This window comes from Mycolicibacterium nivoides, from assembly GCF_003855255.1.
GTDB lineage: Bacteria > Actinomycetota > Actinomycetes > Mycobacteriales > Mycobacteriaceae > Mycobacterium > Mycobacterium nivoides.
Window position 1 is genome coordinate 2,007,238 of record NZ_CP034072.1, and the last position, 56,609, is coordinate 2,063,846.

The 56,609-nt window shown below is 66.7% G+C and carries 56 protein-coding genes and 2 tRNA genes (1 of these 58 running past the window's edge); 32 read left to right on the plus strand and 26 right to left on the minus strand.

The window, feature by feature from the left end; genetic code table 11:
* Positions 1-286: 286 nt before the first annotated feature.
* Positions 287-562: a DUF6131 family protein gene (locus tag EH231_RS34705; RefSeq protein ID WP_164480704.1), complete on the plus strand. Its 276-nt coding sequence runs from the start codon at positions 287-289 to the stop codon at positions 560-562.
* A gap of 3 nt (positions 563-565) precedes the next feature.
* Here EH231_RS34705 and EH231_RS09565 read toward each other — a convergent pair whose 3' ends face one another.
* On the minus strand, positions 566-1,447 hold the full coding sequence (locus EH231_RS09565; protein ID WP_124712302.1) for an alpha/beta fold hydrolase: 882 nt from the start codon (positions 1,445-1,447) through the stop codon (positions 566-568).
* A 141-nt stretch (positions 1,448-1,588) separates the two neighbouring features.
* Between EH231_RS09565 and EH231_RS09570 the strand changes: the two genes are divergently transcribed.
* Together EH231_RS09570 and EH231_RS09575 are read left to right on the plus strand one after the other, a co-directional pair.
* A complete protein-coding gene (locus EH231_RS09570; RefSeq protein ID WP_124712303.1) occupies positions 1,589-2,434 on the plus strand; it encodes a magnesium transporter in 846 nt (281 codons plus the stop codon).
* Positions 2,431-3,657, plus strand: a complete 1,227-nt coding sequence (locus tag EH231_RS09575) for an NRAMP family divalent metal transporter (protein WP_234927204.1) — start codon at positions 2,431-2,433, stop codon at positions 3,655-3,657. Before EH231_RS09570 ends, EH231_RS09575 begins: the two co-directional genes overlap by 4 nt.
* A 56-nt stretch (positions 3,658-3,713) precedes the next feature.
* Here the strand turns inward: EH231_RS09575 and EH231_RS09580 are convergent, their stop codons facing one another.
* The gene (locus EH231_RS09580) at positions 3,714-4,421 is read right to left on the minus strand and encodes a sensor domain-containing protein (RefSeq protein ID WP_164480826.1); all 708 of its coding nucleotides are present in this window, start codon (positions 4,419-4,421) and stop codon (positions 3,714-3,716) included.
* Between the two features lie 622 nt (positions 4,422-5,043).
* Between EH231_RS09580 and EH231_RS33785 the strand changes: the two genes are divergently transcribed.
* Together EH231_RS33785 and EH231_RS09595 are read left to right on the plus strand one after the other, a co-directional pair.
* Entirely contained in the window at positions 5,044-7,458 is a 2,415-nt protein-coding gene (locus EH231_RS33785) for a polymorphic toxin-type HINT domain-containing protein (RefSeq protein WP_241177919.1), read from the plus strand.
* Positions 7,459-7,463: 5 nt separating this feature from the next.
* Complete coding sequence (locus EH231_RS09595) at positions 7,464-7,868, plus strand: hypothetical protein (protein ID WP_090431482.1); 405 nt, start codon at positions 7,464-7,466, stop codon at positions 7,866-7,868.
* A 57-nt stretch (positions 7,869-7,925) separates the two neighbouring features.
* On the opposite strand, the gene EH231_RS09600 is transcribed toward EH231_RS09595, so the two are convergent.
* Positions 7,926-8,002 (minus strand) — tRNA-Ile (locus EH231_RS09600).
* A 94-nt stretch (positions 8,003-8,096) separates the two neighbouring features.
* On the opposite strand from EH231_RS09600, the gene EH231_RS09605 reads away from it, so the two are divergent.
* From EH231_RS09605 to EH231_RS09615, 3 genes are read left to right on the plus strand one after another with little or no spacing between them, the layout of a single operon-like run.
* Complete coding sequence (locus tag EH231_RS09605; RefSeq protein ID WP_164480828.1) at positions 8,097-8,477, plus strand: phage holin family protein; 381 nt, start codon at positions 8,097-8,099, stop codon at positions 8,475-8,477.
* Between the two features lie 17 nt (positions 8,478-8,494).
* On the plus strand, positions 8,495-9,526 hold the full coding sequence (locus EH231_RS09610; protein ID WP_124712305.1) for a threonine aldolase family protein: 1,032 nt from the start codon (positions 8,495-8,497) through the stop codon (positions 9,524-9,526).
* Positions 9,527-9,556: 30 nt separating this feature from the next.
* Positions 9,557-10,756 (plus strand): serine hydrolase domain-containing protein, encoded by a 1,200-nt coding sequence (locus EH231_RS09615; RefSeq protein ID WP_124712306.1) that lies wholly within the window; start codon positions 9,557-9,559, stop codon positions 10,754-10,756.
* On the opposite strand, the gene EH231_RS09620 is transcribed toward EH231_RS09615, so the two are convergent.
* Positions 10,753-11,580, minus strand: coding sequence for a carboxymuconolactone decarboxylase family protein (locus EH231_RS09620; protein ID WP_090431488.1), 828 nt, complete (start codon positions 11,578-11,580; stop codon positions 10,753-10,755). The genes EH231_RS09615 and EH231_RS09620 overlap by 4 nt on opposite strands.
* Positions 11,581-11,602: 22 nt before the next feature.
* Positions 11,603-12,508: an Lrp/AsnC family transcriptional regulator gene (locus EH231_RS09625; protein ID WP_090431490.1), complete on the minus strand. Its 906-nt coding sequence runs from the start codon at positions 12,506-12,508 to the stop codon at positions 11,603-11,605.
* 272 nt (positions 12,509-12,780) lie between these two features.
* On the opposite strand from EH231_RS09625, the gene speB reads away from it, so the two are divergent.
* From speB to EH231_RS09640, 3 genes are read left to right on the plus strand one after another with little or no spacing between them, the layout of a single operon-like run.
* Positions 12,781-13,740: an agmatinase gene (gene speB, locus EH231_RS09630; RefSeq protein ID WP_090431492.1), complete on the plus strand. Its 960-nt coding sequence runs from the start codon at positions 12,781-12,783 to the stop codon at positions 13,738-13,740.
* Positions 13,733-15,337 (plus strand): thiamine pyrophosphate-binding protein, encoded by a 1,605-nt coding sequence (locus tag EH231_RS09635; protein WP_090431494.1) that lies wholly within the window; start codon positions 13,733-13,735, stop codon positions 15,335-15,337. The genes speB and EH231_RS09635 overlap by 8 nt, the downstream gene beginning before the upstream one ends.
* Positions 15,338-15,353: 16 nt before the next feature.
* Positions 15,354-16,829: a sodium:solute symporter family protein gene (locus EH231_RS09640; RefSeq protein ID WP_090431496.1), complete on the plus strand. Its 1,476-nt coding sequence runs from the start codon at positions 15,354-15,356 to the stop codon at positions 16,827-16,829.
* Here the strand turns inward: EH231_RS09640 and EH231_RS09645 are convergent.
* Genes EH231_RS09645 through EH231_RS09660 form a run of 4 tightly spaced genes read right to left on the minus strand, consistent with a single transcriptional unit; the run spans position 16,822 to position 20,989 of the window.
* The gene (locus tag EH231_RS09645; protein WP_124712307.1) at positions 16,822-17,508 is read right to left on the minus strand and encodes a YwaF family protein; all 687 of its coding nucleotides are present in this window, start codon (positions 17,506-17,508) and stop codon (positions 16,822-16,824) included. The genes EH231_RS09640 and EH231_RS09645 overlap by 8 nt on opposite strands.
* Positions 17,509-17,523: 15 nt before the next feature.
* The gene (locus tag EH231_RS09650) at positions 17,524-18,885 is read right to left on the minus strand and encodes a metallopeptidase TldD-related protein (protein ID WP_124712308.1); all 1,362 of its coding nucleotides are present in this window, start codon (positions 18,883-18,885) and stop codon (positions 17,524-17,526) included.
* Entirely contained in the window at positions 18,882-20,399 is a 1,518-nt protein-coding gene (locus tag EH231_RS09655) for a TldD/PmbA family protein (RefSeq protein ID WP_124712309.1), read from the minus strand. The genes EH231_RS09650 and EH231_RS09655 overlap by 4 nt, the downstream gene beginning before the upstream one ends.
* Before the next feature lie 35 nt (positions 20,400-20,434).
* Positions 20,435-20,989 carry a P-loop NTPase family protein gene (locus EH231_RS09660; RefSeq protein ID WP_090431504.1) on the minus strand — a complete coding sequence of 185 codons (555 nt, stop codon included), beginning with the start codon at positions 20,987-20,989 and terminating at the stop codon, positions 20,435-20,437.
* Positions 20,990-21,022: 33 nt separating this feature from the next.
* On the opposite strand from EH231_RS09660, the gene EH231_RS09665 reads away from it, so the two are divergent.
* Positions 21,023-22,690 (plus strand): sulfatase-like hydrolase/transferase, encoded by a 1,668-nt coding sequence (locus EH231_RS09665; RefSeq protein ID WP_124712310.1) that lies wholly within the window; start codon positions 21,023-21,025, stop codon positions 22,688-22,690.
* An 85-nt stretch (positions 22,691-22,775) separates the two neighbouring features.
* A complete protein-coding gene (locus EH231_RS09670) occupies positions 22,776-23,762 on the plus strand; it encodes an SDR family NAD(P)-dependent oxidoreductase (RefSeq protein ID WP_124712311.1) in 987 nt (328 codons plus the stop codon).
* Positions 23,763-23,821: 59 nt separating this feature from the next.
* Here the strand turns inward: EH231_RS09670 and EH231_RS09675 are convergent, their stop codons facing one another.
* Entirely contained in the window at positions 23,822-24,604 is a 783-nt protein-coding gene (locus tag EH231_RS09675; protein ID WP_090431509.1) for a cutinase family protein, read from the minus strand.
* Positions 24,605-24,806: 202 nt separating this feature from the next.
* Between EH231_RS09675 and EH231_RS09680 the strand changes: the two genes are divergently transcribed.
* The 4 genes from EH231_RS09680 to EH231_RS09695 all read left to right on the plus strand — a co-directional run bounded on the left by EH231_RS09680 (position 24,807) and on the right by EH231_RS09695 (position 28,849).
* On the plus strand, positions 24,807-25,679 hold the full coding sequence (locus EH231_RS09680; RefSeq protein ID WP_124712312.1) for a carbohydrate ABC transporter permease: 873 nt from the start codon (positions 24,807-24,809) through the stop codon (positions 25,677-25,679).
* Positions 25,666-26,478, plus strand: coding sequence for a carbohydrate ABC transporter permease (locus tag EH231_RS09685; RefSeq protein ID WP_164480831.1), 813 nt, complete (start codon positions 25,666-25,668; stop codon positions 26,476-26,478). Before EH231_RS09680 ends, EH231_RS09685 begins: the two co-directional genes overlap by 14 nt.
* Positions 26,475-27,800, plus strand: a complete 1,326-nt coding sequence (locus tag EH231_RS09690) for an ABC transporter substrate-binding protein (RefSeq protein ID WP_090431513.1) — start codon at positions 26,475-26,477, stop codon at positions 27,798-27,800. The genes EH231_RS09685 and EH231_RS09690 overlap by 4 nt, the downstream gene beginning before the upstream one ends.
* 89 nt (positions 27,801-27,889) lie before the next feature.
* Positions 27,890-28,849: a DUF4349 domain-containing protein gene (locus EH231_RS09695; RefSeq protein WP_164481180.1), complete on the plus strand. Its 960-nt coding sequence runs from the start codon at positions 27,890-27,892 to the stop codon at positions 28,847-28,849.
* On the opposite strand, the gene EH231_RS09700 is transcribed toward EH231_RS09695, so the two are convergent.
* Both EH231_RS09700 and EH231_RS09705 read right to left on the minus strand, forming a co-directional pair.
* Entirely contained in the window at positions 28,739-29,581 is an 843-nt protein-coding gene (locus EH231_RS09700) for a CbiQ family ECF transporter T component (protein ID WP_090431515.1), read from the minus strand. The genes EH231_RS09695 and EH231_RS09700 overlap by 111 nt on opposite strands.
* A complete protein-coding gene (locus EH231_RS09705; protein WP_090431517.1) occupies positions 29,578-31,623 on the minus strand; it encodes an ATP-binding cassette domain-containing protein in 2,046 nt (681 codons plus the stop codon). The genes EH231_RS09700 and EH231_RS09705 overlap by 4 nt, the downstream gene beginning before the upstream one ends.
* Positions 31,624-31,729: 106 nt before the next feature.
* Here EH231_RS09705 and EH231_RS09710 point away from each other — a divergent pair, with 106 nt between their 5' ends.
* The 3 genes from EH231_RS09710 to EH231_RS09720 are packed head-to-tail and all read left to right on the plus strand — an operon-like array spanning position 31,730 to position 34,170.
* Complete coding sequence (locus EH231_RS09710; protein WP_124712313.1) at positions 31,730-32,206, plus strand: MarR family winged helix-turn-helix transcriptional regulator; 477 nt, start codon at positions 31,730-31,732, stop codon at positions 32,204-32,206.
* Positions 32,207-32,224: 18 nt separating this feature from the next.
* Positions 32,225-33,436 (plus strand): MFS transporter, encoded by a 1,212-nt coding sequence (locus tag EH231_RS09715; RefSeq protein ID WP_090431519.1) that lies wholly within the window; start codon positions 32,225-32,227, stop codon positions 33,434-33,436.
* A 56-nt stretch (positions 33,437-33,492) separates the two neighbouring features.
* Positions 33,493-34,170: a YoaK family protein gene (locus EH231_RS09720; protein WP_124712314.1), complete on the plus strand. Its 678-nt coding sequence runs from the start codon at positions 33,493-33,495 to the stop codon at positions 34,168-34,170.
* A gap of 109 nt (positions 34,171-34,279) precedes the next feature.
* Here the strand turns inward: EH231_RS09720 and EH231_RS09725 are convergent, their stop codons facing one another.
* Both EH231_RS09725 and EH231_RS09730 read right to left on the minus strand, forming a co-directional pair.
* Positions 34,280-35,341 carry an esterase-like activity of phytase family protein gene (locus tag EH231_RS09725; protein WP_124712315.1) on the minus strand — a complete coding sequence of 354 codons (1,062 nt, stop codon included), beginning with the start codon at positions 35,339-35,341 and terminating at the stop codon, positions 34,280-34,282.
* Positions 35,341-36,075, minus strand: coding sequence for a VIT1/CCC1 transporter family protein (locus EH231_RS09730; protein ID WP_090431523.1), 735 nt, complete (start codon positions 36,073-36,075; stop codon positions 35,341-35,343). The genes EH231_RS09725 and EH231_RS09730 overlap by 1 nt, the downstream gene beginning before the upstream one ends.
* A gap of 109 nt (positions 36,076-36,184) precedes the next feature.
* Between EH231_RS09730 and EH231_RS09735 the strand changes: the two genes are divergently transcribed.
* Entirely contained in the window at positions 36,185-38,107 is a 1,923-nt protein-coding gene (locus tag EH231_RS09735; RefSeq protein ID WP_124712316.1) for an acyl-CoA dehydrogenase family protein, read from the plus strand.
* Between the two features lie 6 nt (positions 38,108-38,113).
* On the opposite strand, the gene EH231_RS09740 is transcribed toward EH231_RS09735, so the two are convergent.
* Positions 38,114-38,605: an LppP/LprE family lipoprotein gene (locus tag EH231_RS09740; RefSeq protein WP_124712317.1), complete on the minus strand. Its 492-nt coding sequence runs from the start codon at positions 38,603-38,605 to the stop codon at positions 38,114-38,116.
* 148 nt (positions 38,606-38,753) lie between these two features.
* Between EH231_RS09740 and EH231_RS09745 the strand changes: the two genes are divergently transcribed.
* Positions 38,754-39,068: a hypothetical protein gene (locus EH231_RS09745; protein WP_070189115.1), complete on the plus strand. Its 315-nt coding sequence runs from the start codon at positions 38,754-38,756 to the stop codon at positions 39,066-39,068.
* 22 nt (positions 39,069-39,090) lie between these two features.
* Here EH231_RS09745 and EH231_RS09750 read toward each other — a convergent pair.
* Positions 39,091-39,163 (minus strand) — tRNA-Asn (locus tag EH231_RS09750).
* Positions 39,164-39,305: 142 nt separating this feature from the next.
* Here EH231_RS09750 and EH231_RS09755 point away from each other — a divergent pair.
* Positions 39,306-39,569, plus strand: coding sequence for a hypothetical protein (locus tag EH231_RS09755; RefSeq protein WP_090431529.1), 264 nt, complete (start codon positions 39,306-39,308; stop codon positions 39,567-39,569).
* Between the two features lie 3 nt (positions 39,570-39,572).
* Here the strand turns inward: EH231_RS09755 and EH231_RS09760 are convergent, their stop codons facing one another.
* Both EH231_RS09760 and dnaG read right to left on the minus strand, forming a co-directional pair.
* A complete protein-coding gene (locus tag EH231_RS09760) occupies positions 39,573-39,866 on the minus strand; it encodes a DUF7155 family protein (protein WP_205264042.1) in 294 nt (97 codons plus the stop codon).
* 61 nt (positions 39,867-39,927) lie between these two features.
* Positions 39,928-41,838: a DNA primase gene (gene dnaG / locus EH231_RS09765; RefSeq protein ID WP_124712318.1), complete on the minus strand. Its 1,911-nt coding sequence runs from the start codon at positions 41,836-41,838 to the stop codon at positions 39,928-39,930.
* Positions 41,839-41,911: 73 nt separating this feature from the next.
* On the opposite strand from dnaG, the gene EH231_RS09770 reads away from it, so the two are divergent.
* Positions 41,912-42,751, plus strand: coding sequence for an alpha/beta fold hydrolase (locus EH231_RS09770; RefSeq protein WP_090431533.1), 840 nt, complete (start codon positions 41,912-41,914; stop codon positions 42,749-42,751).
* Here the strand turns inward: EH231_RS09770 and EH231_RS09775 are convergent.
* Positions 42,748-44,031, minus strand: a complete 1,284-nt coding sequence (locus EH231_RS09775; protein ID WP_124712319.1) for a deoxyguanosinetriphosphate triphosphohydrolase — start codon at positions 44,029-44,031, stop codon at positions 42,748-42,750. The genes EH231_RS09770 and EH231_RS09775 overlap by 4 nt on opposite strands.
* A 59-nt stretch (positions 44,032-44,090) precedes the next feature.
* Here EH231_RS09775 and EH231_RS09780 point away from each other — a divergent pair, with 59 nt between their 5' ends.
* Complete coding sequence (locus tag EH231_RS09780; protein WP_124712320.1) at positions 44,091-46,106, plus strand: TPM domain-containing protein; 2,016 nt, start codon at positions 44,091-44,093, stop codon at positions 46,104-46,106.
* Between the two features lie 78 nt (positions 46,107-46,184).
* Here the strand turns inward: EH231_RS09780 and EH231_RS09785 are convergent, their stop codons facing one another.
* A complete protein-coding gene (locus EH231_RS09785) occupies positions 46,185-46,637 on the minus strand; it encodes a winged helix-turn-helix transcriptional regulator (RefSeq protein ID WP_090431539.1) in 453 nt (150 codons plus the stop codon).
* Positions 46,638-46,882: 245 nt separating this feature from the next.
* Here EH231_RS09785 and EH231_RS09790 point away from each other — a divergent pair, with 245 nt between their 5' ends.
* Genes EH231_RS09790 through EH231_RS09805 form a run of 4 tightly spaced genes read left to right on the plus strand, consistent with a single transcriptional unit; the run spans position 46,883 to position 50,099 of the window.
* Positions 46,883-47,566, plus strand: a complete 684-nt coding sequence (locus EH231_RS09790; protein ID WP_090431541.1) for an SDR family oxidoreductase — start codon at positions 46,883-46,885, stop codon at positions 47,564-47,566.
* 12 nt (positions 47,567-47,578) lie between these two features.
* Positions 47,579-48,598, plus strand: coding sequence for an alcohol dehydrogenase catalytic domain-containing protein (locus EH231_RS09795; protein ID WP_124712321.1), 1,020 nt, complete (start codon positions 47,579-47,581; stop codon positions 48,596-48,598).
* Positions 48,595-49,104 (plus strand): DUF302 domain-containing protein, encoded by a 510-nt coding sequence (locus EH231_RS09800; protein WP_206429645.1) that lies wholly within the window; start codon positions 48,595-48,597, stop codon positions 49,102-49,104. The genes EH231_RS09795 and EH231_RS09800 overlap by 4 nt, the downstream gene beginning before the upstream one ends.
* A complete protein-coding gene (locus EH231_RS09805) occupies positions 49,101-50,099 on the plus strand; it encodes a zinc-binding alcohol dehydrogenase family protein (RefSeq protein WP_124712322.1) in 999 nt (332 codons plus the stop codon). The genes EH231_RS09800 and EH231_RS09805 overlap by 4 nt, the downstream gene beginning before the upstream one ends.
* Positions 50,100-50,173: 74 nt before the next feature.
* Here the strand turns inward: EH231_RS09805 and EH231_RS09810 are convergent, their stop codons facing one another.
* Positions 50,174-51,559: a glycine--tRNA ligase gene (locus EH231_RS09810; RefSeq protein WP_124712323.1), complete on the minus strand. Its 1,386-nt coding sequence runs from the start codon at positions 51,557-51,559 to the stop codon at positions 50,174-50,176.
* Between the two features lie 97 nt (positions 51,560-51,656).
* Here EH231_RS09810 and EH231_RS09815 point away from each other — a divergent pair, with 97 nt between their 5' ends.
* Together EH231_RS09815 and EH231_RS09820 are read left to right on the plus strand one after the other, a co-directional pair.
* Complete coding sequence (locus tag EH231_RS09815; RefSeq protein ID WP_164480832.1) at positions 51,657-52,025, plus strand: ArsR/SmtB family transcription factor; 369 nt, start codon at positions 51,657-51,659, stop codon at positions 52,023-52,025.
* Positions 52,022-52,420 carry a Fur family transcriptional regulator gene (locus tag EH231_RS09820; RefSeq protein ID WP_090431552.1) on the plus strand — a complete coding sequence of 133 codons (399 nt, stop codon included), beginning with the start codon at positions 52,022-52,024 and terminating at the stop codon, positions 52,418-52,420. The genes EH231_RS09815 and EH231_RS09820 overlap by 4 nt, the downstream gene beginning before the upstream one ends.
* Positions 52,421-52,438: 18 nt before the next feature.
* Here the strand turns inward: EH231_RS09820 and EH231_RS09825 are convergent, their stop codons facing one another.
* The 5 genes from EH231_RS09825 to recO all read right to left on the minus strand — a co-directional run bounded on the left by EH231_RS09825 (position 52,439) and on the right by recO (position 55,522).
* Positions 52,439-52,798, minus strand: a complete 360-nt coding sequence (locus EH231_RS09825; protein ID WP_090431554.1) for a hypothetical protein — start codon at positions 52,796-52,798, stop codon at positions 52,439-52,441.
* Between the two features lie 158 nt (positions 52,799-52,956).
* Positions 52,957-53,394, minus strand: a complete 438-nt coding sequence (locus tag EH231_RS09830; RefSeq protein ID WP_124712324.1) for an NUDIX hydrolase — start codon at positions 53,392-53,394, stop codon at positions 52,957-52,959.
* Positions 53,391-53,837: a hypothetical protein gene (locus EH231_RS09835; RefSeq protein ID WP_090431559.1), complete on the minus strand. Its 447-nt coding sequence runs from the start codon at positions 53,835-53,837 to the stop codon at positions 53,391-53,393. The genes EH231_RS09830 and EH231_RS09835 overlap by 4 nt, the downstream gene beginning before the upstream one ends.
* 1 nt (position 53,838) lies before the next feature.
* Positions 53,839-54,732: a decaprenyl diphosphate synthase gene (locus tag EH231_RS09840; protein WP_090431561.1), complete on the minus strand. Its 894-nt coding sequence runs from the start codon at positions 54,730-54,732 to the stop codon at positions 53,839-53,841.
* Entirely contained in the window at positions 54,668-55,522 is an 855-nt protein-coding gene (recO, locus tag EH231_RS09845; protein ID WP_044524257.1) for a DNA repair protein RecO, read from the minus strand. Before recO ends, EH231_RS09840 begins: the two co-directional genes overlap by 65 nt.
* A gap of 63 nt (positions 55,523-55,585) precedes the next feature.
* On the opposite strand from recO, the gene EH231_RS09850 reads away from it, so the two are divergent.
* On the plus strand, positions 55,586-56,609 hold the 5' portion of the coding sequence (locus EH231_RS09850) for an amidase (protein WP_124712325.1). Its footprint extends 464 nt past the window's final position; only the first 1,024 of its 1,488 coding nucleotides appear in the window; it begins with the start codon at positions 55,586-55,588; the stop codon falls past the right edge of the window.

A 56,609-nucleotide genomic window follows, 5' to 3' on the forward strand; every position in this document is an offset into this window, starting at 1 on the left:
GCCCTCATGGGGCTGCGCCGCTTCATCTTCTAACAGCGGGCCGATCACCGTGATCTCCCGCTAGCGCACCGTAGGGAGCGCTGCAGCTCCGCCGGGAGTCCTGCGCCAGTGCGAAAGTGCGCCGCAGCAGCGCGAGGTCGACATCACTCGGGGCGGGCTCGGCGTGAGCCTGCGCCACACCGACGGCCGTTGCCCCGGCCGGCCCGGCCAATGCCCTGCCCCGAGCAACACCGTCCGCCGGTGCAGATTCGCCATGGTCGGGGATGCTATCGCCCAAAGACCGGGGTTGACCTCGGAATTCGGCGCGTGGCCCTGGGATCGTGGGGCCACACGTTTGAATATCGACGAATATGGCAATTACTTCGAGCGACAGACCCATGGGGTTCCTACGTCGAACGGATTGACCATGATCGTGCTCGGCATCATTCTCTTGTTGATCGGCTACTTCGCCGGCATCTCGATCCTGTACACCATCGGCGGAATTCTCCTGGTGATCGGCATCATCCTGTGGATCCTCGGCGCCGTCGGGCGTCCGGTCGGCGGGCGAAAAGTCTGGTTCTAGCGCTCATTCCGCCAGAAACCGGCGGAGGTAGGCGGCCATCTCGTCAGGGGCGGTGTCCAGGGCGAAGTGGCCGCCGTCGACGATATGCACCTCGGCGTCGGGTAGATCTCGTTTGACGGCCTCGGTCTCGGCGATCAGAAACGACGGATCGTACCTGCCCCACAACACCATTGCGGGCGGGCGATGCTCGCGGAGCCAGGCACCCCACGCGGGGTAGGACGCGACATTGGTCCGATAGTCGTAGAACAACTCGACCTGGATGTCGCCCTGTTTCGGATCGATGAGGAATCGAAACTCGTCAGTCCACAGGTCAGGGTCGTAGCGCTGCGGGTTCGGGTCGGAGCCGACATGGCGTTGCCGAGTTGCCTCCAGCGACAAGAAGTTCGCCCGCAATGCAGGCTCGTGGGCCGCTCGGTCAGCCCAGAACGCCCGCCGTGCATCCCACAGGGGCCCGAGCGCGTCGGGATGCAGGGCGGCGTTCTGCACGATGAGGCTCTGCAATCGTTCCGGATGTTTGGTGACGATCCGCATACCCACCGGCGCACCGTAGTCCTGGAAGTACAGGTGATACTGCGCCAGACCGAGGTGCTCGGTGAACCGGTCGATGACCGTGGCTATGTGGTCGAAGGTGTAGTCGAACGTTTCGGGATCGGGCCAGCCACTGTGGCCGAACCCGGGAAAGTCCGGCGCGATGAGTCGCAAGCGGTCGGACAGACGCGCGAACAGCGGATCGAACATTCGCGATGACGACGGAAAGCCGTGCAGGAGAAGCAGTACCGGTGCATCGCTCGGGCCGGCCTCACGGTAGAAGATCGACACCCCGTCGACCTCAATGGTGCGGTAGGCGACCGGGTGGTTCGGCCGCACAGGGCTCGCGTCGGGCATGCAATGCTCCTTGTGAGGTCTGGTGACCCCTCCCCGATCATTAGCGGGGACGGCATCGCCCCATGCAACCCGGGAACGTCTAGTACTCACCGCGTCGGCGTTCATCACACAGCCCAGCGGTCTACCCGGCATGCTGATGGCGTGCTGTTACTCACCCAAACCGTCGGGCGCGACGTCATCGACGACGGCGGGCGCGTTCTGGGCAGACTTGGCGATTTGACCGTTCGACTCGATGCAGACGATTTGGTCGTCGACCGCATCCTCGTTCACGCTGGGCGCGGTCGTGGCCTGTTGCTGCCCTGGACGAGCGGCACGTCAATTCAACAACGCACAATCCGGCTCGCCTCGAGCGTCTCCGCGATGGCTCACGCCTCCGATGATTCCGCGTTGGAAGCTGACGAAATTCAGCTTGTACGCGATGTTCTCGACACCCAGGTCATCGATATCACCGGCCAGCGGCTTGCACGAGTCGCCGACGTGGTACTCGCGCGCCGACGTGACGGCCGCGTCCAACCTGTCGGTGTCGAAGTGGGATTCGGCGCAGTGCTGAGAAGGCTCGGCCTCGGGCAGCTCGTCTCTCGATTGGCGCCCGACACTGTGGCTTGGGCTGATGTCCACTTCACCTCCGACCGGGGACATGCCGTGCAGTTGGCCACGCCCCGCGCAGCGATGCATCTATTGGATGCGCGCGGCCTGGCCAACCTTGTCGCCCGTCTCGACACGGAATCTGCCACCGAGATCCTCACTGCCAAAGGGCCTGTGGTAGCAGCTGACGTGATCCGCGTCAGCCACCCTGTCACCGGCGAGCGGATGCTTCGAGCCATGACCGAATCGGCAGCGGCTGACGTCATCGAGGCCATGCCAGAGCGGCATCGAGCGCATTGGCGCGGGCGGCTGGCTCACCGATACACGCGGCACAATCGGCCGCTATTGCGGTCCCACGTATGGCCCCGCCGCCGCCACGAGGCAACGGACTCGCCGAGGTGAAGCGTCGGCTCACGCTTTCGGCGCTGCTGCTGGTCGTCGGACCGGGACTGCTTGCCGGCCTGTCCGACGACGACCCCGCAGGCATCACTACCTACTCGGTGCTGGGAGCCAGCTACGGGTATCAGCTGCTGTGGGTCTTGCTGCTGTCCACGGTCGCGCTGGTGATGTTCCACGGGCTGGCGGCACGCATGGGAGTCGTTACCGGACAAGGGTTGATCGGTCTGGTGCGTCAACGCTATGGCGTGCGTCTAGGCGCTGTCACACTATTGGCGCTGGTAACCGCGAATGTCGGCACCATCAGCGCGGAGTTCGCTGGTGTGGCGGCAGGTTTTGAACTCTTTGGCATCGTCCGCTATGTCAGCGTTCCCGTGGCGGCGTTGGCGGTGTCAGTCCTCGTGCTGCGGGGCAGTTTTCATCGCGTCGAACGTGTGTTGTTGGTTCTGTCGACCGTGCTCCTGGCCTATGTCTTTTCCGGCATTCTCGCCAAGCCGGACTGGACCGATGCGGCCCACGGTCTGCTGGTACCCACGATGCCCTTCGACAGCCATGCGATAGCGATAGTCACCGCGACTGTCGGGACGACGCTCGCACCATGGGGTCTGTCGTTCATCCAGTCATACGCCGTGGACAAGAAGTTGCGCGCAGAAGACCTCAAACTCGAACGCGTCGATGTCATCATCGGTGCCCTGCTCACCGGAGTCATCGGGTTCTTCGTCGTCGTCGCGTGCGCTGCCACCCTGCATCGCAACGGACGGACCATCAGCGATGCTGCCGATGCGTCAATCGCCTTGCAACCGTTGGCAGGCGACGCTGCCGCCACGCTATTCGCCGGGGGCCTCATCGGCGCAGCCCTGTTGGCCGCCTCGGTCTTGCCGCTGTCAACGGCATATTCAGTGTGCGAATACAGCGGCTTCGAAGCTGCCTTGGACGACGGGTACCGGCAGGCCAGAACGTTCTACCTCACCTTTGCCCTGGTGACTGCGCTGGGAGCGCTTGTCGTGGTGATCCCTGGGATTCCACTGGTGACCATCTTGGTCGCCACTCAGGTTCTCAACGCAGTGCTGCTCATCCCGCTGCTGTGCGTCATGATCGCCATTGGACGCGACGAAAACCTCATGGGCGAACTGAGATTGCGCCGAGGGAGCGTAATCGCATACTCGGTCGTTACTGCCGTCGTCATTTCGTGTGTGGTAGCGCTTGGTGTGGTCGCCGTCCTGGGCTGATAGCGAGGCCAGCTGCTGCACCACACCTTTCGCTGAGCATCCCTCTAGGTTCCGATCTACGAAATTATCGGTGGTGCATCGATCCGTGCGGAGATCTGCTTGACGATCTTGGCAGCCGAATCGGCCGGGTTGGCGCTGCAGGTATTGACGTCGACCACGATGTTGTTGTTCGCGGTCAAAGCCCGACCGCATGCCCACCCGCCCGCCTGGGCGTTGGACTGGGTCGCCACAGTGCTCAGCACGCCGCCGTCGGTCGAGATGGGTCCCACGTCCCACAGAGTGCCGGTCTGCGTGTGGGTGTAGTGCTTGCACGCCGGCCACTGTTGCACCGAGGAGTTGTAGAAGGCCTTGGCCTGTTCGGCGTCCGCGAATCGAACCACAGCCTGCTTGGCGTAGTGGGCGAGGACGTCCGGCTCGCTCAGCGACACCTCTTGCTCGTCGGTGAATCCGCTGTCGGCATACACGGGCGCCTGCGCGGCACCGTCGACCGCGAGGCACTCACGGGGCGCCATCGTCCCGCTGTCATCGGACATTCGGGAGTCGGTGCCCGTGACAGTCATTCCCCCCGCGGCCATGGCCGCGTTGATCTGTTCGGGCGAAAGCAGCAATCGGGGCAGGGTTTTCTGCCTCAGCGGCGTCGGGGGAAACGACGTGATCATCGGAGTGGTCGGGGTATTCTCGGCCGCCTGGTGCGTTGACTGACCACAGCCCGCGGCAAGGGCGCAAGCAGCAGCAATGGTGATCACGGTGGTCGCAGTGCGCATTCGTCGTTCCCCCATTTCTGCGCCGCCACATCGAGCCAGGGTGGTGTCGACCCGTAATGGATATGTCCAGGGAAACAGCGAAGGCGTACTCAGCGCAGAACATTTGCCGTAAAGGTCAAAGACTTTCCGAAACCGTTATCGAAACACCATCAACCACGGGGTGGTCTTACGGTGCGGGCCGCGTCCGCCATGAGATCGCCTGCCAGCACGCAGCTCTGCATTCCCGCCCACATCGCACACGATGAACGATTGCGTCAGCCACGGAAGTTCCAGACATAGCAAACCATATCGATAAAACACAGCCAGTCCTTCAGCTCCGGAAACGATGTTGCTAGACGCCTACCGCCGTGACCCGGAGGCCGCTGCCCCCTTGACGGAAATATTGACTCTCATCACGATAATTTCGCAGTAAGTACCTGGTAGTTGACGAGTCAATCACCGACAGCTTAGAGTCCCGAAACAGGATGGGCGCGCGTTACTGGCTTCACTTATCGTTTGCTGATCGGGGGATCACATGAGAGACAGTCGGAGCGATCTGTCCAATCAGGCAAATTTCCTTCATGGGGCCCAGCAAAGCCTCTGGCTGAGCTGGACTGCACGATGGCTCGCCATCTTGTGCGCGGTGGCGATTACGGTCAGCGGGCTGCACCTGATCGCACCCCCTCCGCAGCAGCCCGAGGATGGCGTGGCGGTGACAGCGGCATCGGCGGTCGAAGGGTTCGCCGATGGGGCAGTTGCCGCGTTCGGAGACTCGGCGGTGGGTACCGATCCGTTGCTGTCTCCGCAGCAGCGCCGTGCGGGGTTGCCCGCCGATCCGGGGGCGGGTCTGACCTCACCCACGGCGGCGGGCCCGGTGCAGGTCGTACTGCCCGGTGGCCTCGGTCCCGCTCAGCACAGCGCCGGTGGCCAAGTTGTCTACCCGAATGATGGTGCCGGATTTGACATGTTGGCCGAAAATACCGGCACTGGCACGCGCACCGTCGCGCGGATCAACGGCCCGGCCGGGCCGCGGATGGTGACCACCTTCGTGCGAACCCCCGCCGACACCGTGATGCTGGCCCACACCAACGGCTACCTCACGATCAACCGGGCCACCCCGACCGCTGAGACCATCGGCATGTTCTCCCCAGCTGAAACCCGGGACTCCACCGGCGCTTTGGTACCGAGCTCGTATGTGGTCAAGCAGCTCGCCCCGCAGTTGTATGTGTTGGCCGAGATCTTCGACCCTCAACCGGGCACGACGTGGCCGGTGTATGTCGACCCGCCGCTGCACCTTTCCCGACCCGGCGGCGCCGCGCCGCCCGAAGGACTATTCGATTCGGTCACCAACGCGGTCAACTCGGTCGCGAACACGGTGACCGCGGCAGCCTCCACCGCGATGTCGGCCACCGTCTCCGGAGCGAAAGCTGTCGGCACTTTCGTCAAAGAAAACCCGCTCGAATCGGCCATGCTCGTCGGCGGCGTCGCCCTGGCGCTGACCGGCGTGGGCGGACCCGCCAGCGCGGCCATGATCGCCTCGGCCACAGTCAACCTGGCCAGCGCCGGTGTTGATATCGCCGCGGCCGCAATGCCCGACAACCAAGCACTGGGCATAGCCTCTAACGTGCTCGGCGCCGCTTCCATGGTCACCCCGCAGGGCGCAACCAAAAAGGTCATCAAAGAAGGCGTCGAGCAAGCGGCCGAACAACTCGCCAAACACACCGATGACATCGTCGACGTCGCCAAAGCCGCACCCACCCCACCAGCACAACTCGCCGACGAGGTGGCGGCCGCCGCCGCGGCGAAACCGCCCACCCCGCCGGGGTTGTCGCCGAAGGCACCCAACGCGCCGCCGGCTGGGGCGAGAACAGCGGAAATACCCTGTGCGGGACAGTCGTTCAGCCCCGAAACGTTGGTGCTGTTGGCAGATGGCACCAGTCGCCCTATAGCCGAAGTCGATATCGGTGATCTGGTGTGGTCCACTGACCCTGCCACCGGCCGGTCGGGACCCCAAACGGTTCAGGCGGTGCTCGTCAATCACGACACCGATCTCCTCGACCTCACCATCGCCAACGCCGCCGGTGGCTCGTCGGTCATCAACACCACCGAACGCCACCCGTTCTACAGCCCCAGTCGCGCGCAGAACCCGGTTCGCAGCCTGGCAGCCGCCGCCACACCGAGTCAGGCCAACGGACCCGGCTGGACCGACGCGGCGGATCTTCGATCCGGTGACGGCCTCTACACCCCCAACGGTGATGCCGCACAGGTCAAGTCAGCTACACCCGTGGACGGTGACGCCCACATGTGGGACCTGACCATCGAGAACACCCACACCTTCTACATCGCCACCTCGACCGCACCGGTCCTTGTCCACAACTGCCCGATGCCGGCCGACTACGGCCCCAAGAGCCTGCCAGCCTGCACAAAACTCGATTGCGGACACACCACCGAGGTGCCGTCGGCTGTCTACAACGAAAACGTTGTTCCCGGTCACTACAACCACAACCTTGACGCTATCGAGAACGGTCGCCCAGAGATCCTCACAAAAGGTGACCCTAAAGACACGGCTCAACGCCGTCGACAAGCAACCGGGCACCTACCACCCGCAGGAGAGGGGAAGGTCAAACACGAATACCCCTATGCGTCATCGGAAGAGGGCGGTAAGGGCGCACACGTCACTTCACAGCTACGCAGCGAATCGGATATCGAGGGCGACTTGGTTCGCTCCCTCAATCGTGATCAGAAGGTGCGTCCTGGGGATCAGTTCACGACGACCTATCGGGGTACTGACGGGAAAACGCGCTGCCCAGAGTGCGCGAACAAGCAACGTTACAATCCGCAGGACGCGAGCCGTCAAGGCGTCATTCAACCCTCCGTTCGCCAGCAGGGTTCACAGGGCGGCACTCGCCAAGCTCAGAGCATGAAACAAACAAAGGCCAAATCCAACAAGAAGCCGGACCGCAAGAAGGTGAAGCAGAAACGCAAGCAGAAGCACCAAGATAAGAAAAAGCAAAAGAACAAAAAGAGTAAACAGAACCACAACAAGCCAAAAGGGTAGACTTAATGCCAGATCCGCAGAACTTGTTGATTCTAGAGACGGAAGTATTTCCCGACTACCACCGGGTCTACATCGAGGATTTCGACACTTCCGACGGTGCGGAGTCTGGCGAGTCGGCGTGCACTTCCACGGACCATTCTGTACTGGTGAAGACCATAACCTCGGATGAAGCCATTGACAGCGGCACCGACATTCGCGTGAGGGTGTACAAGGGAACTTCCGAACAGTCTCTGGGTGAGCGCATCTATTCGGGCGAATTGACTCTTGACAGTGGATATCTAGCGGTAGGAAATTCCGAGGATACTATCGCCAAGTGCCCTTTTGAGCTCGGTGAAACGATCCACCTCCAGATCTTTGCGGACAGGCCGTCAGCAGCGCGCGAGGTCAACGTTCTGATAGATCCCAAATGATCATGGCCGGCTGGCCGTGCGCAGTTGGGCTGAAATACCCGTAGCTGGGAAGCCAGATGGTGGGGCGGGCGGGGCTCGAACCCGCGACCTAGGGATTATGAGTCCCCAGCTCTGACCAACTGAGCTACCGCCCCCGGCGCATCTGCGCGGCAATATGGTCGCACACGCCGCAGGCACAGACGCCAATCAGGGGCCGCAGGCAGGCTTGTCGCGGCTACGCTCACCCCCATGATCCGCTTTCTGCTGCGCATCGCGATCTTCCTGGGTTCATCGGCCATCGGCTTACTCGTCGCCGCGTGGCTGGTTCCCGGGGTCTCGGTGTCGGCATGGGGCTTCGTCACCGCGGTGGTGATCTTCGCCGTCGCACAGGCGATCCTGTCGCCGTTCTTCCTCAAGATGGCCAGCCGCTACGCGTCGGCGTTCCTGGGCGGAATCGGGCTGGTCTCGACCCTGGTCGCGCTGATCCTGGCCTCGGTTCTCACCCACGGCCTCAGCATCCGCGGCATCGGCTCCTGGATCGCCGCCACCGTGGTGGTCTGGCTCGTCACGGCCGTGGCGACGGTGGTGTTGCCGGTGCTGTTCGTCAAGAAGAAGGTCGCCTCGAAGTAGCGCTCGTCGGTGGGATCATGGCGGACGTGCCTTCTCACGCGTTCGCCTCGGACAATGCCGCGCCCGCACACCCGAAGGTGATCGACGCGATCGTCGCGGCCAACGACGGCGCCGTCGCGTCCTACGGGAACGATCCCGTCACCCAGCGCGCGGCCGAGGCCATCAAGACGGCGTTCGACTCCCCCGGCGCCGAGGTGCTGTTCGCACTCACCGGCACGGCGGCCAACATCATCGCGCTCGCCACCGCGGTGCGGCCGTGGCAGGAGATCCTGTGCAGCGATATCGCGCACTCACTGGTTGACGAGGCCGGCGGACCGGTCCGGCTCTCCGGCGCCCCGGTGACGAAGCTGCCCAGTGACAACGGCCTGATCGACCCGGCCCTGCTCGATAGCCAGGTGGCACGCCGCGGGCCGGTTCACCACTCGCAGCCACGCATCGTCACCATCACCCAGTCCACCGAGAACGGCCGCGTCTGGGCCCCGCAAGCCATCAAGGACTTCATCGACCACGCCCACGATCTCGATCTGCTCGTCCACATCGACGGCTCCCGCATCGGCAATGCGATTGCCGCGCTGGACATCTCTGCCCCGGCTGCCATCGCTGACGCCGACATCGTCACCGTCGGCGGTACCAAGAACGGCATGCTGATGGGCGACGCGATCCTGGTGCGCCGTCCCGAGTTGTTCGATGGAATTCAGTTCGTGCAGAAGCAGATTGGCCAGCTCGCCAGCAAGCAGCGTTTCATCGCGGCGCAGTTCGAGGCGATATTGAACGACGGGCTGTGGCTGCAGACGGCCGCCCACGCCAACCGGATGGCCACCCGGCTCAGTGCAGGCTTGCAGGCACTCGGCCTGACGCTGACCTGCCCCACGGAAGCCAACGAGATCTTCGTCGACCTCGACCCAACCGCCTACGCCGCGGTCTCGTCCGGCTACGCCGTCCACCGGCCCGACCCGCTGCGGTCCGCCGTGCGGTTCGTCTGTTCGTGGGCGACCACCGAGGCCGAAGTCGACGGCGTTCTACGACTGTTGGCATCGAAAACGGTGTAGCGCCGAACCCTGGCGCGGGACCATGAAGCGATGAAGGCGTCGCGCCTCATCGTCGCAACAGCACTGGCCATCGTGAGCTGTTCAGCCTCGGCGCCGGCGGCCCTCAAGTCCATCGACTCGGCCAATTTCCAGACGGTCGTGGAGAACGCCGCCGCCACGATGCGCGTACCGGGGGCACTGGTTCTGCTGCAAACCCCAAAGGGCACGTTCGTCGCCAAGGTTGGTACCACCGAACTGGGCACGACCTCGCCTCCACAACCCGATACCCACTTCCGGATCGCCTCCAACACCAAGACCATGACGGCCGCGTTGATCCTGCTGCTGGCCCAGGACGGCAAGGTCACGCTGGACGATCCGATCGCGGAGTATGTGCCCCGCGTCCCCGACGGCAACGCCATCACGCTGGCCGATCTGCTGACGATGCGCAGCGGGCTGTACTGCTACACGTTCGCACCGGAACTGTCGGCCCAACTCGACGCCGATCCGGCCAGGGCCTGGACCCCGGCACAGGTGCTGGCGATCGCGTTCGACCATCCGCCGAATGCGCCGCCGGGCACCGCCTATGAATATTGCAACACCAACTACGCGCTGCTGGGCCTGGCGGCGGAGAAAGCCGGCGGCTCCCCGCTGGCCGAGCAGTTCGACCGCCGCTTGTTCGGCCCACTCGGGATGCATGACACCACGCTGCCGGCGGCCGGCGACCCCTCCCTGCCCGAGCCGTACGCGCACGGGTACATGTACGGAAAGACTTTGTACGCGTTGGTCGATGAGCCCTATCCAGCCGATCTGGTGGCGGCAGCGCGGGCCGGGACGCTGCCGCCGATCGATTACACCCATCAGAATCCGTCGTATGCCACCGCGGCCGGCGGTGCCATCTCCACCACCGACGACCTGGCGATCTGGATCCGGGCACTCGTCACCGGCGCCGTGTTCGACGGACAGTTCACCCAGCGATGGCGCGAGAGCCTGCGTCCCGAAGATCCGGACCACCCCGACGGCCAACAGTACGGCTACGGCATCAGCTATCAGCGGTTCGGCCCGCATGCGGCGATGTACTACCACGGCGGCGAACTTCCCGGATTCAACTCGTTCATCGGGTTCGACCCGGATAACGATGTGGCACTGGTCATCTGGACGAATCTGACGCTGTCGCCGGAAGGCAAGACCACGGCAAACGCGCTGCTGCCCACTGTGCTCGACCAGGTTTACACCGGCCTGAACCTGGGCTAGCTGTAGATCGGCTGCCCGTCGGCGCCCAGCCGGTACTCCTCGGTGCCCTCGTCGATGCGGGCGGCGTCGGCGCCCAGCGCCACGGCCACCTTGTTGCACGCGTTGCGCATGACATCGAGGGTCAGCTCGACCGCCTCTTCCTGCGAAAAGTGTTGACGTAGTTCCTCACCGGACACCTGGGCCGGGGTCCAGATGAGCGCGTCGACATAGCGCAGTGCGGCCTTGTGGCGATCGGACAGGTCGGAGTTCTCGAAGTCGTCTATGCCGTCATAGTCCGACTCGGTGGCACCGGCCTCCAGTGCCGCGGCCTCCCGCAGCGACTTGCACAGCCGGCAGTTGTGCTGGCGGGCCCCGCGCAGCCGCACGATCTCGGAGGTCACCGGGTCCAGTTCGCGCAGCCGGCCGACGGCCGGGACGAAGGTGTCCAGCACATAGTCCGCCGGGTTGGTGTCGTGGTCCCAGTCGACAGGGCCTGCGGGCCAGTCCACGCCCAGGGAGGACAGCCCGGCACGCATCCGCGGCACGAAATCGGCCACATAGATCAGCGTCGTCACCGTGAACACGTCTCGCCCGAGAAGATCAGCGAAGGCGGCCCGCTGCGCGGTGTTGATGCCCGTGACGTCGATGCTGAACTGCTCGGCGAACTCGGTCACCATCGGGTCGACGGCGCCGCCGCGCGTCTCGGCAGGCAGGGGCGGCAACCCCAGCGTCGAGGCACACACTTCACGCACCGCGGCATTGATATCGGCCAGCCGCGGTGGCGATACCGCGACCAGGCCCGTCAACTCACTGAGCACATCGGCAGACACACCGGCAGTATCCATCAACAGGGGCGCCGTCGTGCGATTACCTGGGCACCGATTCCAACACCTCCAAACCCGAGGCGTAACTCTCCTTGACCACGTCCAGGTGGACCCAGCTGTCGACGACGCCGACCCCGGGCAGCGCCCGGATGGCGTCGAGGATCTCGACCAACTGCGCAGCCGAAAACGCCCGCACGGTGGCCAGCAGATCGAACCGGCCGAGCGTGCGGGCCACGAAGATGACCGACCGCATGCCCCGAAGTGCCGACACCACCTCGTCCCCGGCTCCGGTCAGCCGGATACCGAGCCCGAGCGCACTTTGACGGTCCTGCCCGGAATGGCGAACCACGGCACCGATGCGCACCACCTGCGACTCGACCAACCGCACCACCCGCCGTCGCGCTCCCGCGGGTGAAAGGCCCACCGTCGCGGCGAGATCCACATAGGAAGCCCGCCCGTCGTCCTGCAGCGCGCGCAGCAGGGCCAGGTCCAGATCGTCGACCTCGACGCTGACGTCACCGACCGGTCCGACGACGTCGCGCAATACCTCGACGTAGGTGAGCGTGTCGACACCCACGACACCCGCCATCGCGCGCAACTCGGCGATCACACCGTCGATGTCTCGGATCGACCCGACCCGCACCTCGGCGATCAACCCGTACGCACCGCTCGTCAGCGACAGGAACGCGACGTCGACGCGCTGGGCCAGACTCGCCGCGATCGGCGCAACCGGTCCGTCGACCATCACGCTCACATGGGCCAGGGCTCCACGGCCGAGCACGGCGGGATGCACGACACCACGGATCACAACCTGCCCGCCGTCGATGAGGCGCTGGGTCCGGGCCGCCGCCGCCGATCGCGACAAGCCCACGCGCTGGGCGATATCGCGGTGAGTCAGCCGCCCATCACCTTCGAGCAGGCTGATGATCTCCTCGTCCACCTCGTCCATCGGGGCCACCGCCTGAAAATCGGTCGAAAAATTTTCCTCACAAATCTACCGGCAAAACGATCGCTGAGGCGTTCAGAAGACGCTCCTTCTGATCTAAATGACGCGTGCTGCAGGCATATCAAAATTATCCACGCGTGAGTCACGATCGAATCGATTGCATGCTCTGATCTGCGGGTTTACCGTAACGCACATCACATTCACTTCGGGCAATGTGTCATCGCCACGAGTGACGACACACCTGAACGCGCCCCAACCGCAGAGGAAGTGACAGCATGACCGCCCCGATCGGCCCCGTCGACGCATCGAAGATCCCGCGCTTCGCCGGCCCGGCCACCTTCGCCCGCCTGCCTCGTCTCGACCAGGTGACCAAGGCCTCCCAGAAGGCAGACGTTGTCGTCGTCGGAATTCCTTTCGATTCCGGCGTCTCCTACCGGCCGGGCGCCCGGTTCGGCCCCACCCACGTGCGCGAGTCCTCACGCCTGCTGCGCCCCTACAACCCCGCGATGGACGTGTCTCCGTTCGAGCTCATCCAGGTCGCCGATGCCGGTGATATCGCGGTGAACCCCTTCAACATTCACGAGGCCATCGAGACCATCGAGGGTGCGGCCCGTGACCTCACCTCCGACGGCACCAAGCTGGTGACCATCGGCGGTGACCACACCATCGCGCTGCCCTTGCTGCGCGCGGCCGCCGCCAAGCACGGCCCCGTCGCGCTGGTGCATTTCGATGCCCACCTGGACACCTGGGACACCTACTTCGGCGCCGAGTACACCCACGGCACACCGTTCCGCCGCGCCGTCGAAGAAGGCATCCTCGACACCGAGGCACTGTCACACGTCGGCACCCGCGGGCCGTTGTACGGCAAGAAGGATCTTGAGGACGACCGCCGCTTCGGGTTCGGCATCGTCACCTCGTCCGACGTGTACTACCAGGGCGTGCGCGAAGTTGTCGACAAACTCCGGCAGCGGCTCGGGAACCGACCCGTCTACGTGTCGATCGACATCGACGTGCTCGACCCGGCCCACGCCCCCGGCACCGGCACACCCGAGGCCGGCGGCATGACGAGCCGCGAGCTGCTGGAGATCCTGCGCGGTTTCCGCGGGCTGAACCTGGTGGGCGCCGACGTCGTGGAGGTCGCCCCGGCCTACGACCATGCCGAGATCACCGGCATCGCCGCGTCACACGTCGCCTATGACCTGGTGTCCCTGCTGGCCTTGGGGCCCGATGCGTAACGGCGGCGACCTCGTCGTCGAAACCCTTACCGCGCTGGGTGTCTCGCATGTGTTCGGCATCCCCGGCCAGAACGCGCTGGGCCTGTTCGACGCCATCCGGCGCAGTGACCTGACGTTCGTCAGCTCCCGGGTGGAGAACAACTCCGCGTTCGGCGCCGACGGGTACAGCAGGGTCACCGGCGAGGTCGGCGTGCTGTTCCTGTCCACCGGCCCCGGTGCGTTGACCGCGCTGGGCGCGCTGCAGGAGGCTTACGCCACCGGGGTGCCGGTGCTCGTGATCGCCAGCCAGGTACCGCGATCGGGCATGGGCCTGCGCCGCGGCATGCTGCACCAACTCGATGATCAGAAGGCCAGCGCGGTCAACGTCACCAAAAGCGTCGCGACGGTGCGCCACGCCGCCGAGATTCCCAGTCTGATCGCCGACGCCTACGCGTTGGCCCGCTCGGCTCCCGCCGGGCCGACCTGGGTGGAGATCCCGCAGGACGTCCTGCTGGAGCCGACGGCGGTGCCGCCGGTGGCCGCGCTCGATGTGGCACCGACGCAACGTACCCCGCGGTCCGAGTTGATCCTGGAAGCCGCGGCACTGCTGAATTCCGCGCAGCGACCGGTCATCTTGGCCGGCGGCGGTGTCCGCCGGTCCGCCGGAGGATCCGAAGCGTTGGTGGAGCTGGCCGAAAAGCTCGGTGCCCCCGTGGTTTCCACGGTCGGCGGCAAGGGCGCCATCGCCTTCGACCACCCGCTGTCGGCTGCCTCGTGGATCGAGGACCGCTACACCACCGAGATGCTGGAGGACGCTGACGTACTGGTAGCCGTCGGCACCGCGATGGGTGAGGTCACCAGCAACTACTTCACATTCGCCCCGCACGGCCGTCTCATCCACATCGACGCCGAGGCGCGCGTACTGGAGGCCAACCACCCCGCCCTGGCCATCCACGCAGACGCCGCGCAGGCCATGCGTGCGCTGGCCGATCAGGTTGAGTCGCGCGACAACTCGGCGGGCGCCGCCCAGGCCGCGGAGTTGCGAAAGGCTGTGCAGGACAGGCTTGCCGGGCAGGACGTGGCCACCGAACTGCAGCTGATGGCCGACCTTCGGGCCGCGGTGCCCTCGGGCACCCACACCTTCTGGGACATGACGATCGCCGGCTACTGGGCCTGGTCGGTGTGGGACCCGCAAGACGGTGGGTTCCATTCCGCCCAGGGCGCAGGCGGTTTGGGTTTCGCGTTTCCGGCCGCGCTCGCCGCGGCGATCGCCACCGGCCGGCGTACCTTCGCGGTGTCCGGTGACGGCGGGGGCATGTACTCGATCGCCGAACTGGCCACCGCCCGTCAGCACGACGCCAACGTCACCTGGCTGATCGTCGACGACGGCGGCTACGGCATCCTGCGCGAGTACATGACCGCCGAGTTCGGTACCGCGACCGCCACTGAACTGGCCCGGCCCGACTTCGCCCGACTCGCAGCCAGTTTCGGGATACCAGCGCACACCGCCACGCCCGACAACGTCGGCGAGATCGTGGCCGCCACATTCGACACCGACGGTCCGGCGGTGGTTGTCCTGCCCGCAGTGCTGAAGATGTTCGCTCCCACTCACCTCTGACCGAAGGATTGACATCGTGGGTAAACCAGTCGATATCGCGATCGTCGTGATCTATCTCCTCGCGATGCTCGCCTTCGGGTTCTGGGGCAAGTCCCGGACCAAGGACTCCGCGGACTTCCTGGTCGCGGGCCGACGCCTCGGGCCCACGTTGTACACGGGCACCATGGCGGCCGTCGTACTCGGCGGCGCCTCGACCGTCGGCGGCGTGGGCCTGGGCTATAAGTGGGGAGTTTCCGGCATGTGGCTGGTGGTGGCGATCGCCATCGGCCTGCTGGCCCTGAGCCTGTTCTTCGCCGGACCCATTCAGCGCCTTCGCGTCTACACCGTCGCGCAGATGCTGAGCCTGCGCTACGGAGTCGACGCGACGTCGGCCTCCGGGCTGGTCATGGCCGCCTACACGCTGATGCTGTCGGTCACCTCGACCATCGCCTACGCGACGGTGTTCAACGTGCTGTTCGGCACGGGCCGAACGCTTTCGGTGATCATCGGCGGCGTGGTCGTCATGCTGTACTCGTCGATCGGCGGCATGTGGTCCATCACCCTGACCGACATGGTTCAGTTCGTCCTCAAGACGATCGGCGTGTTCTTCCTGCTGCTGCCGTTCACCTGGCACCGGGCCGGCGGCTTCGACGGCATCCGGGAACGCGCCGGTGATGCGGTGTTCGACCTGACCGCGATCGGCACCGACACCATCATCACGTTCTTCGTGGTCTACAGCTTCGGAATGCTGATCGGACAGGACATCTGGCAGCGGGTGTTCACCGCACGCTCCCCCCAGGTCGCCCGATGGGGCGGAACGACGGCTGCGCTCTACTGCGTGCTCTACGGAATCGCCGGGGCGTTGATCGGCCTGGCCGCATCGACCTTCATGCCCGACGTCAAGGCCAAGGACGACGTGTACGCCCAGATCGCGGAAGCGATCCTGCCCGTGGGGATCAGCGGCATCGTGCTCGCCGCGGCCGTCGCCGCGATGATGTCGACCGCATCGGGCGCGCTGATCGCGACCGCCACGGTGGCCCGCACCGACATAAAGCCGCTGTTGCTGCGCCTGATGGGCCGCAGCCCGGCCGAGGCCGAAAACCCGGAGGTGGACGTGCATTCCGACCGCCGGTACGTCGCGGTGCTCGGCATCGTCGTCATCATCATCGCCGCACTGCTCAACGACGTGGTCGGTGCGCTGACCATCGCCTACGACATCCTCGTCGGCGGCTTGCTGGTGCCGATCCTCGGCGGGTTCCTGTGGAAGCGGGCCACCGGTGCCGGTGCGTTGGCGGCGATGGCGGTCGGAACGCTCGTCACGCTGGGCACCATGGCGGTCGTCGGGGACGTGCTGGCCAACGAGCCCATCTACTACGGCCTGGTGTCCAGCCTGATCACCTACATCGTTGTCAGCCTGGCGACTCCCCGCACGTCCACCGAAGTACTGCAGGTGTGGGACGACCGACTGGCCGGGCGCGACACCGCCGAGGTCGACGAGGTGGCCGCTACCTAGCCTCGCGCCGTTCCCACGGCCAGGTCATGAGCGCCCACACCACAGCCACCAACGCACTGGCCACCAGGACGTAGACGGGCCACGGACCCATCAGATCGAGAAGCGACGCGGTGGCGGGTCTGGCGTTGAGGAACCCATAGTTGGTATCCGCGATTCTGTTGAACGTCATGGTGACTCCGGCCCACACCACCGTCACCACGACCACGAACCGGTAGTCACGCCAATGCGGGCGCATGCCGCGACCCCAGGTCAGATAGATCGCCGTCCAGACCACGAGCAGATGGATCGACCAGAACGCCAGGAACTCGTAGTGCGGGAAATCCGGGCTCTTGAGGACCGGTGAGATCAGCGCCTGCGTGCTCAGTACCAGACCCCAGTAATACGTGAGCACGAATGCCCAGTGCCGCTGCGACCACAGCGCGTAGGCGCCGACGACAGTCGCCAGATCGGTCAAGCGCAATGGCACAGACCGTTCGATGGACGGCGGGATGAGCGTGTAGACGAGCATCGCGACGTAGATCGCGGCCGTCAGTGCACCGAGGATGCGGCCGAACACCCGGGAATGGTGTTCGGTCTGACGGCGGCCGAGCCAGACCACCAGCACAGCCCCGACGACAAACACGGCGATGGCGGTCCAGTGCGACGGACCGTAGGCCGTGAATTGCCGTCCCGACAGCACATCGGCCTCCCTAGCTCATTGCGCTTGACTCACCGAGGACATGTGGAAATCCGGGATCCGCAGGGTCGGCATCGACGCGCGGGTGGCCCAGTCACCCCACTCGCGTGGCAGGGTGACCTCGCTGATGCCGGCCTCCGTTGCGCGCCGCAAGAGGTCCAGCGGGCTCTCGTTGAACCGGAAGTTGTTCACCGCGGCGCTCACCTCGCCGTCCTCGACCAGGTAGACGCCGTCCCGGGTGAGCCCGGTGAGCAGCAGCACGGTCGGGTCGACCTCGCGGATGTACCACAGCGTGGTCAACAGCAGGCCGCGTTCCGTGCCGGCGATCATATCTGCCAATTCTGTTGTGCCACCGGTCATCAGCAGATTGTCGGCGGGCACCGCGACCGGTGTGCCGTATTCGGCGGCCACCGCCCGCGGATAAGCCAGCGCGTTGACCACCCCGTCGCGGATCCAGTCCACCCGGCCGATGTCCATCCCGTTGTCGAAGATCGACACGCGCTCCGAGGAACTCGGCACGGCAACGAACGGTTGGCAGGCCAATGACTGCGCGAACGGGTCCGAATACAGCGTCAGGCCCAGATCGGTGAGCTTCTCCCCCACCCGGGTCCCGCCCGGCGCCGACAGCGCGCTGCGCCCTTCCTGCGCCCCGCGGCCGTCCATCGCCCAGGTCAGGTAGATCATCATGTCGGCCACGGTCGAGGGCGGCATGAGCGTCTCGTAGCGGCCGGCCGGCAACTCGACGGTCCGCTTCGCCCACCCCAGCTTCAGCGACAGCTCGTCCAGCATCGAATCTACCTGCACGTCAACGAAATCCGGGGTGCTCACCCCCGCCCAGACACTCGCCCCGTCCCGCTTGGCGTTGATCTCCACCGATCCGGTCGGCTGGGTGTAGCGACGGCGCAGCCCGGTCGACGTCGCCAGGAACGTCGTCTCCATGACATGGCGCGCATATCCGTAGAGCTGGTCGGAACCGGCGAACCCCTTGGCCAGGTCTTCGGCGATGCCGGTGAACACCTGCGCACCGGTGCCCACCACCGGCGCATCCCAGTCGGCCGGCATTCCTGCGCCCGGTAACGGCGGTGCGGCATCCCGGGCCTCGGGTGAGGCCGCCGCGGCGCGCTGGGCGGTGGCCACCAGGTCCGGGATCACCACCGGATCCACTTCGGTGGAGCGCACCGATCCGACATGCGCCGCGTCGCCGCGGCGCACGATCGAGATCACCGTGATGGTCCGGCCGACCGTCTCACCGTTGGTGGTCATCGAGTTACCGGCCCACCGCAGCGATGTATCGGCCCGCTCGGTGACCAACACAATCGTCTCTGTGCCCGGATCTGCTGCGGCCAAGGCGATGTCGACGACCTGCTGTGCGCCGATCATCGGCCGCCCTCCGTCCGGGTGTTCAGTACGTTGATGCCGCGGAACAGGGCGCTCGGGCAGCCGTGGCTGACCGGGGCCACCTGCCCGGGCTGGGCCTTGCCGCAGTTGAACGCACCACCCAGGCGCCAGGTCGACGGTCCACCGACAGCCTCCATCGCACCCCAGAAATCGGTCGTGGTGGCCTGGTACGCCACGTCGCGCAGCTGCCCGTCGAGTCGGCCGTCGCGAATCCGGTAGAACCGCTGGCCGGTGAACTGGAAGTTGTACCGCTGCATGTCGATTGACCAGGACTTGTCGCCCACGACGTAGATGCCGTCCGACACGCGTGAGATCAGATCCTGCGTGCTGAGATCTTCCGGCCCCGGCTGCAGCGACACATTGGCCATCCGCTGGATTGGGACATGGTGTGGCGAGTCGGCATATGAGCAGCCATTGGAACGGGCCTGCCCGAGGCGGGGAGCGAACACCCGGTCCAGCTGATAGCCGACGAAGACGCCGTCGCGCACCAGGTCCCAGCTCTGCGCCCGCACCCCCTCGTCATCGAAACCGACGGTGGCCAAGCCGAATTCCACGGTGCGGTCCGCCGTCACGTTCATCACGGGCGAGCCGTAGCGCATGGTGCCGAGCTTGTCCGGAGTGGCGAACGACGTCCCGGCGTAGGCCGCCTCGTAACCGATCGCCCGATCGTATTCGGTGGCGTGACCGATCGATTCGTGAATCGTCAGCCACAGATTGGACGGGTCGATGACCAGGTCGGTGGGGCCCGCGACAACGGAGGGCGCCTTGGTCTTCTCGGCGAGCAGTGTCGGCAGCTCGGCCAGCTCAGAAGTCCAGTCCCACACGTCGTCGCCGGCCAATGCTTCCCAGCCCCGCGCCGTCGGTGGGACCAGCGTGCGCATGGTCTCGAACGACCCGGCAGCGGAGTCGACGGCGACCGCCTCCATCGTCGGCATCACCCGCACCCGCTGCTGGGTGATCGAGGATCCGAACGTATCGGCGTAGAAGGTCTGCTCCTTGACCGCATGCACTCCCGCCGACACATGGTCCACACCGTCGGCCGCCAGCAACCGGCCGGAGTATTCGCCGAGCAGCGCGATCTTGTCGGCAACGGGGACGACGAACGGGTCGACACCGTAATCGGACACCCAGGTCACATCGGTGTAGACCGGTTCGCCGGCCAACTCGATGCGTTCGGCGTTCAACGGAGCGAGCGTCGTGGCCACCTGCACAGCGCGGCGGGCCGTCTCGGCTGCCACCTCGGGCGCCAGTTCGGCATGGGAGGCGAATCCCCACGCGCCGTCGACGATCACCCGCACCGCCAGGCCCACCTCGCGGTTGACCACAGACATCTCCAACTCGCCGTCGCGCAATTGAATGATCTCGGTGGTGATGCGGTGAATCCGCAGATCGGCATAGCTGGCGCCGGCGGCGGCGGCCGCGGACAGTGCCGCGTCAGCCAACTCGAACCGGGGCAGCTCCAGGAAGTCGGCGTCCACGCGTCGTTGAGCTGTCACGCTCCTACGGTAGCGGCGCTGCGGGGTGACTTGGTTCAGGTGGGAGCAACGCGGCGCAGCCAGGCTTCGACGTCGCGGTGGCGTGTGAAGCGGACGATGTGCAGATGGGGCGCCTGCGATGCCAGCGCAGGGACGGTGTCGCGGAGCTTGTTTCGGGTGCGGAAACCCCAGCGCAAGATGTGGTCACGGTCGGTGAAGATCGTGCGCAGCGGCGGTTCGATGTTGCCGTTCCACAACTCGAGGCGGCCGAGACGTCGGCGAAGGGTGCGACGCGTCAACTGACGCAGGGCCACCGGGGTCGGCAGGTCCAGCCACAGCAGGGTGTCCGCGCGCGTCACGATCTGGCTGCGCACGGCGCGGTACTGCCATTCGATCACCCAGGAATCGCCCGCGATGAACTGCTCGACATCGCTGATGAACGTGGGTCGGGGTTCCCACCCGGGTCCGTGATAGAGACTGTCGATCTCGACGTACGGCAGGTCCAACTGGTGCGACAGTCGCGTCGCAAGAGTCGTCTTGCCCGACCCCGTCACCCCGGCGACGGCGATGCGCCGCGGCTCCCAGGTCACTGGATCTTGAGCCGTCAACACCCGACCGATCGTAGCGAGGCCTAACGTGAGGACATGGCAGAGCTCAGCAGGCGGACAGTCCTAGGTGGTGCGGCAGTGGCCGCCGGCGCGGCCGCGGTCGGATTCGGCGGCTACGAACTGCTGGGCAGGCGCGGCCCGGGCCCCGCCGGCCAGCCCAACATCCTCGTCGTCATCGTCGACCAGATGCGGGCCCCGCAATGGTTCCCCGATACCCAGCAGCTCGGCGCGTTGTTGCCGAGCCTCGACCGGCTCCGCGCCCGTAGCACCTCGTTCGGCGCGCACTACAGCGCGTCGAACATGTGCACGCCGTCGCGCGGGGTGCTGACCACCGGGCTGTACTCCCATCAGACCGGCTGCCTGTATACCGGCGAAGGCCCCACCGAGTCGACGCTGGCTGCCCGGTTCCCGACGTGGGGGACGATGCTGCGCGACGCCGGCTACCGCACCTGGTGGTGGGGCAAGTGGCACCTGGGCAGCGTGGCCGACAACACGCCCGACGGCCTGGACGTCCACGGCTTCTCCGGCGGCACCTACCCGTCCCCCAACGGCGCACCGAACCAGGGCCTGCAGCAAGACCCGTCGATCGTCGACCAGTTCGCCGGGTGGTTCGACGCCCACGCGAACGAGGGCCCCTGGTGCACCACGGTGTCCCTGGTCAACCCGCATGACATCTGCTGGTGGCCGAAAAATCCTCTGCCAGAAGATGTTCCGCACCGGTTCAGCGCGAAGCCGGTCAACTTCGAGACTGCGGACGACCTGCGCCGCCGCGGCAAGCCACAGTTGCAGATCGACTACATGAACTTCATGTCGCCGCTGATGACCGGCGCGATGGACTACACCGGGCCCGAGTCAGCCGCGCAGTGGGCGCGGTGCCTCGACATGTACCTGTGGCTGCATCAGCAGGTGGACACCCAGATCGGCCGGGTACTCGACATCCTGGCGGCGCGCCCGGACATCGACGACAACACCGTCGTCGTGTTCACCTCCGACCACGGCGAGTACGCCGGGTCGCACGGCCTGCGCGGCAAGGGCGCCGCGGTCTACGAGGAGAGCATCCGGGTGCCGCTCTACATCCGCGACCCATCGGGTCACCTGACACCCGGGCCCGGCGACACCCGCACCCAGCTGACTTCCAGCGCCGACCTGGCGCCGCTCTTGCTGACCATCGCGCACGGCGGGACGGACTGGCGGTCCGACTCCCGGTACTCCTACCTGGCGAGCCGCACCGACATCGCCCGGATCGCCGCCGATGCGGCGGCACCGGGACGGGCGTGGGTCGCGCACGCCACCGACGACATGTCGGTGGAGGAGATGGCCGCCTTGATGAAATCCCCACTGGCAAAGAAGTTCTTCGGCACGGACGGCCCACCCACCGAGATCCCGACGTCGGCACCCAGCCACATCGTGGCCGTGCGAACCCAGGACGCCAAGCTCGGCATGTACACGTACTGGAAGCCCGGCAGCATGGACATCGACACCTCACGGCCCATCCAGCACGAGTTGTACGACTATGCAACCGATTCCGGCATTCACGAACTCGACAACCAAGCCGGCCGCAGTGCCAAGCAGGCCGACTTGCAGGCACTTCTCGACCACGAGGTGCTGCCCGAACTGCGGGCCCCGCTGCCCGAGTTTCTCGATGAGGCACAGGAGCAGGGGCTGGCGAACATGAAGGAACTCGCCACGTTGCGCGGAGGCTGAACCCGGTAGCTGAAACCGCTTCCCGGCGGCGCCTGACGTACTAGCGTCCTTCCGACGGTCGTTGGTTCGCTAGGAGGATGGCGTCATGCGCGTGTTGGTCACCGGCGGTACCGGATTTGTGGGTGGATGGACCGCGAAAGCGATTGCCGACGCCGGTCATTCCGTCCGATTTCTGGTGCGCAATCCGGACCGGCTGCACACCAGCGTCGCCAAGCTCGGGGTCGACGTCTCCGACCATGCGGTCGGCGACATCACCGACCGCGACTCGGTCATGCGTGCGCTTGAGGGTTGCGACGCCGTCCTGCACAGCGCGGCACTGGTCGCCACCGATCCGAGCCAGACCGCGCAGATGATGAGCACCAACATGGACGGTGCGCGGAACGTTCTGGGCGGCGCCGCAGAACTCGGCCTCGATCCGATCATCCACGTATCGAGTATCACCGCCCTGTTCAACCCCGATGTGGAGACGCTGGAAGCGGACCTGCCGGTGTTCGGCGGCACCGACGGCTACGGACGGTCCAAGGCGCAGGTCGAGATCTACGCCCGCGGAATGCAGGATGCCGGTGCGCCGGTGAACATCACCTATCCCGGTATGGTCATGGGCCCGCCGGTCGGCAACCAGTTCGGCGAAGCCGGCGAGGGTGTCGCCGCCGCACTGCAACTCGGCGCGATCCCCGGTCGCAGTGCGGCCTGGACCATCGTCGACGGTCGTGACCTGGCCGCCCTGCACGTCGCGCTGCTCGAACCGGGCCGCGGGCCCCGCCGCTATATGGCGGGCGGACACCGCATTCCGGTGGACCAACTCGCCAAACTGCTCACCGAGGTCGGCGACAAGACCATGTTCGCCGTCCCGGTTCCCGACACCGTGCTGCGGATCGCCGGACAGGTACTCGACCGGATGGGCCCCTTCCTGCCGTTCCAGACACCGTTCACCGAGGCCGGGATGCAGTACTACACGCAGATGCCGGCGTCCGACGACTCACCGAGTGAACGGGACTTCGGCATCACCTACCGCGATCCGCGAATCACGCTGGCCGACACCGTCGCCGGCTTCCGAGACCTCAACAGCTGACGGCCGGAAGCGGTCCCCCGAGGACCTGCTTCCGGCCGCCGGCCGTTGTTCAGTTGGTGTCAGTTCTCGCCGACCTGGCCTGCCGTCTGCACCACCGGCGCCGAGGGTGCCGCACCCCCGAGCTGGCGGGCCGCGAAATCAGCTGCCTGGATTGCCATCCCGTTGTCCTTGTAGGAGCTGTGGGCGGCGCGGTTCAGACCCCCGGGGAAGCAGATGGGGTCGCCCGGTGCACACAGCTGGATGGTCTTGGCCGCGTACGACGGGCCGATGGCGATCGGCGGGGCGCTGCGGTCGGCCAGGCCCAGAATCCACTCGTCGGGCGTTCCGAACAGAGCCACAGCCGCGACGTGCGAGGCGATCGATGCCGGCATCGGGCCACTGATACCGGCGGGCAGGACGAACCCGGCGGGCACGCTGCCGGCGGTGGTGTAACCGGCCACCGCGGCTCCCTGCGAGTAACCGCCCAACACGATCTTGGTCGCCGGGCAGGTCGCCGCGATCGACTGGATCCGATTGCTTGCGTCGGCGACGCCGTCGGCCGCCTGGCCGAAGTCCAGCGATGCCGGATAGTTCACTCCGTACACGTCGACCGTCTTGCCGGGCAGATCGGCGCTGAGCGCGTCGACGAACGCCTGCCCGGTGGCGCCCACGCCGGGTGCCTCGTTGGTCCCGCGGGCGAACACCACCTCGACGTCCGCACACCCGTCGGCGGCATTGGCCGAGGCAATCGGGCCCGCCAGCGAGCCGAGCACCATGGCGGCCAGCGCGAAGACTGTGAAGATCGTGGACTGTGCCACCTTGCTGATCGAAGCGCCCGTGCGGGCTCGCTGCGGTGTATTCATGAGATTCTCCCCCAGTCCCTGTTTGCTGCGATTACCTGCTACAAGCGCGAGGCAGCGAATTCGATTCCGGAGGAGTCAAGTGATCTACGTCATCTGAGCAAATCGCGCGCGCCGGGATTGCACGACGGCATTCCGGCGTTGAGGGTGGGCGCTCGGGTGCCCGGCGTGGCGTCCGAAGGTCACGAACCGCTTTAATGGCTCGATGGCCACCTCGCGTGTCCGCACCACCGCCCTGGGGTACGCGCTTGTCGCCCCCAGCCTGTTCGGCGTCGTCACCTTCCTGTTACTGCCCATGCTGGTGGTGATCTGGCTGAGCCTGCAACGGTGGGACCTGCTCGGCCCGATCGAGTATGTGGGACTGGACAATTGGACGTCGGTGCTCACCGATTCGTCGTTTGCTCGGTCTCTGGCGATCACACTGCTGTTCGTACTGCTGGTGGTGCCGACCCAAACCGTACTGGGACTGATCGCGGCATCGCTGCTGGCCCGAGATCTCCCCGGCACCGGCTTTTTCCGCACCGTGTACGTATTGCCGTGGATCTGCGCGCCGCTCGCCATCGCGGTGTTGTGGAAATGGATCCTGGCGCCCACGGACGGAGCGCTGAGCACTGTGCTGGGCCGGCAGGTGGACTGGCTCACCGACCCGGGGCTGGCGCTGCCGGTGGTGTCGGCGGTCGTGGTGTGGACCAACGTCGGCTACGTGACGCTGTTCTTCCTGGCAGGCATCCTCAACATCCCGGCCGACGTCCACAACGCCGCCCGCACCGACGGCGCCACCGACTGGCAGCGGTTCCGTCACATCACCCTGCCGATGCTGCGCCCGACCACGTTCTTCGTCCTTGTCACCGGAATTGTCAGCGCCGCGCAGGTATTCGACACCGTGTACGCGCTGACCGCGGGCGGGCCCCAAGGGCGCACCGACCTGGTGGCCCACCGGATCTATGCCGAGGCGTTCGGTGCGGCCGCGGTGGGTCGCGCTTCCGTGATGGCCATCGTGCTGTTCGTCATCCTCGTCGGCATCACGCTCCTCCAGCACGTCTACTTCCGCCGCAGGATCAGCTATGACCTCACGTAACGCACTGATCTACGTGGGGCTGCTCCTCGGCGCGGTGATCACGCTGCTGCCCTTCGGCCTCGGGTTGCTCACCTCGTTCACCTCGGCCGAGCAGTTCGCCACCGATCCTCCGCTGTCACTACCCGCGCCGCCGACGTTGGAGAACTACGTCGGGCTGTCGGAAGCCGGGTTCGGACGCGCCATCGTGGTGACGGCCTTGATGACCGCCGTCATCCTGCTGGGCCAACTGGTGTTCTCGGTGCTGGCCGCCTATGCCTTTGCCCGGCTGCGGTTTCCCGGCCGCGACGCGTTGTTCTGGGTCTACATCGCCACGCTGATGGTGCCTGCGACGGTGACTGTCGTTCCGCTGTACCTGATGATGGCCGAAGCCGGGTTGCGCAACACCTTCTGGGCACTGGTGCTGCCGTTCATGTTCGGCTCGCCGTACGCGATCTTCCTGTTGCGTGAGTACTTTCGGTCCATTCCCGGCGATCTGATCAATGCGGCCCGCCTCGACGGCGCCCACACGCTGGACGTGATCACCCATGTGGTGGTGCCGGCCAGCCGGCCGATCCTCGTGACCCTGGCGTTGATCACCGTGGTGAGCCAGTGGAACAACTTCCTGTGGCCGTTGGTGATCACGAGCGGCAGCAAGTGGCAGGTGCTCACGGTCGCGACGGCTGGGCTGCAGACGCAATACAACGCGCAGTGGACGCTGGTGATGGCGGCGACCACGGTGGCGATCGTCCCGCTGATCGTGTTGTTCATCGCGTTCTCGCGCAACATCGTCCGTTCGATCGTCGTGACGGGGATCAAATGAGGCGCTCCACCGTCCTGGCCGCGGGACTGGCACTGACCATGGCCGTCCTGCTCGTCTTCGCCGTGCTGCTGGGCCGCACCACCGAACCCGAAGGGCGCACCGTGGTCACCGTGCGCCTGTGGGACCCGCAGGTCGCGGCGGCCTACCGGGAGTCCTTCGCGGAGTTCAACCAGGAACACCCCGACATCGAGGTGCGGGTCAACACCGTCGCCTATTCGGCGTACTTCGACAGTCTGCGCACCGATGTGGCCGGCGGGAGTGCCGATGACATCTTCTGGCTGTCCAATGCGTACCTCGCCGGTTATGCCGACAACGGCCGACTGCTCGACATCGGACAGACATTGGGCGCCAACGCCGCCCGGGCCTGGGAACCCTCGGTGGTCAACCAGTTCACCCGAAACGACGCGCTGTGGGCGGTTCCGCAACTGACCGACGCCGGTATCGCGGTGTACTTCAACGCCGACCTGCTCGACGCGGCGGGAGTGGACCTCGCCGAACTGACCACGCTGCGATGGTCGAACGGTCCCGACGACACCCTGCGGTCGCTGGCGGCCAGGCTGACCGTGGACGAGCAGGGCCGTTCGGCGGGCACCGACGGTTTCGACGTCGGCCGCATCCGGCAGTGGGGCTACAACGCCGCCAACGATCTTCAGGGCATCTACCTCAACTACATCGGCTCTGCGGGCGGCATCTTCACCATCGGCGACCGCTTCGCCTTCGACAACCCGCAGGCTGTCGAGGCGTTCACCTATCTGGTTCGGCTGATCAACGACGATCACGTCGCGCCGCCGGCCTCGGCCACCAACAACAACGGCGACTTCTCCCGCAACACCTTCCTGCAGGGCCGCATGGCTCTGTTCCAGTCCGGTACCTACAACCTGGCCGCCATTGCCAACCAGGCCCGGTTCCGTTGGGGTGTGGCGATGCTGCCGGCCGGGCCCAAGGGCCAAGTCAGTGTCACCAATGGCATTGCCGCAGCGGCGAACTCAGCGACCCGTCACCCCGATGCGGTGCGCGAGGTGCTGTCCTGGATGGGCAGCAAGCGCGGCAACGAATACCTGGGTGTCAAAGGGGCCGCCATCCCGGCCGTGTTGCGGGCCCAGCCGGTGTACCGCAACTACTGGAAATCGCGTGGAGTCGATGTCAGCCCCTTCTTCCTGGTACTGCACGGGCCTCGCATCCCGGCGCCGGGAGCCGCCGGGTTCCCGGCCGGATACCAGGCCCTCAAGCCGTATTTCGACGAGATGTTCCTGGGCCGCGGTGATGTCGAGCAGTCGCTGGCCGACGCCCAGTGGGCGGCCAATTCCGCAGCAGCCCGCTGAGCGTGCGCGAATTACCGGCCCCTGACCTCCGGCACGTCGCTTACATTGGGCTGATGCCCCAGCACACCAGTGCATCCCGCCGCCACCGCATGACGGTGGCACTGTTTACCGCGGCCTTGTTGGCTGCCGCGCCGGCCTGCGCGGCCGGGCACTCCCCCAATTCCTCGGCACCGGCGGCACCTCAGAGCGATGCCGGATTCGCCCCCGCGGCCCCGGTACCCGAAGCCGGCCCGGGGATGAAGAACGCGCCGATACCCGCCGAGGTCAAGCGCGACATCGTCAAGACCGCATCGATGTCGATCACCGCGGGCCACCCGGCAGCGGTAGCGGACAGGGCCGTATCGCTGGCCACCGATGCCGGCGGCCGCGTGGACAGCCGCTCCGAGGATGCCGGCTCCAGTTCCGGCCGCGCACACATCTCCCTGGCGCTGCGGGTCCCGGCCGCCAAACTCGAAGGCACCCTCGACGAGTTCAAGAAGCTCGGCACCGTCCAGACCGTCGAGGTCCGCGCCGACGACGTGACCTCGCAGCGCGTCGATCTCGACGCCCGCATCAAGGCACTACAGACCTCGGTGGACCGGCTGCTGGGAATCATGCGGGACGCCAAGGATCCCGAGGCCCTGATCCAGGCCGAGAACGCGTTGTCACAGCGCCAGGCGGACCTCGACAGCCTGCGCGCGCAGCGTACCCAGCTCGGTGACCAGATCGACTACAGCACGGTCAATCTCGATATCACCGCCGAGCAGATCGGCGGCCCCGCCCCGCAGTATCGGGGGTTCTGGGGTCAAGTCGAACGCGGCTGGCACGGCCTGGTCTCGATGGCATCGGGAGCCGTGATGTTGTTCGGCCTGCTGCTGCCGTGGCTGGCGGCCGTGGTCATCGCGGCAGTGATCGTCGTGGCCGTCGTCCGGCTGACCAGGTCGCGTCCCCGGCAGACGTCAGCGGCGGGGCAGGCTGGTGGGCAGGACGGTCAGCTCCAGGGCCAGGGCGGTGCCACAGACGAGAACGAGGATGGCGAAGGCGATCCAGTCCCGCGACCGGGGTCGTGACGGTGCCGCCGAGATCTGGCCTGCCCCACCGCGCGCGGTGATCGCATCGCCCATCTCGTCGCCGCGGCGCAACGCCACGGTGACGGCGGCGGCCAGCAGATCCACCAGATTGGACACCCGTTGTTTGCGCCGGGCCCGGAACGTCTCGGCCGGTTCGACGGGGCGCAACCGATGCGCCGCATACAACGTGCGGAACTCGTCGATCAGCATCGGGAAAGCCCGCAGTGCCAACGCGATCGTCACCGCCCAGTCGTGCACGGGGACGCGAAACAGCCGTAGCGGGCGGCCCAAAGTGGCCACCGCAGGAGCGACGTCGGCGACATTCGTCGTCCAGGAAACCAGCGCACCCAGGCCCAACAGCACGATCGCCAGTGCGGTGACGCGCAGGTAGTTGAGCAGCCCGCCCAGACCGACCTGCATCGACCCGATGTCGATCACCGGGGAACCGCCGGCCAGTGCCGCGAGCGCCCCGCCCAACACCACCAGGATCCACAGAAAGAACGGAATCGACGGCAGCACGCCACGCGGAATGTGCGCCAGCCGCGCTGTCACCAGAATCAGCACCGCTACTGCCGCAATCGGCACCCATCCGGGATAGAAGGTCAGCAGGAGGCCGATGCCGGCGACGGCGAGCAGTTTTGTGCCTGCCCACAACCGGTGGATGACGGTGTCGCCGGGGACCGGGCGCAACAGCACAACGGGCTTGCGCTGTCCTCGCGTCGGCGCGGTCATCGGGTACCTCCGGCAGCTGTCGGGGCGAGGGCGAGTTCACCGTGATGCAGGTGCAGCGTGCGCGGGCACAGGCCCTCCAGGCCGGTGAAATCGTGCGAGATGACGACGACGGTCAGCCCGTTGTTGTGCCGCAGATCCTCAAGCAACCGCAGCAGTCCCCGTTGGCTGGCCGCGTCGAGTCCGGCCAGCGGCTCGTCGAGGATCAGCGCCCGCGGCGACCGGGCCAGCAGCCCGGCCAGGACGACGCGGCGCATCTGCCCGCCCGAGAGTTGGTCGATGCGGCGCTGCGCCAGTGCCGCGTCCAATCCGACCATCTCCAGGGCACCCGCGATGCGGTCGTCCTCGTGCGCCGAGAAGCCTGCGGCCGAGGCGATTTCACGTCCCACGGTGCTGCGCATCAACTGCAGCCGGGCGGCCTGGAACGAGATCGCCACCGAGCCCACCTGCTGTGCCACCGGTACCCCGTCGAGCAGGCACGCGCCGTAGGTGGGAACCGTCAGCCCGGCCATGATCCAGGCCAGGGTCGATTTACCCGAACCGTTCAGGCCGTGCACCAGGACCCCGTCACCTTCGTTGACGGTGAACGTGATGTCACGCAAAGCCGTTTTCGCCCAGGGGGTTCCGCTGGCGTATTCGTGTCCGACGCCGGTCAGCTCCAGCACCGGCGCACTGCTGCCAGCGACGGGCGCGGCCGCGACGGGTACCGCGGAGGTCTGCACCATGTCGGTGTTGTCGGCGGTGCCGCCGTTGCCGCTGAGCTTCACCGTGCGGTCGGCCGAATCCGCCTCGTCGTTGTAGTGCGTGATGTGCACCAGCGACATCTGGTGATGCTCGGTCAGCCCGGACAACACGTTCATCAAGGTGTCGCGACCCCGTTGATCCACCATGCTGGTGACCTCGTCGGCGATCAGCAACGAGGGTTCGCGGGCCAGCGCCCCGGCGACCGCCAATCGCTGCAGTTCCCCACCGGACAATCCCCCGGTGTCACGCTCGGCCAGGCCGTCGAGCCCCACTTCGGCCAGGAGTCGCTCCACATCGGCGGTCGCGCCGACGGGCAGACCCCACACCACGTCGTCGGCCACCCGGCTCCCCAGTACCTGGCTTTCCGGATGCTGCATCACCACTGCCGTGCCGCCGATGCGGCCCAGCCCCACGGCGCCGGCACGTTCGATGCTGCCCGAAGTGGGTTGGCGTCCGGCCAGCATGAGCATGAGAGTGGTCTTGCCCGAGCCATTCGGGCCGGTCACCGCGACGTGCTCGCCGGGCTGCAACTCCATCGACACCGGGCCCAGCGCGTCGCGCTCGACTCCCGGGTAGCGGAACCGTACATCGGTCAGCCGGGCCGGGACCGGAGCGATCGCCGCCCCGTCCTCCTCGCCGTCGGCGTCGAGCTTGTGGACGTCGGGGACCCCGAGCAACCGGGCCAGGATCCGCGAGAGCGCCCACCAGCCGATCATGCTGACCGAGGTGATGCTGGTGATGCCGAGGAACAGCATCAGCACGGGCCAGTAGTCCAGCATCGTCGCGAAGATGGTCCTGATCGGTTCGGCCGCCACGTCGACCACCGGAATGCGCTCGAGCACCTTGGCGATCCCTTCGATGCCCGCGCTGAGTGAGTCGAAGATCAGGCTGCGCAGCCTCGTCAGCACGGTCAGCGCCGCGATGATCGCGGATCCGAACAGCGCCCCGGCCACGATGGCGGCACAGAACGCCGTGCCGGTGCCACGGCCACGGCGCTTGACCACGCCGGTCAGCCCGCCGATGTAGGCGCAGTCGACGACGGTCATCGCTCCGCCCATGCCTGCGATCAGGAAGGCGATCGTGCCGGCGGCGACGGTGGCGGCCAGCAGCACCCGCAGCCGGTAGCGGTAGGCCAGCAGCCCCATCGGCACCGTTCCCAGCACCGAGAGGCCGGCCGCGAACGGCACCACCACGGCGATGATCGCGGTGGCCGCACAGAGCGCCGCCATCACCGAAGCCTGGGCAAGCTCGCCGGGGGTGAGGCCGCGCCGAGGCGTCGTCGCCGGGGGTTTCGCGGTCATCGTTCGATTCTGCCAGCCGCGATCGCGGCCGTCGGGGGCCCGTCATGTGACCGATAGCACGCGGGCCGACTAGACTACATAGCAAATCTATGTAAATATGGTGGGCATGCCGACCCCGACCGAGGATGTAACGGTAACCGACGAAACCGCGCTGGGCGCCGACCTGCTGTCGGTCGTCGCCCGGTTGAACCGGCTGGCCACCCAACGCGCCCGGCTACCGCTGCCCTGGGCCCAGGCCCGGCTGCTGTCCACGATCGAGGACCAGGGCGAGGCGCGCATCTCCGACCTGGCCTATCTCGATCACTGCTCGCAGCCGACCATGACCACCCAGGTTCGCCGCCTCGAAGACGCCCACCTGGTGTCACGCACCACCGATCCCGGCGATGCCCGCGCGGTGCTGATCCGGATCACCGAGCAGGGCCGGCGGACCCTGGATCAGGCCAGGGCGGATCGCGCCGCCGCGATCAACCCCCGCCTTGAGCGGCTCAGCGCCGAGGAGCGCCAGACATTGGCGGCCTCCGTCGACATCATTCGACGGTTGCTCACCGATGTCGCCGAGCATCCGCTCGCTCACGAAAACTAGATAGGAGTCACCGCCCTGATGTGGCGTCAACCCAAGGCCGTATGGGCCGTCGCTTTCGCCTCCGTCGTCGCCTTCATGGGCATCGGACTGGTCGATCCCATCCTCAAACCGATCGCCGACAACCTCGACGCCTCGCCCTCGCAGGTGTCGTTGCTGTTCACCAGCTACATGGCGGTGATGGGTGTGGCGATGCTGGTCACGGGTGTGGTGTCCAGCCGGATCGGCCCCAAGCGCACGCTGCTGCTCGGCCTGGTGATCATCATCGCCGGCGCCGGCCTGGCCGGGATGAGCGACACCGTGATGCAGATCGTGGGCTGGCGCGCACTGTGGGGCCTGGGCAACGCCCTGTTCATCGCCACGGCGCTGGCCACCATCGTCAACTCCGCGAAAGGCTCTGTGGCGCAAGCCATCATCCTCTATGAGGCGGCGCTGGGCCTGGGTATCGCGATCGGCCCGCTGGTCGGCGGCGTGCTCGGTTCGATCTCTTGGCGCGGCCCGTTCTTCGGCGTCTCGGCGCTGATGGCCTTCGCCCTGGTGATCACGGCATTCCTGTTGCCGGCCACCCCGCGCGCCGAACGTGCCACCACGCTTGCCGATCCGTTCCGGGCGCTGCGCCACCGCGGACTACTCGGCGTCGCGATCACCGCCCTGCTCTACAACTTCGGTTTCTTCACCCTGCTGGCCTTCACCCCCTTCCCGCTGGACATGACCGCCCATCAGATCGGGCTGATCTTCTTCGGCTGGGGCCTGGCGTTGGCGTTCACCTCCGTGGTGGTCGCCCCGCGCCTGCAACACCGCTTCGGCACGGTGCGGGTGCTGATCCTCAACCTGCTCGCCTTCACGACGGTGCTGGCCGCGATGGCCGTGTGGACCGAATCCAAGACCGTCCTGGCATCGGGTGTGGTGATCGCCGGCCTGTTCATCGGCATCAACAACACGCTCATCACCGAGACCGTGATGAAGGCGGCCCCGGTCGAGCGCGGCGTAGCGTCGGCGGCCTACAGCTTCCTGCGCTTCGGCGGCGCCGCGATCGCGCCGTGGCTGGCCGGGGTGCTCGGCGAGCAGGTCAGCGTGCACCTGCCCTACTGGGTGGGCGCGGCCGCGGTGCTGGCCGGCGCCGGTGTGCTGGCTCTGACGCGACCGCACCTGACCGGAATCGACGTCGAGGAGTCCGAGCTCGACGAGCTGACCGACGAGGCCACCGCGGTCACCGTCGGCAGCGACACCTAGCCGCCGGCGGGCGAATCCCGCCCCGAGCGCCGGCCACGCTCCCCACAATGGGTGACATGTCGCAACAGTTCGACGGCGAGGCCCGGTTGTCGTGGGTTCTGGCCGGACTGGCCGGCGTGCTGGGGGCAGCCGCGTTCACCCATTCGGCGGGGTACTTCGTAACCTTCATGACCGGCAATACCGAGCGGGCGTTCCTCGGGCTCTTCCAGGGTGAGGAGTGGCTGGCGATCGGGGCCGCACTGCTGTTGCTCTCCTTCGTCGGCGGGGTGGTGATCGCATCGTTGTGCCGTCGTCACCTCTGGGTGAATCACCCCCATGGCGCGACCGTGCTGACGACGCTTGCGCTGGTGGTGTCCACCGTGGTCGACCTCATCGAGCGCGGCTGGACGGCCCGCGATGTTCCGTACGTCCCAATCCTGTTCGTGGCCTTCGGTATCGGCGCATTGAACACGTCGTTCGTCAAGGATGGCGAGGTGTCGATCCCGCTGAGTTACGTGACCGGCACTCTGGTCAAGCTCGGCCAGGGCATCGAACGCCACATCAGCGGAGGCCAACTCAGCGATTGGCTGGGCTATTTCCTGCTCTGGGCCGGTTTCGCCGGCGGAGCCGTCATCGGTGGCTTCATCAGCGTGGTGGTGAGCGGTTCGCAGATGCTGCTGGTGGCCACCGTCGTCTGTGCGATCACCGCGGCGTACACGTATTTCTACTTCGATCGTCACGCGTTGTTGAAATAGCGCGCGGAGTCGGCCCGCTGTTCTTTGGCCCGCTCGCCGCGATTGACGTGAGGGTCGTGATTCGGCGAGATTCACGACCCTCACGTCAATCTCGACGCGCCACACCCGCCTACAACGCGAACAACAGGAACTGCGTCACCTGGGTCGGCGAGAAATTGTCGTCGCTGACCGCGATCACCGACTGCCGACCGTCGGCCAGCTTGGGCCCCAACGTGATTCCCTCGATGTTGTCCAGAGGTGTCAGACCTGGCGTGGTGGTCAGATCAGCCAGCAGCGTCTTGGTCATCTCTGTGGAGCCCTCGACGACGTCGGCCCGGTAGATGCGCACCGCGACGTGCGTGCCGTAACCACGCTCGATCACCAGAAAGCTGCTGTCGTCGAGCGCGACCAGATCCGACAACCCGTTGTCCCCACGCGGCCCGGCGCTGACCGGGTCCAACGGATAGGTGTACTGGCCGTCGACCGCCCCGGACTCCGCGTCGAAGCGGACGACGCGGGTGCGCGCACCGTGCTGCTCATCCGGTGGCGGACCGTCGTCGTAGCCGGGGCCCTCCATCGCCGCCCAGAGATACCGCCCATCCGGTGTGAGCGTGAGCCCTTCCAGCGTGCTGTTGCGTCGCGGACCGTGTTCGGCGGCCGACATCCGAAACCCGTCGGGAAGGGCGAACCCGCCGATGAAGCTGCCGTCGAGGCCTGCGGTCCGCACCCACGGGTCCAGCAGGATCGGCGCACCCGGCCCCTCGACCCGCCGCTCCCCCTCGCTGGTCCAGTACAACCGCTGTCTGCGCGCATCGAAGGCGATGGCCTCGGGGTCGGGCGGCACCACCGGTGGCTGTGCATCGATGTTCAACGGGCCGAACGGCTGTGCGTCACGGTCCAGCAACGGACGGGTGGCGACGAACTCGACGTCACCGATACCGTTGTCCAACAGCGTGATCCGCGCGGTGTAGAACCGTGCGGGGCCTTTGGCGGAGCGGTCGTCGCTGATGACGTAGTACAGGTCGGCGGCCTGGTCATAGCTGATTCCCGACAATCCGCCGATCACCGTGCCGTCCAGCACCGCGCCGGAAGGCACCTGTCGCTGGCCGAGGTAGTCCAGTTGCGGCGTGGCGTGCGCCGGACCACATGCCGACAGCACCAGGGCGCCGGCCAACAGGATTCGACGCAGCATCAGGTGATGACGGCGCCGACCAGGATGCCGGCGGCATAGGTGGCCGCGATCGCGACCGCCCCGAACAGCAGTTGCCGCAGCCCCGCGATGGCCACCGGCTTGCGGGTGAACGTCGCCGCCACCCCGCCGGCGATCAACAGACCCACCCCGCCGCAGGCCAGCCCGGCCCACAACGACTCGAAGCCGAGCAGATACGGGATGAGCGGGATGATCGCGCCGATCGCGAACAACACGAACGACGAGCCGCCGGCTATCCACGGCGACGGCTTCTCCGTCGGGTGGACTCCCAGTTCCTGCACGAGATGAAAGTTCAGGGCCCGGTGCTCGTCGCGGTGGATCTCCTCGCTCGCCTTCACCGCGGTTTCGGGCGTCATCCCCATCTCTTGGAGCATGGCCACCAGTTCGGCCTGCTCGGCCTCGGGGTACTTGCGGAACGACCTGCGCTCGACCTTGACCTCGGAATCGACCTGCTCGTTGGCGGTGGTCACCGAGGTGTATTCGCCCAGCGCCATCGAGAAGGCGCCGGCCAGCAGGCCGGCCACGCCACTGAGCACCACGGTCTGGGCCGAGGCGCTGGCCCCGACACCGGCGATCAACGCGGTGTTGCTGACCAGACCGTCCATGGCCCCGAAGGTCGCCGCGCGTAGCCACCCGCCCGTCACATCCGCATGCCTGTGATGACTCACATGGGGCAAGCCGGTGGGAGACAGTGACTTACCGACCGAGTCCGGCATGCCGCCAGTCTTTCGCGGCGAGGTCGAGGTTGTCCAGGAAGGCTTGCCTTCCTGAACAGATCCAGGGGCAACCGTCGTATAACCACCGCCACACGCGTTACCGTCGGATATGACCTCCACTGCCGAGCATCTGCGAAACACGCTGGACGGCCGTTGGCGCGACGTCAAGAACGCCATGCGGACCACGCTGTCGGACGAGATCTTCCGACCGCACTACACCCCCAATACAGTGATCGCCCGGGCCAAGGTGACCGAGCAACTCAAGATCATGGCGGCGGCCGGGGCTGCCGAAGATGGGTTCCGCAAGGAGCACGGCGGCAACGGCGACGTCGGCGCAGCCATCACCCAGATCGAGATGCTGGCCATGAGCGACCTGTCCCTGATGGTCAAGGCCGGGGTGCAGTGGGGCCTGTTCGGCGGAGCCATCGAGAACCTGGGCACCGAACGCCACCACAAGGCCTATGTGCGCCGGCTGATCGACCTGGACGTGCTGGGCTGTTTCGCGATGACCGAAACCGGCCACGGCAGCGACGTGCAATCCCTGGAGACCACCGCGACCTACGATGCGGCGACCCAGGAATTCGTCATTCACTCCCCAACCCCCACCGCGCGCAAGGACTATATCGGCGGCGCCGCCGAGACTGCCAGAGTTGCAGCGGTTTTCGCACAGCTGATCACCCCGGACGGTGAAGGCCACGGGGTGCACTGTTTGGTGGTGCCGATCCGTGACGACATGGGCAACGACATGCCCGGGGTGACGACGTCGGACTGCCACTACAAGGGCGGCCTACCTGGCGTCGACAACGGCCGCATCGTGTTCGACCACGTACGGGTTCCGCGGGAGAACCTGCTGAACCGCTACGCCGATGTCGCGCCCGACGGCACGTACACCTCACCGATCGAGAACCCGGGGCGCCGGTTCTTCACGATGCTGGGGACCCTGATCCGCGGCCGGGTCACCGTCGGCGGCAGCGCCGCGGCGGCGGCGCGGGTGGCACTGGACATCGCCACCCGATACGCGCTGGAACGCAGGCAGTTCGAAGCCCCGAAGAGCACCGAGGAAGTCCTCATCATGGACTACCTGGTGCACCAGCGCCGGCTGCTGCCGCTGATCGCCAAGTCCTACGCGCTGCAGTTCGCCCAGAACGAGCTGGTGGCCAAATGCCATGAGTTGCAGACCTCCGACGATCCCGACGCCGAGGAGCAGCGCGAACTGGAAGCCCGCGCGGCGGGCCTGAAAGCCGCCAACACCTGGCACGCCAGCCGCGCCATCCAGGAGGCTCGCGAAGCCTGCGGCGGCGCAGGCTATCTCGCCGAGAACCGGCTGATCGCCCTGCGCGCCGACACCGACGTGTTCACCACCTTCGAGGGCGACAACCATGTGCTCACCCAACTGGTGGCCAAGGAGCTGCTCACCGCCTACGCCGACGACATCAAGGGCATGAGCCCGGTCGAATGGGTCCGGTTCGCGGCCAACTACGCCGGCGAGCGCGTACTCAAACGCACTGCCGCGGAGACCATCATCCAGACCGTCCTGGATGCCCGTCAGGACAACGAGGAGGAAGGCAGCCTGTTCAACCGCGGCACCCAGGTCAAGATGTTCGAGGACCGCGAGGAGTACATCCTGGCCTCGGTGGCGCGGCGGCTGCAGGGCAAGGCCAAGGAGATGTCGGCCTTCGACGCGTTCAACGCCGTGCAGGACCACGTGCTGCATGCCGCTCAGGCGCACATCGACCGGGTCGTCCTGGAAGCGTTCGTCGCCGGGATCGACGCCTGCGAGGACGACACCGCCCGCGAACTCCTCAACAATGTCTGCGATCTGTACGCGCTGTCGGTGATCGAGGGCGACAAGGCCTGGTTCATCGAACACCGCTACCTGTCCACCGAACGTGCCAAGGCCGTGACACGCGGGATCAACGAACGATGCCGCTCACTGCGCCCGCACGTCGAAACGCTCGTCGACGGGTTCGGTATCCCCGAGCAGTTGCGCTACGCGGCGATGCTCGACCCCGCCGAGCTGGTCAACGGCTGAGGCGCCTCATGGCTTCGGAATCGGGTCGACGGCAACCAGTTTGCCGTCGTCCCCGATCCGGAACCGAACGGTGGCGATTCCGGTAGGCGACTTGGGTGAGTCGTGGCCCTGCTGCCACTGGTAGTTCACCACCACGCTGTCGTCGGCGTTGGTGACCACGTTGATGTAGGGCCGCGGCTCCGGGGTGGCCGGGCCGATGGGGGTCTGCCGGTCGAAGAACAGCAGCTGCCCGACGCTGTTGGGATCGGGGTTGGTCTGGCCCACCTGCACCCAGTACAGCCGGCAGTTGCTGGTGTGCCCGGTGCCGATCTGGGTCCATTCCTTGCCTGCTGCGGGTGCGGGCAGTTTGGCGATCTGATCGGCGACCGTGTCGGCGCTGGGGCCGTCCGACGGCGCGCAGGTATCGGGCTTCGGCGGCGGCGCGGACGACGGACTCCAGCCGCAACCAACCGCGAGGAAACCGACGAAGGCGACGATGGCGATCAGCCGTGGGTGCACTCCCCAAGGGTAGCCAATCAGACCGGCTCAGCGAGTGGGCTGACGGCGGCGCGTCGATAGGTGACACTGTTGGCGATCTGACTCACGATCCGTATCGCGATCGGTCAAAGGACCACCGCGTGCGACCACTGACCCCAAGGAGACACTGATGGCTTGGTTCCTCGCCATGGAAGGCCCCGCCAACAAGGCCGTGCTGTACCAACTGCAGGAATCAGTCAACGTCCAACAGATCGCCGAGGAGATGGCCAGCGCGGCCACCCTCGACCGCGCGGTCCCCGTCCCCGCCGTACTGGCGAACAACCGGCAACAGGTGACGGTGTACGTGCGGCCTGCGGCTTGGGGCGTGTGGACGTTCTACCAACTGTCCGAAGAGGAGCGGAAAGCTCTCGCGTCGGCGTCCAATCCACTGGTGGAGGCGCTTACCCAGGCGGCCCGTCAGGCCCAGACCCGACCCCAATCCTAGGGACTGAGGTTTGGAGAACTTGCTCCCCCGATTGGACTCGAACCAATAACCGCCCGATTAACAGTCGGGAGCTCTGCCAATTGAGCTACAGGGGACTACCTTCCGCGGAAGCTCCGCGGCCGAGCGTTGACTCTAGCGTACGGACCGCCGCCGCCGCCAACTCGCTCCCAGACGGGCGCGTCGGGGCGGCGGTGAGGCAGGATGGAGCACAACACCTGTCGTCTGGGAGGGAACGCTGTGATCCGCTATGCCGCCGTGATCGCCGTCGGCTACGTGCTGGGCGCCAAGGCCGGGCGACGCCGCTATGAGCAGATCGCCAGTACCTATCGTGCGGTGACCGCCAATCCGGCCACCAAAGCGGTGATCGACGCCGGACGACGCAAGATCGCCAAGCAGGTGTCACCGGACCCGCAGTTCCTCACGCTGACCCCCATAGACGCAGAAACGTCGGTGTACTCCACCAAGGAGTCCACCGACGCGTCAGCGAAACGTAGCCGGTAGGGGCTAGCCGATCCCCTGGTTGATCGACGTGCCCGGCAGCAGCGGGCCGGTCACCACACCGTTCTGCCCGACGCCGACCCACGGCGTGCCCACGTTGGCGGGCATCCCGTTGGAGTAGGACAGGCACTTGCCGTCCTCCTTGTTCCCGAACCAGGCCAGGCAGGCCGGCTGGGCCGAGACCTCGGGGCCGGAGGTGGAGGTTGCGAGGAACGCCGGGGCAGCCGCGGCCGCCCCTGCGACCAGCGCGAATGCGCCGACTGCAACGTAACGCCGCGTCTGCGTGCTGAACAGTGTCACCGGGATTGCCTCTTTCGCGTGTAGGGGCCCGACTGCGCTCACCCTATCGCGATGTGGGTGATCACGCAGTCAGGTCGTCGCCGCTGGCCTGTTCGAGCAGGCTGCGTCGGTAGGACTCCATGGCCACAAGGTCACCGAACAGAGCGTGATATTCGTCTCCCTGCTCCACCGGCGACATACGTTGCAGCTTGGACTTCACCTCGGCGATCTGGCGGCCCACCCAGACTTCCTGCAGGCGGGCCAGCACGCTGCTGATGTAGCGCGGCAGGTGCTCGTCGTCCTCGACGTTGATGGCCTCGACGCCCAGCTCGTTGACCAGGCCGGCCGCCGCGGGCGATGTGGTCTGCTCGCGGACGGCCTCGATCCACTGCGCCCCGGATTTGCCCGAAGCCACGCCGCCCGCCGCCTCGATCGCCGACCGCACCGCGGCGTACCCGGTGTGGGTGAAGCTCTCGACGGTCAGCGAGTCGAACACCGGTCCGGCGATCGCCGGATACTGCAGAGCGGCCTTGAGCGCCTCGCGCTGCGGCCACAGCGTCGGATCGGTGGGATCGGGGCGGCCGATGTGTTCCGGTACCGGGGTCTGCCTGTGTCTTGCCTGTTGCCGGGCGGGCTGACGCCGCGAGTCCTTGCGGCCGCCACTGGCGTCCTCCCGCACCCGCCCGATCACCTGGGCGACGTTGTCCCAGCCGACCCAGCCGGCCAGCTGCCTGGCGTACTCGTCGCGCAGGGTCCGGTCCTTGATGCGGGCCGCGATCGGCACGCAGCGCCGCAGCGCCGCCACCCGGCCCTCGGCGCTGTCCAGGTCATGTTCGGCCAGTGCGCTGCGAATCACGAACTCGAACAACGGAGTTCGCCGCGCCACCAGGTCGCGCACCGCGCCGTCGCCGGAGCGCAACCGAAGATCGCACGGATCCATCCCGTCGGGGGCCACCGCCACGAACGACTGCCCGGACAGGTTCTGCTCGCCCTCGAACGCCTTCACCGCGGCAGCCTGGCCGGCGGCGTCACCGTCGAACACGTAGATCAACTCGCCACGGAAGAAGCTGTCGTCCATCATCAGCCGGCGCAGCATCGACAGGTGCTGCTCACCGAACGCGGTGCCACACGACGCCACCGCGGTGGTCACCCCGGCCATGTGCATGGCCATCACATCGGTGTAGCCCTCGACGACGACGGCCTGATGCCCCTTGGCGATGTCACGTTTGGCGCGGTCCAGCCCGAAGAGCACCTGCGACTTCTTGTACAGCACGGTCTCGGGGGTGTTGACGTACTTGGCCTGGTTCTGGTCGTCGTCGAACAACCGGCGCGCGCCGAAGCCGATGGTCTCGCCCGAGGACACCCGGATGGGCCAGAGCAACCGGCGATGGAACCGGTCCATCGGCCCGTGCTTGCCCTCCCGGCTCAGCCCGGCCGCCTCCAGCTCCTTGAACTCGAAACCCAAGCGCCGCAAGTGCTTTGTCAGCGTGTCCCACCCCGACGGCGCGAAGCCGCATCCGAACTGGGCAGCCGCGGCGGCGTCGAAATTGCGCTCGGTGAGGTACTTGCGCGCCTCGGCGGCTTCGTCTGAGGCCAAAGCCTCGGCGTAGAACTCCTGGGCCGCGGCGTTGGCGGCCAGCAGCCTGCTGCGGCTGCCCCGGTCGCGCTGGACGTTGGTGGTCGACGCGCCGGTGTAGGTGACGGTGTAGCCGACCTTGTCGGCCAACAACTCGACCGCCTCGACGAACGTGACGTGCTCGATCTTCTGGATGAAGGCGTACACGTCGCCGCCCTCGCCACAGCCGAAGCAATGGAAGTGACCGTGGTTCGGCCGCACGTGGAACGACGGGGACTTCTCGTCGTGGAACGGGCAAAGGCCCTTCATCGAGTCGGCCCCGGCCCGCCTCAGCTGGACGTAGTCGCCGACGACATCTTCGATCCGGACCTTTTCACGGATGGCCGCGATATCGCGATCTGAAATCCGGCCGGCCACCGGCCTAGTCTATGCGTGCCCGGAGGCGGCGTTGAGCGGGTTCGCCGCCACCTGGGGAAGGATGTGAACTGCGGTGACAAAACTCCCACCCGACTGGATCGAACGCGACGACCGCCGGGTCGCCTTCACCGCCTACGGGCCCGACTCCGGGATGCCGGTGCTGTTCATCGCCGGTGCAGGATGCGGCCGGCTGATGAGGTTCGGCGAACAGCACCTGGAGAACCACCACGTGCGGTTGATCTCGGTGGACCGGCCCGGGATCGGTGCGTCTGGTCCCGACCCGGACAAGACTTTCGACAGTGTCGCCGCGGACTTGGCCGCGGTGATCGATACCGTCGCGGGCGTCCCGGTGCCGGTTGTCGCCAACTCTCAGGGCGCACCGTTCGCGCTCGCCCTGGCCGAGACCGGGCGGATCGACGGACTGGTGCTGGTATCGCCGATCGATGATCTCGGCTATCCGCCGGTGACCGCGCTGTTGACCCCGCCACACCGCGAATTCGTGACGGCGATCGCCGCCGATCCGGACGGCGCCGAGCACGATCTCTCCGGCTACACCGCTACCGCACTCTTCGACATGATCATGACCGACTATCCGGTATCCGACCGCGTCGTCTACGACGATCCCGGCTTTCGCACCATGTTGCGGGCGGCCCTTGTCGACGGATTCGCCCAGGGGCCGGCCGGATACGCCCGCGACACCGTGCTGGCGACTACACCGTGGCCGGCGCATCTGCTGACTCCCGCCACCGATGTGCAGTTGTTGTTCGGCAGCGACGACACCGTGCACTCCCCCGATCTCGGCATCACCCTGGCCGGCCGGATACCCGGAGCCAGTCGAACCGTCGTCGACGGTGTGGGCGGCGCGTTGCTGTGGGCGTACCCCGATCTGGTGCTGCGCCGGTTGAGAACCTAGTCGGACATCGGCCTGGGCGAGCGTGCCTCGTGCACTCGCTCCAGCCGGCTCTCGGTGTAGGACGCAATCTGGTCGACCACCACGCGCAGCCGGGCGCCGTCGTCGGCCGCGAGGTCGAACTCGGGCGCGAACTGTGGGTCCAGACTGCCCGGCGCCTGCGCCCACAATGCGAGGGCCACTTCGTGGATGAGCGTGCGCTGATCGGCCTGGATCTGCAGGTGCCGGTGGTCGGACATGATGAACTGCAGCGCCAGCATCTTGAGCAGCACCACCTCGGCGCGGACCAGCGGCGGGACGGTCAGGTCGGCATCAAAACGACGTAGCACCGCTCCGCGATCCCCGGCGACCGCCCGGGTCTGGGTGATCGCCGCATTGGCAAAGCGGCCGACGAGTTCACTGGTCAGGGTCTTCAGCGCCACCGAGGACGCCAGGGTGCCGTCGTACTTCCCTACTGCGGCCACCACCGGAACATGTGACAGCCGCTCGGCGGCGGCCAGCAGGTCGTCGTGACTGACCGTGGGAAAGGACCTGGCGCCCAGATCCGCCAGCGAGGCGGCGGCATCGGGATCGCCGAGCACCCGCAGGTCGATGCGTCCGGAGATGACGCCGTCCTCGACGTCGTGCACCGAATAGGCGACGTCGTCGGCCCAGTCCATCACCTGGGCCTCCAGGCACGGCCGCTCGGCGGGTGCGCCGGCTCGCACCCAGGCGGCGGCATCGGCGTCGTCGTCGTAGAAGCCGTACTTCTTGCGGGTGCCGAAGCTGGGCCATGGATACTTGGCGACCGCGTCCAGTGCGGCCCGGGTCAGGTTGAGCCCGGCCGAACGCCCCTCGGCATCAAGGACTTTGGGCTCCAGTCGGGTGAGGATCCGGAAGTTCTGCGCGTTGCCCTCGAACCCGCCGAACGGTTTGGCGATCTCGTCGAGGGCACGCTCGCCGTTGTGCCCGTAGGGCGGGTGGCCGATGTCGTGGGCCAAGCCGGCCAGGTCGACCAGGTCGGGATCGCAGCCGAGCCCGATCGCCATGCCGCGTCCGATCTGGGCCACCTCAAGTGAATGGGTGAGCCGGGTGCGCGGGGTGTCACCGTGCCGCGGACCGACCACCTGGGTCTTGTCGGCTAGCCGCCGCAGCGCCGCGCTGTGCAGCACGCGGGCCCGGTCGCGGGCGAAGGCGGTCCGGTGCTCGGAGTCGGTCCCGGGCAGCGCAGCACCCTTGGGCGCCTCGACCACCAGACGTTGCCGGTCGAAGTCGCTGTAGCAGGCCTGCGTATCCCCGTTCACCGACGCACAGTCTGCCAGGAAGCGACGCTGAGACCCCGCAGCGCACTAGATTGACGGTCATGCGTATCGCCCGTGTGCTGTCCATGCTGCTCGCGATCCTGATTGCCGGACTGCTGGTCGCCCCCGGCGCGGCCGCCGAACCGCCGTTGCGGCTGGCCACCCAACTGACCGACAACTCCGGGGCGCTCTCGGCGGCCCAGCGCGGCAACCTCCAGCGCGCGATCGACAGACTCTACGAGGATCGCCACATCAAGCTGTGGGTGATCTTCACCGAGGATTTCTCCGGGCAGGGCCAGGCGGCCTGGGCCCAGAAGACCATGCAGCTGAGCGATTTCGGTGACGACGACGCGCTGCTCGCCGTCGCCACGGTAGACCGGGCGTTCGCCTTCCAGGTGCCCTCCACCGTCACCACCTCGGCCCGCGCCGATGACATCCGGCGCGACAGCATCACCCCGGCCCTTCGCCGTGACGACTGGGCCGGCGCGGCGATCGCAGCAGCCAACGGGCTGAACTCCGAACCCGAATCCCCCGCCGCGCCCGGCATCTCGTGGCCGGGCGTGCTGATCGCCCTCGGGGTGGTGCTGGTTCTGGTCGGTCTGCTGTGGTGGTGGTCGCGCCGTCGCCGGACCAAGCGCCGCCACGCCGAGTTCGAGGCCGCCAAGCGGGTCGATCCGACAGACGCCAACGCATTGGCCGCGGTGCCGCTGGAGGCGCTCGACCAGCTGTCTCGCTCGATCGTGGTCGACGTCGACAATGCCGTGCGCACCAGTGAGGCCGAGCTCGAACTGGCTGTCGAGGAGTTCGGGGCCAAGCGCACCGAGCCGTTCACCGCGGCCCTGGCGAACGCGAAAACCGCCCTGGCCCAAGCCTTCACCGTACGCCAGACCCTCGATGACGACGTGCCCGAGACGCCGCTGCAACAGCGGGAGATGCTGACCCGGGTGGTGGTGTCGGCAGCCACGGCCGACCGTGAGCTCGACGCCCAGAGCCAGGCGTTCGAGCAGCTGCGCGATCTGGTGATCAACGCCCCGACGCGGCTGGACGCCATGACCCAGCAGATGGTCGACCTGACCGCCCGCATCGACCCATCCCGGCAGACCCTGGAAAACTTGCACACCCAGTTCGACGCGGCCGCTCTGACTTCGGTGGCGACGAATGTGGACACCGCCAAAGAGCGGCTGGCGTTCGCCGATCGCAGCATCACCTCGGCCCGCAGCCTGGTATCCCGGCCGGCCACCGACCAGACCGCACTGGTGGACGCGGTGCGCTCGGCCGAGTCAGCCCTGGATCAGACCCGCACCCTGCTCGACGCAGTGGACAGCGCGGCCTCCGATATCAATCGGGCACTGGCCGACCTGCCCGCGGCCATCACCGATATTCAGGCCGGTATCGACCAGGCGAATTCTCTACTGGGGCAACCCGGTACGCCGCAGGCCGACAAACTCGGTGCGGCCCGTGACGCCGCGAAGAAGGCTGCCGACGATGCGACGGCCAACGGGAAGGCCGACCCGCTGGGCACGTTCACCCGGCTGACCAAGGCCGACGCCCAACTCGATCAGCTGCTGGCCGGCGTGCACGAACAGCAGGAAGCTGCCGAGCGGCTGGCCCGGGCGCTGGAGCAGGCCCTGTTCACCGCCCAGTCCCGGATCAAGGCCGTGTCGGACTTCATCGAGACGCGGCGCGGCAGCATCGGACCGGAGGCCCGCACCCGGCTGGCCGAGGCGCAACGGCAGCTTCAGGCCGCCGAAGCCAAGCGGGCCGGCAATCCCAACGAAGCGGTGGCGCACGCCAACGGGGCCTCGACGCTGGCCGCCCAGGCGCAGGGCCTGGCCAATGATGACGTGCGGGCCGCGCAACGGTCGTACACGACGCAGTACGGCGGCGGGGGCGGCTCCGATATGGGCGCCGTACTCGGCGGCATCCTCATCGGCAACGTCCTGCGCGGCGGCGGCGGTTTCGGTGGCGGCTTCGGCGGAGGGTACGGGGGCGGCCGCGGCATGGGGCGCCCGACGTCCTATGGCGGCGCGTCACATTCGTCGGGCCGCAGCTACGGCGGCGGTGGCGGTCGCTTCTGATTCAGCTCTTCGCGCGAGCAATGTCCCCCAATCCGTGGTTTCGGGGGGACATTCACGTCTGCTCGGCTTGATCGGGAGCTAACCGGCGTAGTTCTCCGTGAGGGTGACATTGCCCTTGGGCACCCAGGTACCGTCGCCGCGGCGGAATCCGATCCGGGCGAGCTCCCCGGTATCGGTGTCGATGAAGCGGTAGCCGGTGCCGTGCGGCCGCGCCAAATGCTTGTGGCCCCATTGCCCCATCGCCGCCAGCACGGGCACCAGATCTCGGCCGGCATCGGTCAGAACATAGCGGCTACGGGTGCGATCGCCCGGCTCCCGGTAGTCGACGGCCTCGAGGATGCCGGCCGCCACCAGTTCGGACAGGCGCGCGCTGAGCACATCGGAAGCCACCCCCAGGTGCTGGCGGAACTCGGAGAACCGCGACCGGCCCAGCAGCGCCTCCCGAATGATCAGGATGGCCCACCGCTGCCCCAATACCGACATGGTGCGGGCGATCGGGCAGGCGTCGTCAGTCCACGGATCCGTGCGCATCCTCACATCATAGCTGGGTTGGCAATCCAAACCCAGCCTGATAACTTGGCGAAGGTGACAGTGAGACCGTCAGCAGAGTTGGCCGTCGCCACCAGACGCACGCCGCGTTCTCAACTAGCGGAGCGGAAACCCCTGGCGAGGGCCGGGCGGGCATCACAGCGCCCGTGGGTGGCCGATAGTCGGTCTCGTGATCGCATCTCAATTCGTACGTGCTCGGATGAGCCACGGAATCAAAGGAGATCGACATGACAGCAACGGCAACCCCGGTCGAAGGTGCGACGGCACTGGTGACCGGCGGGCAGCAGGGCCTGGGCAAAGCTATCGTCGACGCGTTGCTGGAAGCCGGTGCGGCCAAGGTGTACTCCACCAGTCGCCGCCCCGGAACCGCGACTGACCCCCGAATCGCGGTGGTGGAAGCCGATGTCACCGATGGAGATTCGGTGCGACGGCTGGTCGAGATCGCCGGTGACGCCACCATTGTGGTGAACAACGCCGGAGTGCTCGGCGGCCAGTCGTTGCTACACGACGACGTTGAAGATATCCGTGCGGTGCTCGAGACCAACCTGTTCGGCGCGCTGCGCGTCACTCAGGCTTTCGCACCCAAACTGGCCGGCCGCAGCGGCACCATCGTCAACATCGCGTCCGTACTGTCATGGCTGCCCGGCTTTGGCTCCTACGGAGTGTCGAAGGCCGCCCTGTGGTCGGCGACCAACTCGCTGCGCCTGGAACTGCGCGAACAAGGCACCAACGTGATCGGGGCGTACCTCGGCTACACCGACACTTCCATGATCGCCGACCTCGACGTACCCAAGAACGACCCCGCTGACGTCGCACGCCAGATCGTCGACGGAATCATCTCCGGTGCGCCCGAAGTACTCGCCGACGACCTCACCCGTCAGGTGCACGCACCCTTGTTCGCGGCCTCGTAGGAGAACTCCGTCATGTCGACGTATCGGGCCTATCAAGTGACGGGCCAACGCAATTTCGAGCTGGTCGAACGCCAGCTGGTCCCGCCCGAGCCCGGCCAGGTGCGGATCCGGACGCTCACCTGCGGCGTGTGCCACAGTGACGTCCTCGCGGTTGAGGGCCAACGACCCGATCCGCAGCAGCCCATCGTCCCTGGCCATGAGATCGTCGGGATCATCGATGCGGTTGGTGACGGGGTGGGCAACTGGGCTGTGGGCGACCGAGTCGGATTGGGATTCCTCGGCGGACAGTGCAATTCGTGCGACTTCTGTCGGCGCGGCGACTTCGTCAACTGCACCGATCAACCGCTGCCGGGCACCAGCACGGACGGCGGATACGCGGAGATCGTCTACGCCCGCGCCACCGGACTGGTACGCGTCCCCGACGGACTCGATGCCTCGGTGGCTGCCCCCCTGCTCTGCGCGGGTGTCACGGTGTTCAATGCGCTTCGCGGGACCTCAGCCCAGCCTGATGCGCTGGTCGCGGTGCAGGGCCTGGGCGGCCTGGGCCACCTGGGTGTGCAATACGCCAAGAAGCTCGGGTACCGGGTTGCAGCGATCGCACGCGGATCGGAAAAGGCCGCACTGGCAACCACTCTCGGTGCCGACCACTATATCGACAGTGCGGCTGATGATCCAGGTGCAGCGCTGACCGCCCTGGGGGGTGCGACCGCCATCGTCGCGACCGCGGCCAGCGGCGCCTCCATGAGTCCGCTCGTGGCCGGTCTGCGTCCGCGTGGTCAACTGGTCGTCGTCGGTGCCGCCCCGGATCCCATCGAGGTCAACACCGCTGACTTGATCTTCGGCGGGCGCAGCATCGTCGGCAGCCTGACCGGCTCGGCGGCCGACAACGAGGACAATCTCGCTTTCAGCATGGACAACGGCATCGCCCCGATGGTCGAAGCGATGCCGTTCGAGGATGCACCGAAGGCCTTTGACCACATGATGTCCGGTCACGCGCGGTTCCGGGTGGTCCTGGAGATCGGAGCCCGATGAGTACCACCGTCGAGCATCCGAACCGGCGGCTGTTGATCAGCCTGCCCGACGACTACGAGCAAGCCCGTACCCGGTACGAAGCTCTCGTTCCCGCAGTCGACATGGCGGCCTTCGCGGCGACATCGACCTGGGACGAAGTGTTGGCCGAGGCGAAAGCTCAGGCCCCTCACGGGTTCCTGCGCTACTTCCGCATCGACATCGCCCCGACGATGCTCGGATCGGCGGCAACCTGGCCTGCCACCCAATACCTGATGGGCAATCACACGATCGCCGAACGCATGTATCGCCACGATCCCGGCATCATGCTGCACGCACCGCTGCGCACCCTGCTCTACGAAAGCCCCGACGGCACCGTGTTCGCCGTCGATCAGCCCAGCCTGCTGTTCGCCAGCTATGACAAACCCGAAATCGCATCCGTCGGAATGGAACTCGACGCGCTGTTGGCAACACTGATCGGCCTGCTGGGCGGCGACATCCCCGAGGAACTGCAAGGACACCAGGCATGACGACCATGTCCGCGATCGGCTCGTTCAACGCTCTGCCGGTCGATGACCCGCAGGCGTTGCAGGACATCACCGCCGACGTTCCCGAGCTACGTCCGCACGATGTGCTGGTGCGGGTTTTGGCGGTCTCGGTCAACCCCGTCGACATCAAACGCCGTGCCGGACTTTCGGCTTCGGCTACCCCGACCATCCTCGGCTACGACGCAGCCGGTGTCGTCGAGGCAGTCGGCCCGGAGGTGGCCACTCTCGCCGTCGGCGACGAGGTCTGGTATGCCGGCGATATCAGCCGGCCCGGCACCAACGCTGAATTCCACGCCGTCGACGAGCGCATCGCCGCCCGCAAGCCGCAGTCGCTGTCGTTCGCGGACGCCGCAGCGCTACCGCTGACCACCATCACGGCGTGGGAGACACTGTTCGAGCGTTTCGCCTTGACCGCCGGCTCGACCGGTGACCTGCTGGTGCTCGGCGCAGCCGGCGGCGTCGGGTCCATCATGATCCAACTGGCGAAAACACTCACCAAGACCCGCGTCATCGCGACCGCGAGCCGCGAACCCTCCCGCACCTGGGCGACCAATCTGGGTGCCGACGTGGTCATCAACCACCACAATCTGCGTGACGAGGCACTCGCGACCGCACCGGACGGAATCGACTACCTGTTCTCCCCCCACTCGGCGGGCAACGTCGACACCTACGCCGAAATCATGCGGCCATTCGGCCACATCACCGCAATCGACGAGCCACCGGGGCTGGACCTGGTCGCCCTGAAAGAGAAGAGCATCGCCTGGCACTGGGAACTGATGTTCACCCGGTCGTTGTTCGGCTTCGACATGAGCTACCAGCAGGAGTTGCTCACGCGCACAGCACAGCTGGTGGACGACGGGAAGCTGCGCAGCACCGTCACCAAGACCATCGCCAGTTTCGACGCCGAGGGGCTACGGCAGGCCCACCGCGATGTGGAGTCGGGCCGCATGGTGGGGAAGGTTGTCGTCACCCGTTAGCAGCGCGAGCAGACGCGAAGGTGCCCAAAACCGATGGTTTAGGGGCACATTCGCGTCTGCTCAGCGGGAAAGGGTCAAGCCCCCTTGAGCCGTACGGCCAGGTAATCCGACACCTTGTCCAGCGCGATGCGCTCCTGGGTCATGGCGTCGCGCTCACGGATGGTGACCGCGTTGTCCTCCAGGGTGTCGAAATCGACTGTCACGCAATACGGCGTGCCGATCTCGTCCTGGCGACGGTAGCGCCGGCCGATCGCGCCGGCGTCATCGAACTCGACGTTCCAGTACTTCCGGAGCTCGGCGGCCAGATCTCGGGCCTTGGGCGACAGGTCGGCGTTGCGCGACAACGGCAGCACCGCGGCCTTGACCGGGGCCAGCCGCGGGTCGAGCTTGAGTACGGTGCGCTTGTCCACGCCGCCCTTGGCGTTGGGAGCCTCGTCCTCGGTGTAGGAGTCGACCAGGAACGCCATCAGCGAGCGGGTCAGGCCGGCCGCCGGCTCGATCACGTAGGGCACGTAGCGGGTGTCGGTGCCCTGGTCGTAGAACGACAGGTCGGCACCGGAATGCTTTGAGTGCGTGGACAAGTCGAAGTTCGTGCGGTTGGCGATGCCCTCCAGCTCACCCCACGGGTTGCCGGCGAAACCGAACTTGTACTCGATGTCGACCGTGCCGTCGGAATAGTGCGACAACTTCTCCTTGGGGTGGTCGTAGAGGCGCAGGTTGTCCCGGTTGATGCCGAGGTCGACGTACCACTGCAGCCGGGTCTCGATCCAGTACTTGTGCCACTCACCCGCCGTCGAGGGCTCGACGAAGAATTCCATCTCCATCTGCTCGAACTCGCGGGTGCGGAAGATGAAGTTGCCCGGCGTGATCTCGTTGCGGAAGCTCTTGCCGATCTGGCCGATGCCGAACGGCGGCTTCTTGCGCGCGGTGGTGACCACGTTCGCGAAGTTCACGAAGATGCCCTGGGCCGTCTCCGGACGCAGGTAGTGCAGCCCCTCCTCGGACTCGATCGGGCCGAGGTAGGTCTTGAGCATCATGTTGAAGTCGCGCGGCTCGGTCCACTGACCCTTGGTGCCGCAGTCAGGGCAGACGATCTCGTCCATCGGCACCGAATCCGGGTCCTCGAGACCCTTCTTCAACGCGTACGCCTCCTGCATGTGGTCCTGCCGGTGCCGCTTGTGGCAGTTCAGGCACTCCACCAGCGGGTCGTTGAAGACGTCGACGTGGCCGGAGGCCACCCACACCTGGCGCGGCAGAATGATCGCGCTGTCCAGGCCGACGACGTCGTCGCGTCCGGTGACCATGGACTTCCACCACTGGCGCTTGATGTTCTCCTTGAGCTCGACACCGAGCGGGCCGTAATCCCACGCGGACTTGGTGCCGCCGTAGATCTCACCGGACTGGAAGACCAGGCCACGGCGTTTCGCCAGGTTCGCAACGGTATCGATGATGGATGCCACGGTGCATCAGCGTAGCGACCAGCGTGCCGCCAGCGATAATCCGCCGCGACCGCGGGAGCGTTTGACATGCGATATCGCGCATGTATTCTGACCCGTAATGGAAACGATTTCCAATATCACGGTAAATCAACACGACGACGCTCGCGAGCACAAAGCCGCCCCGGCATCGGAGATGCCGTCGCGTGAGGTCCTCGACACCGCAGGCGAGCTGCTGCGTGCGCTGGCCGCGCCACTGCGGATCGCCATCGTCCTGCAGCTGCAACAGTCCCAGCGCTGCGTCCACGAATTGGTCGACGCACTCGCCGTGCCGCAGCCGCTGGTGAGCCAGCACCTGCGGATTCTCAAACAGGCCGGGGTGGTGGCCAGCGAACGCGCGGGACGTGAGGTCCTTTATCGCCTCGTCGACCATCACCTGGCCCACATCGTCGCCGACGCGGTCGCGCACGCCAGCGAGGAACAGCGGTGACGGGGGCGGTCCGGTCCACCAGGCAGCGCGCGGCCATCGCCGACCTGCTCAACGAAACCGAGGGATTCCGCTCAGCTCAGGAGCTGCACGACGAGCTACGCCGCCGCGGCCAGGGCATCGGCCTGACCACGGTGTACCGCACCCTGCAGGCCATGGCCACCACCGGCAGCGTCGACACGTTGCGCACCGACACGGGCGAGTCGGTCTACCGGCGTTGCTCGGACGACCATCACCACCACCTGGTGTGCCGGGCGTGCGGCGCGACCGTCGAGATTTCCGGTGGCCAGGTCGAAGCCTGGGCCGCTGACGTGGCCCGCGAGCACGGTTTTTCCGACGTCAGCCACACCATCGAGATCTTCGGGATGTGCCGCGGCTGCGGCGACGGGGTCCAGTAGGCAGGGCGGACTCGACGCTCAACCCGACAGGACGCGGTAACCCAGCGTGTAACCGATGCTCCCGGGCACCCCGTTGACGGGGATATCGAGGAACTTCTCGTTGGGTTTGTTGATGTCGACGGCCTCGATGATCTGATCGCCGAGTGCTTGGTTGGCCGGCCCGGTGAGGCCGATGTGGATCTGCGTATCGCTGGTGAATCCCACGAACATCTGGTTGTCGAACTCGAAGAGGTTTCGCTCGAGTTCGCCGTTCGGCTCCAGCTGCACGGTGGTTCGCAGGAAACGGTCGCCGTTGGGGAGGAACACCACGAAGTTCACCTGCTTGGGAAATTGCAACGGCCCGGTCAGGTCCATCAGCTTGAGAAGCGGAAACGCCATTTCAAAACCCCCTGTTGGCATTGAGTAGATGCGTCACCGATCCTTCAGCCCTCAGAACGTCCACGGCGTGCGTAGTCGACTACCTGACTTTGCACCGGCGGGTGCTGAGAACGAAAGCGCCCGCCCTACAGGGGTTCTCCGACTTGAACGCGACGGATTCAGACCCGGTCGCGCGCCAGGGCCAGCACGGTGTCACGGGTCAGCGGGGCGAGCTCGATGTCCCCGGGCGCATTGAGGTCGATCCAGGTCATCTCGGCGATCTCGGCCTGCGGCTGCGGCTCGCCGTCCAGGCTCACCAGGTAGAGCCACGCATCGACGCAGTGGCCGGGTTCATTGGCTGCCGGCGCACTGTGGCGGCCGAGCTCTTCGGCTTCGGGCAGCGCGAATCCGACCCCGAGTTCCTCGCGGACCTCCCGGGCCAGGGCCTCGATCGGCTTCTCCCCCGGTTCGATCTTCCCGCCCGGCTGCATGAATGCCGTCGTGCCGCCCTTGCGGACCACCAGCAGCCGCTCACGCTCGTCGAGCACCACTGCGGCGACGATGCGGATGACGCGGTCACCTCGGCTCCTCGCGCGAGCGTTCGTCGGCGGAGTCACGACATCAGGTCCCGGCGGACATCGGCGCCGGTGGCCAGAACCATGAGAATCAGCGTGCGCAGCGCGTCGTCGGTGAGCCCGGCCGCCGGGAAGTTGTAGCGCAGCATCACGTCGGCGACCTTCTTGGCCGGCCGCTTGCGCGCAGCGCCCTTGGGTGTCGCGCCGTTGGTCGGTGTCTCGACCAATTTCTCCACCAACACCACCGTGCCCAGCATGGTCTTGCTGGCATGGTCGGACACCCGTTCGCGAATCTTGTTGTTCAGGGGCAGATCCCAGGCCAGCGGCTGGGTCAGCGAGACCATCTCCAGGTCCTCGGCGATGGCCACCACCCGCACCGAGGCCACCGAACCGTCGACGGTCACCGTCAACGCGCCGTCCTCTTCCTCGACGACGGACATCACCTCGCCGAGCGCCGAGGACAGCCGCTGCAGGAGGCCGGGCATGTCAGGCCCTGCCAAATCGACGGTTGCGGTTCACGTACTCCTCGCACGCCGCCCACAGGTCGCGCCGGTCGTAATCCGGCCACAGCTTGTCCTGGAACACGAACTCGGCGTAGGCCGACTGCCACAGCAGGAAGTTGCTGGCCCGCTGCTCCCCCGACGTCCGGATGAACAGGTCCACATCGGGGATGTCGGGACGGTGCAGATGTTTGGCGAAGGACGCCTCGCTGATCCGGCCCGGGTTGATCTTGCCCTCGGCGGCTTCGGCGGCCAGCGCCTGTGCGGCCTCGACGATCTCGGTGCGCCCGCCGTAGTTCACGCAGTAGTTGACCGTGATGACGTCGTTGCCGACCGTCATCTCCTCGGCGATGTCGAACTCCTTGATGACGCTGCGCCACATCCTGGGCCGCGACCCGACCCAGCGCATGTTCACGCCCATGGCGTTCAGGTTCTCCCGGCGGCGGCGCACCACCTCCCGGTTGAAGCCCATCAGGAACCGGACCTCTTCGGTGCTGCGCTTCCAGTTCTCGGTGGAGAACGCGTAGACGCTGAGGTGTTTGATGCCCAGTTCGATGGCGCCGCAGGTGATGTCGATCAGCACCGCCTCGCCCATCTTGTGTCCCTCGGTGCGGCCCAGACCACGCTGGGTGGCCCAGCGACCGTTGCCGTCCATCACGACGGCGACGTGATTGGGCACCTGGTCGGCTGGGATCCGGGGCGCGACCGCCTTGGACGTGTGCTGGGGCGGGCGGGCGAAGCGGCCGTTGGTGCCGGCCGGAATCTCCGGGAAGACGACGGGCCAGGTCGAGGTGTCCGGGAAGACCGGATAGTCCTCAGGCGCCGGGGGCAGCTGTGGGTAGGTCGACTTGCCCCGCTTCCCGTCCTTCGTCAATGCCATGGCCCATATCCTGCCTGACCAGCGTCGAGCGCTGTTCGGCGACTGTCCGATCGATGCGGTACACCCGCTCGACCAGAGGCAATGTCCGCAGCTGGCGCTCCAGGTGCCACTGCAGATGCGCTGCGATCAGCCCACTGGCCTGGCTGCGATGCCCCGATGAGGAGGCCTCGGCGTACTCCCAGTCACCTTCGTGCAGCGCCGACATCAGCTCCAATACGGGCTGCGGCGGGGTACTGGATCCGCTGGGCCGGCAGTGCACGCAGACACTGCCTCCGACGGCGACGTGGAATGCCCGGTGGGGACCCGGCGCGGCGCAGCGGGCGCACTCGGTCAGCGCCGGCGCCCACCCGGCGATCGTCATCGCCCGCAGCAGGTAGGAATCCAGCACCAGCTCACGGGCCCGGCGCCCGTCGGCGATGGCCCGCAGCGCGGCCACTGTGAGCCGGTGCAGGTCGGGCATCGGTGCCCGCTCCTCGCCGGCCAGCCGCTCGGCGGTCTCCAACATCGCGCACGCACTGGTGTAGCGGCCGTAGTCACTGACGATGTCGGCGGCGAACGCGTCGATGGCCTGCACCTGGGTGACGATGTCGAGGTTGCGTCCCGGATGCAGCTGCACGTCGATGTGGGCAAACGGCTCCAGCCGCGCGCCGAACTTGCTGCGGGTACGCCGGACCCCCTTGGCCACCGCGCGCACCAAACCATGGTCGCGGGTGAGCAGGGTGACAATCCGGTCGGCCTCGCCGAGCTTGTGCTGGCGCAGCACCACCGCCCGGTCCCGGTACAGCCGCATCGTGACAGTGTCGCACCATGGCCGGACAGGTTCCGTTATGCACCGCCGATATTCTCGAAAGTGATGGCCAAATCTGCGACTTCCGACCCGAGCTCCTCCCGATTTCCCACCCTGACCAACCAGCTCTACCAACTTGCCAGCGGTGCAGTCACTTCTGACGAACTGGTACGTCAGTCCTTGCATGCCATCACCGCGAGCCAGTCCACCCTCAACGCGTTCCGCGTCGTACTGACCGAGCAGGCGCTGGCCGACGCCGCCAAGGCCGACACGGCTCGCGCGGCCGGCAAACAACTCCCGCTGCTGGGAATCCCGATCGCGGTCAAGGACGATGTCGACGTCGCCGGGGTGCCCACCCGGTTCGGCACCGACGGCTCCACCCGCGTCGCCTCCGCTGACGCCGAAGTGGTGCGCCGCCTGAAGGCCGCCGGCGCGGTGATCGTCGGCAAGACCAACACCTGCGAACTCGGGCAGTGGCCGTTCACCGGCGGTCCGGGCTTCGGGCACACTCGTAACCCCTGGTCACGCAAGCACAGCCCGGGTGGGTCCTCGGGTGGCAGCGCCGCGGCCGTCGCCGCAGGCCTGGTGACCGCGGCCATCGGATCCGACGGTGCGGGCAGCGTCCGCATCCCCGCGGCGTGGACGCACCTGGTCGGCATCAAGCCGCAGCGCGGACGCATCTCCACCTGGCCGCTGCCCGAGGCATTCAACGGCATCACGGTCAACGGAGTGCTGGCCCGCACCGTCACCGATGCGGCCCTGGTGCTCGACGCCGCATCGGGTAACGCCGAGGGCGATCTCCACAAGCCGGCACCGATCCAAGCCGCCGAACATGTTGCCCGCGCGCCCGGACCGCTACGGGTGGCCATGTCGACGAAGTTCCCCTTCACCGGTTTCCCTGCCACGCTGCACCCCGAGATCCGCGACGCGCTGCAGGGCATGGCCGATCAACTCGGGCAGCTGGGTCACACCGTGGTGGCCAAAGACCCCAACTACAGCCTGCGGATGTCATGGGACTTCCTGGCCCGCTCCACCGCGGGCCTGCTGGACTGGACCGACCGGCTCGGCGACGTGTCCTATGACGAACGAA

Coding starts and splice junctions, on each gene's coding strand:
- EH231_RS09745 (WP_070189115.1), top strand. CDS start 38,754: ATGGCTTGGTTCCTCGCCATGGAAGGCCCCGCCAACAAGGCCGTGCTG.
- EH231_RS09780 (WP_124712320.1), top strand. CDS start 44,091: ATGCGTATCGCCCGTGTGCTGTCCATGCTGCTCGCGATCCTGATTGCC.
- EH231_RS09805 (WP_124712322.1), top strand. CDS start 49,101: ATGACGACCATGTCCGCGATCGGCTCGTTCAACGCTCTGCCGGTCGAT.
- EH231_RS09610 (WP_124712305.1), top strand. CDS start 8,495: ATGGCGGACGTGCCTTCTCACGCGTTCGCCTCGGACAATGCCGCGCCC.
- EH231_RS09800 (WP_206429645.1), top strand. CDS start 48,595: ATGAGTACCACCGTCGAGCATCCGAACCGGCGGCTGTTGATCAGCCTG.
- EH231_RS09595 (WP_090431482.1), top strand. CDS start 7,464: ATGCCAGATCCGCAGAACTTGTTGATTCTAGAGACGGAAGTATTTCCC.
- EH231_RS09735 (WP_124712316.1), top strand. CDS start 36,185: ATGACCTCCACTGCCGAGCATCTGCGAAACACGCTGGACGGCCGTTGG.
- EH231_RS09815 (WP_164480832.1), top strand. CDS start 51,657: ATGGAAACGATTTCCAATATCACGGTAAATCAACACGACGACGCTCGC.
- EH231_RS09625 (WP_090431490.1), bottom strand. CDS start 12,508: ATGGACGAGGTGGACGAGGAGATCATCAGCCTGCTCGAAGGTGATGGG.
- EH231_RS09695 (WP_164481180.1), top strand. CDS start 27,890: ATGACGGTGGCACTGTTTACCGCGGCCTTGTTGGCTGCCGCGCCGGCC.
- EH231_RS09565 (WP_124712302.1), bottom strand. CDS start 1,447: ATGCCCGACGCGAGCCCTGTGCGGCCGAACCACCCGGTCGCCTACCGC.
- EH231_RS09680 (WP_124712312.1), top strand. CDS start 24,807: ATGGCCACCTCGCGTGTCCGCACCACCGCCCTGGGGTACGCGCTTGTC.
- EH231_RS09790 (WP_090431541.1), top strand. CDS start 46,883: ATGACAGCAACGGCAACCCCGGTCGAAGGTGCGACGGCACTGGTGACC.
- EH231_RS09785 (WP_090431539.1), bottom strand. CDS start 46,637: ATGCGCACGGATCCGTGGACTGACGACGCCTGCCCGATCGCCCGCACC.
- EH231_RS09700 (WP_090431515.1), bottom strand. CDS start 29,581: ATGACCGCGCCGACGCGAGGACAGCGCAAGCCCGTTGTGCTGTTGCGC.
- EH231_RS09730 (WP_090431523.1), bottom strand. CDS start 36,075: ATGCCGGACTCGGTCGGTAAGTCACTGTCTCCCACCGGCTTGCCCCAT.
- EH231_RS09840 (WP_090431561.1), bottom strand. CDS start 54,732: ATGGCATTGACGAAGGACGGGAAGCGGGGCAAGTCGACCTACCCACAG.
- EH231_RS09835 (WP_090431559.1), bottom strand. CDS start 53,837: ATGCCCGGCCTCCTGCAGCGGCTGTCCTCGGCGCTCGGCGAGGTGATG.
- EH231_RS09825 (WP_090431554.1), bottom strand. CDS start 52,798: ATGGCGTTTCCGCTTCTCAAGCTGATGGACCTGACCGGGCCGTTGCAA.
- EH231_RS09710 (WP_124712313.1), top strand. CDS start 31,730: ATGCCGACCCCGACCGAGGATGTAACGGTAACCGACGAAACCGCGCTG.
- EH231_RS09665 (WP_124712310.1), top strand. CDS start 21,023: ATGGCAGAGCTCAGCAGGCGGACAGTCCTAGGTGGTGCGGCAGTGGCC.
- EH231_RS09795 (WP_124712321.1), top strand. CDS start 47,579: ATGTCGACGTATCGGGCCTATCAAGTGACGGGCCAACGCAATTTCGAG.
- EH231_RS09580 (WP_164480826.1), bottom strand. CDS start 4,421: ATGCGCACTGCGACCACCGTGATCACCATTGCTGCTGCTTGCGCCCTT.
- EH231_RS09615 (WP_124712306.1), top strand. CDS start 9,557: ATGAAGGCGTCGCGCCTCATCGTCGCAACAGCACTGGCCATCGTGAGC.
- EH231_RS09715 (WP_090431519.1), top strand. CDS start 32,225: ATGTGGCGTCAACCCAAGGCCGTATGGGCCGTCGCTTTCGCCTCCGTC.
- EH231_RS09635 (WP_090431494.1), top strand. CDS start 13,733: ATGCGTAACGGCGGCGACCTCGTCGTCGAAACCCTTACCGCGCTGGGT.
- EH231_RS09725 (WP_124712315.1), bottom strand. CDS start 35,341: ATGCTGCGTCGAATCCTGTTGGCCGGCGCCCTGGTGCTGTCGGCATGT.
- EH231_RS09605 (WP_164480828.1), top strand. CDS start 8,097: ATGATCCGCTTTCTGCTGCGCATCGCGATCTTCCTGGGTTCATCGGCC.
- EH231_RS09690 (WP_090431513.1), top strand. CDS start 26,475: ATGAGGCGCTCCACCGTCCTGGCCGCGGGACTGGCACTGACCATGGCC.
- EH231_RS09685 (WP_164480831.1), top strand. CDS start 25,666: ATGACCTCACGTAACGCACTGATCTACGTGGGGCTGCTCCTCGGCGCG.
- EH231_RS09705 (WP_090431517.1), bottom strand. CDS start 31,623: ATGACCGCGAAACCCCCGGCGACGACGCCTCGGCGCGGCCTCACCCCC.
- EH231_RS09720 (WP_124712314.1), top strand. CDS start 33,493: ATGTCGCAACAGTTCGACGGCGAGGCCCGGTTGTCGTGGGTTCTGGCC.
- speB (WP_090431492.1), top strand. CDS start 12,781: ATGACCGCCCCGATCGGCCCCGTCGACGCATCGAAGATCCCGCGCTTC.
- EH231_RS09670 (WP_124712311.1), top strand. CDS start 22,776: ATGCGCGTGTTGGTCACCGGCGGTACCGGATTTGTGGGTGGATGGACC.
- EH231_RS09675 (WP_090431509.1), bottom strand. CDS start 24,604: ATGAATACACCGCAGCGAGCCCGCACGGGCGCTTCGATCAGCAAGGTG.
- EH231_RS09650 (WP_124712308.1), bottom strand. CDS start 18,885: ATGATCGGCGCACAGCAGGTCGTCGACATCGCCTTGGCCGCAGCAGAT.
- EH231_RS09620 (WP_090431488.1), bottom strand. CDS start 11,580: ATGGATACTGCCGGTGTGTCTGCCGATGTGCTCAGTGAGTTGACGGGC.
- recO (WP_044524257.1), bottom strand. CDS start 55,522: ATGCGGCTGTACCGGGACCGGGCGGTGGTGCTGCGCCAGCACAAGCTC.